43 protein-coding genes and 2 pseudogenes are annotated in these 49277 nt (G+C 58.9%); 8 read left to right on the top strand and 37 right to left on the bottom strand.

All coding sequences use genetic code 11. From position 1 onward, the window contains the following. Positions 1-143: 143 nt before the first annotated feature. The 8 genes from fusA to PJE01S_RS20435 form a co-directional block, all read right to left on the bottom strand. The gene (gene fusA, locus PJE01S_RS20400) at positions 144-2246 is read right to left on the bottom strand and encodes an elongation factor G (protein ID WP_068835495.1); all 2103 of its coding nucleotides are present in this window, start codon (positions 2244-2246) and stop codon (positions 144-146) included. 201 nt (positions 2247-2447) lie between these two features. Continuing rightward, the gene (gene rpsG / locus PJE01S_RS20405; protein ID WP_068835496.1) at positions 2448-2921 is read right to left on the bottom strand and encodes a 30S ribosomal protein S7; all 474 of its coding nucleotides are present in this window, start codon (positions 2919-2921) and stop codon (positions 2448-2450) included. A gap of 202 nt (positions 2922-3123) precedes the next feature. Then, positions 3124-3501 carry a 30S ribosomal protein S12 gene (rpsL, locus tag PJE01S_RS20410; RefSeq protein ID WP_068835497.1) on the bottom strand — a complete coding sequence of 126 codons (378 nt, stop codon included), beginning with the start codon at positions 3499-3501 and terminating at the stop codon, positions 3124-3126. A gap of 372 nt (positions 3502-3873) precedes the next feature. After that, a complete protein-coding gene (locus PJE01S_RS20415) occupies positions 3874-5082 on the bottom strand; it encodes a D-alanyl-D-alanine carboxypeptidase family protein (protein ID WP_068835498.1) in 1209 nt (402 codons plus the stop codon). Between the two features lie 81 nt (positions 5083-5163). Next, positions 5164-5838 carry an alpha/beta hydrolase gene (locus PJE01S_RS20420; RefSeq protein ID WP_068835499.1) on the bottom strand — a complete coding sequence of 225 codons (675 nt, stop codon included), beginning with the start codon at positions 5836-5838 and terminating at the stop codon, positions 5164-5166. A gap of 167 nt (positions 5839-6005) precedes the next feature. Continuing rightward, positions 6006-6398, bottom strand: a complete 393-nt coding sequence (locus tag PJE01S_RS20425) for a (2Fe-2S) ferredoxin domain-containing protein (RefSeq protein WP_068835500.1) — start codon at positions 6396-6398, stop codon at positions 6006-6008. Between the two features lie 10 nt (positions 6399-6408). After that, on the bottom strand, positions 6409-7554 hold the full coding sequence (locus PJE01S_RS20430) for a VanZ family protein (RefSeq protein ID WP_068835501.1): 1146 nt from the start codon (positions 7552-7554) through the stop codon (positions 6409-6411). Between the two features lie 26 nt (positions 7555-7580). Further along, positions 7581-8015: a CopD family protein gene (locus tag PJE01S_RS20435; protein ID WP_068835531.1), complete on the bottom strand. Its 435-nt coding sequence runs from the start codon at positions 8013-8015 to the stop codon at positions 7581-7583. 370 nt (positions 8016-8385) lie between these two features. Here PJE01S_RS20435 and PJE01S_RS25330 point away from each other — a divergent pair, with 370 nt between their 5' ends. The 3 genes from PJE01S_RS25330 (at position 8386) to PJE01S_RS20445 (ending at position 12592) form a co-directional block, all read left to right on the top strand. Continuing rightward, positions 8386-8562 (top strand): hypothetical protein, encoded by a 177-nt coding sequence (locus PJE01S_RS25330; RefSeq protein ID WP_157090414.1) that lies wholly within the window; start codon positions 8386-8388, stop codon positions 8560-8562. A 392-nt stretch (positions 8563-8954) separates the two neighbouring features. Continuing rightward, on the top strand, positions 8955-9632 hold the full coding sequence (locus tag PJE01S_RS20440) for a YjbF family lipoprotein (RefSeq protein ID WP_245660890.1): 678 nt from the start codon (positions 8955-8957) through the stop codon (positions 9630-9632). Then, complete coding sequence (locus PJE01S_RS20445; RefSeq protein WP_245660891.1) at positions 9587-12592, top strand: YjbH domain-containing protein; 3006 nt, start codon at positions 9587-9589, stop codon at positions 12590-12592. The genes PJE01S_RS20440 and PJE01S_RS20445 overlap by 46 nt, the downstream gene beginning before the upstream one ends. 244 nt (positions 12593-12836) lie before the next feature. Here the strand turns inward: PJE01S_RS20445 and galE are convergent, their stop codons facing one another. From galE to PJE01S_RS20540, 21 genes and pseudogenes are all read right to left on the bottom strand, one after another. Next, positions 12837-13859 carry a UDP-glucose 4-epimerase GalE gene (galE, locus tag PJE01S_RS20450; protein WP_068835504.1) on the bottom strand — a complete coding sequence of 341 codons (1023 nt, stop codon included), beginning with the start codon at positions 13857-13859 and terminating at the stop codon, positions 12837-12839. Then, the gene (locus PJE01S_RS20455) at positions 13856-14422 is read right to left on the bottom strand and encodes an NUDIX domain-containing protein (RefSeq protein WP_068835505.1); all 567 of its coding nucleotides are present in this window, start codon (positions 14420-14422) and stop codon (positions 13856-13858) included. The genes galE and PJE01S_RS20455 overlap by 4 nt, the downstream gene beginning before the upstream one ends. Beyond that, positions 14419-15326: pseudogene (gene galU, locus PJE01S_RS20460) on the bottom strand (UTP--glucose-1-phosphate uridylyltransferase GalU). The gene PJE01S_RS20455 and the pseudogene galU overlap by 4 nt, the downstream one beginning before the upstream one ends. A gap of 99 nt (positions 15327-15425) precedes the next feature. Then, positions 15426-16793, bottom strand: a complete 1368-nt coding sequence (locus PJE01S_RS20465; RefSeq protein WP_068835506.1) for an undecaprenyl-phosphate glucose phosphotransferase — start codon at positions 16791-16793, stop codon at positions 15426-15428. Beyond that, positions 16775-17140 (bottom strand): VanZ family protein, encoded by a 366-nt coding sequence (locus PJE01S_RS20470; RefSeq protein ID WP_157090415.1) that lies wholly within the window; start codon positions 17138-17140, stop codon positions 16775-16777. The genes PJE01S_RS20465 and PJE01S_RS20470 overlap by 19 nt, the downstream gene beginning before the upstream one ends. Positions 17141-17633: 493 nt before the next feature. Beyond that, the gene (locus tag PJE01S_RS20475) at positions 17634-18329 is read right to left on the bottom strand and encodes a WecB/TagA/CpsF family glycosyltransferase (protein ID WP_339374684.1); all 696 of its coding nucleotides are present in this window, start codon (positions 18327-18329) and stop codon (positions 17634-17636) included. A gap of 31 nt (positions 18330-18360) precedes the next feature. After that, positions 18361-19542, bottom strand: a complete 1182-nt coding sequence (locus PJE01S_RS20480) for a glycoside hydrolase family protein (RefSeq protein ID WP_157090416.1) — start codon at positions 19540-19542, stop codon at positions 18361-18363. 11 nt (positions 19543-19553) lie between these two features. Beyond that, positions 19554-21731 (bottom strand): bi-domain-containing oxidoreductase, encoded by a 2178-nt coding sequence (locus tag PJE01S_RS20485; RefSeq protein ID WP_068835510.1) that lies wholly within the window; start codon positions 21729-21731, stop codon positions 19554-19556. After that, positions 21728-23641 carry an asparagine synthase (glutamine-hydrolyzing) gene (gene asnB / locus PJE01S_RS20490; protein ID WP_068835511.1) on the bottom strand — a complete coding sequence of 638 codons (1914 nt, stop codon included), beginning with the start codon at positions 23639-23641 and terminating at the stop codon, positions 21728-21730. The genes PJE01S_RS20485 and asnB overlap by 4 nt, the downstream gene beginning before the upstream one ends. 183 nt (positions 23642-23824) lie before the next feature. Beyond that, on the bottom strand, positions 23825-24907 hold the full coding sequence (locus tag PJE01S_RS24745) for a glycosyltransferase family 4 protein (protein WP_084389662.1): 1083 nt from the start codon (positions 24905-24907) through the stop codon (positions 23825-23827). Next, positions 24904-25869 carry an O-antigen ligase family protein gene (locus PJE01S_RS25335; RefSeq protein ID WP_169804406.1) on the bottom strand — a complete coding sequence of 322 codons (966 nt, stop codon included), beginning with the start codon at positions 25867-25869 and terminating at the stop codon, positions 24904-24906. The genes PJE01S_RS24745 and PJE01S_RS25335 overlap by 4 nt, the downstream gene beginning before the upstream one ends. Positions 25870-26241: 372 nt before the next feature. Further along, positions 26242-26469 (bottom strand): annotated as a pseudogene (locus PJE01S_RS24750) (transposase); the annotation flags it as partial. Continuing rightward, positions 26470-27636, bottom strand: a complete 1167-nt coding sequence (locus PJE01S_RS25340) for a hypothetical protein (RefSeq protein WP_157090418.1) — start codon at positions 27634-27636, stop codon at positions 26470-26472. A 28-nt stretch (positions 27637-27664) separates the two neighbouring features. Next, positions 27665-28333, bottom strand: coding sequence for a class I SAM-dependent methyltransferase (locus PJE01S_RS24755; protein ID WP_084389663.1), 669 nt, complete (start codon positions 28331-28333; stop codon positions 27665-27667). A gap of 53 nt (positions 28334-28386) precedes the next feature. Then, positions 28387-29628 (bottom strand): UDP-N-acetyl-D-mannosamine dehydrogenase, encoded by a 1242-nt coding sequence (gene wecC / locus PJE01S_RS20510; protein ID WP_068835514.1) that lies wholly within the window; start codon positions 29626-29628, stop codon positions 28387-28389. Between the two features lie 23 nt (positions 29629-29651). After that, positions 29652-30779 carry a non-hydrolyzing UDP-N-acetylglucosamine 2-epimerase gene (gene wecB / locus PJE01S_RS20515; RefSeq protein WP_068835515.1) on the bottom strand — a complete coding sequence of 376 codons (1128 nt, stop codon included), beginning with the start codon at positions 30777-30779 and terminating at the stop codon, positions 29652-29654. Between the two features lie 273 nt (positions 30780-31052). Next, positions 31053-31808, bottom strand: a complete 756-nt coding sequence (uppS, locus tag PJE01S_RS20520; protein ID WP_068835516.1) for a polyprenyl diphosphate synthase — start codon at positions 31806-31808, stop codon at positions 31053-31055. A gap of 17 nt (positions 31809-31825) precedes the next feature. Continuing rightward, the gene (locus tag PJE01S_RS20525) at positions 31826-34024 is read right to left on the bottom strand and encodes a polysaccharide biosynthesis tyrosine autokinase (protein ID WP_245660893.1); all 2199 of its coding nucleotides are present in this window, start codon (positions 34022-34024) and stop codon (positions 31826-31828) included. A gap of 68 nt (positions 34025-34092) precedes the next feature. After that, complete coding sequence (locus tag PJE01S_RS20530) at positions 34093-34527, bottom strand: low molecular weight protein-tyrosine-phosphatase (RefSeq protein ID WP_068835518.1); 435 nt, start codon at positions 34525-34527, stop codon at positions 34093-34095. 28 nt (positions 34528-34555) lie between these two features. Continuing rightward, positions 34556-35758, bottom strand: a complete 1203-nt coding sequence (locus PJE01S_RS20535) for a polysaccharide biosynthesis/export family protein (RefSeq protein ID WP_245660895.1) — start codon at positions 35756-35758, stop codon at positions 34556-34558. Positions 35759-35895: 137 nt separating this feature from the next. After that, positions 35896-36447 carry a transcription termination/antitermination NusG family protein gene (locus PJE01S_RS20540; protein WP_084389664.1) on the bottom strand — a complete coding sequence of 184 codons (552 nt, stop codon included), beginning with the start codon at positions 36445-36447 and terminating at the stop codon, positions 35896-35898. 450 nt (positions 36448-36897) lie between these two features. Here PJE01S_RS20540 and hemB point away from each other — a divergent pair, with 450 nt between their 5' ends. Next, positions 36898-37914 carry a porphobilinogen synthase gene (gene hemB, locus PJE01S_RS20545; protein ID WP_068835520.1) on the top strand — a complete coding sequence of 339 codons (1017 nt, stop codon included), beginning with the start codon at positions 36898-36900 and terminating at the stop codon, positions 37912-37914. A 112-nt stretch (positions 37915-38026) separates the two neighbouring features. Beyond that, entirely contained in the window at positions 38027-39142 is a 1116-nt protein-coding gene (locus tag PJE01S_RS20550; protein ID WP_068835521.1) for a magnesium transporter CorA family protein, read from the top strand. A gap of 6 nt (positions 39143-39148) precedes the next feature. Here PJE01S_RS20550 and PJE01S_RS20555 read toward each other — a convergent pair whose 3' ends face one another. The 3 genes from PJE01S_RS20555 to PJE01S_RS20565 form a co-directional block, all read right to left on the bottom strand. Next, positions 39149-39796, bottom strand: coding sequence for a glutathione S-transferase family protein (locus PJE01S_RS20555; protein ID WP_068835522.1), 648 nt, complete (start codon positions 39794-39796; stop codon positions 39149-39151). 115 nt (positions 39797-39911) lie between these two features. Beyond that, the gene (locus PJE01S_RS20560; RefSeq protein WP_068835533.1) at positions 39912-40595 is read right to left on the bottom strand and encodes a dienelactone hydrolase family protein; all 684 of its coding nucleotides are present in this window, start codon (positions 40593-40595) and stop codon (positions 39912-39914) included. Positions 40596-40718: 123 nt separating this feature from the next. Then, positions 40719-41327 carry a 2-hydroxychromene-2-carboxylate isomerase gene (locus PJE01S_RS20565; protein WP_068835523.1) on the bottom strand — a complete coding sequence of 203 codons (609 nt, stop codon included), beginning with the start codon at positions 41325-41327 and terminating at the stop codon, positions 40719-40721. A 110-nt stretch (positions 41328-41437) separates the two neighbouring features. Between PJE01S_RS20565 and PJE01S_RS20570 the strand changes: the two genes are divergently transcribed. Together PJE01S_RS20570 and PJE01S_RS20575 are read left to right on the top strand one after the other, a co-directional pair. Next, positions 41438-42184, top strand: coding sequence for an SDR family oxidoreductase (locus PJE01S_RS20570; RefSeq protein ID WP_068835524.1), 747 nt, complete (start codon positions 41438-41440; stop codon positions 42182-42184). Beyond that, positions 42184-42816 carry a MarC family protein gene (locus tag PJE01S_RS20575; protein ID WP_068835525.1) on the top strand — a complete coding sequence of 211 codons (633 nt, stop codon included), beginning with the start codon at positions 42184-42186 and terminating at the stop codon, positions 42814-42816. The genes PJE01S_RS20570 and PJE01S_RS20575 overlap by 1 nt, the downstream gene beginning before the upstream one ends. Before the next feature lie 72 nt (positions 42817-42888). Here the strand turns inward: PJE01S_RS20575 and PJE01S_RS20580 are convergent, their stop codons facing one another. From PJE01S_RS20580 to PJE01S_RS20600, 5 genes are all read right to left on the bottom strand, one after another. Continuing rightward, positions 42889-43473: a Crp/Fnr family transcriptional regulator gene (locus PJE01S_RS20580; protein WP_068835526.1), complete on the bottom strand. Its 585-nt coding sequence runs from the start codon at positions 43471-43473 to the stop codon at positions 42889-42891. 27 nt (positions 43474-43500) lie between these two features. Continuing rightward, positions 43501-44121, bottom strand: a complete 621-nt coding sequence (locus PJE01S_RS20585; protein WP_339374686.1) for an ABC-type transport auxiliary lipoprotein family protein — start codon at positions 44119-44121, stop codon at positions 43501-43503. A 98-nt stretch (positions 44122-44219) separates the two neighbouring features. Then, the gene (locus tag PJE01S_RS20590; RefSeq protein WP_068835528.1) at positions 44220-45152 is read right to left on the bottom strand and encodes an MlaD family protein; all 933 of its coding nucleotides are present in this window, start codon (positions 45150-45152) and stop codon (positions 44220-44222) included. Between the two features lie 22 nt (positions 45153-45174). Further along, positions 45175-45963: an ABC transporter ATP-binding protein gene (locus tag PJE01S_RS20595; protein WP_068835529.1), complete on the bottom strand. Its 789-nt coding sequence runs from the start codon at positions 45961-45963 to the stop codon at positions 45175-45177. After that, complete coding sequence (locus tag PJE01S_RS20600) at positions 45960-47087, bottom strand: MlaE family ABC transporter permease (RefSeq protein WP_068835534.1); 1128 nt, start codon at positions 47085-47087, stop codon at positions 45960-45962. Before PJE01S_RS20600 ends, PJE01S_RS20595 begins: the two co-directional genes overlap by 4 nt. A 370-nt stretch (positions 47088-47457) precedes the next feature. On the opposite strand from PJE01S_RS20600, the gene PJE01S_RS20605 reads away from it, so the two are divergent. After that, positions 47458-49200 (top strand): GMC family oxidoreductase, encoded by a 1743-nt coding sequence (locus tag PJE01S_RS20605; protein ID WP_068835530.1) that lies wholly within the window; start codon positions 47458-47460, stop codon positions 49198-49200. Positions 49201-49277 lie beyond the last annotated feature (77 nt).

A 49277-nucleotide genomic window follows, 5' to 3' on the forward strand; every position in this document is an offset into this window, starting at 1 on the left:
ATCTCCAGATAAAGAACAAACCCGTGTGTGGTTTAACGTCTGCACTGTGTTGCTTGTTCACACCGCACGGGGACAGCGTGGCACACAATCGCAGACTCGAAAAAATAGTGTCGGCCTCTTTCGAGACCGACACCGGCTTTGACTTACTTGGCGCGTGCAGCCATGATGGCTTCAGACACGTTACGTGGGGCTTCAGCGTAGTGCTTGAATTCCATCGAGTACGTGGCGCGGCCTTGCGTGGCGGAACGCAGCGTGGTCGAGTAACCAAACATCTCGGACAGGGGCACTTCGGCCTTGATGGCCTTGCCGCCACCGACCATGTCGTCCATGCCCTGGACCATGCCGCGGCGTGAGGACAAATCGCCCATCACGTTACCGGCGTAGTCTTCAGGCGTTTCCACCTCGACAGACATCATCGGTTCGAGAATGACCGGGCCGGCCTTGCGGCAGCCTTCCTTGAAGCCGAAGATGGCAGCCATCTTGAACGCCAATTCGTTCGAATCCACGTCGTGGTAAGAACCGAAGTGCAGCGTGACCTTCACGTCAACCACCGGGTAACCCGCCAACACGCCTGAAGTCACGGCTTCGTTGATGCCCTTTTCAACAGCAGGAATGAATTCACGTGGAACCACACCGCCCTTGATGGCGTCAACGAACTCGATGCCCTTGCCGGGTTCATTGGGCTCGATCTTGAGCACAACGTGACCGTACTGGCCCTTACCACCGGACTGACGAACGAACTTGCCTTCGGCCTCTTCCACCGTCTTGCGGATGGTTTCGCGGTAGGCCACTTGTGGCTTGCCCACGTTGGCTTCCACACCGAACTCGCGCTTCATGCGGTCGACAATAATTTCAAGGTGCAACTCGCCCATACCGGCGATGATGGTCTGACCCGATTCTTCGTCGGTCTTGACGCGGAAGGAAGGATCTTCTGCGGCCAGACGCTGCAGCGCGATACCCATCTTTTCCTGGTCGGCCTTGGTCTTGGGTTCCACGGCCTGTGCAATCACGGGCTCAGGGAACACCATGCGCTCAAGGGTCAGGATGGCGCTTGGATCGCACAGGGTTTCACCCGTGGTCACGTCCTTCAGGCCCACGCAGGCAGCGATGTCACCGGCGCGAATTTCATCCACTTCGAGACGCTCGTTGGCGTGCATCTGAACGATACGGCCGATACGCTCTTTCCTGCCCTTCACCGGGTTGTACACCGTGTCGCCCTTGGACAGAACACCGGAGTACACGCGCACGAAGGTCAACTGACCCACAAACGGATCGGTCATCAGCTTGAATGCCAACGCGGAGAACTTCTCGCTGTCGTCGGCCTTGCGGCTGGTGGGCTGTTCGTCTTCGTCCGTGCCGGAAACAGGAGGAATATCGACAGGCGAAGGCATCAGTTCAATCACGGCATCCAGCATGCGCTGAACACCCTTGTTCTTGAAGGCGGTACCGCACAGCATGGGCTGGATTTCGCAAGCGATGGCACGCGTGCGCAGGCCCAGTGTGATTTCCGCTTCGGTCAAGTCACCTTCTTCCAGGTACTTGTTCATCAGCTCTTCAGACGCTTCCGCAGCCGCCTCAACCATCTTCTCGCGCCATTCATTGGCGGTATCGACGAGTTCAGCCGGGATATCTTCGTAGTTGAACTTCATGCCCTGGGAGGCTTCATCCCAGATGATGGCCTTCATCTTGCGCAGATCAACCACGCCCTTGAAGTTGTCTTCGGCACCGATAGGGATCACGATGGGCACAGGATTGGCCTTCAGGCGCAGCTTCATCTGCTCCACGACCTTGAAGAAGTTGGCACCGGTACGGTCCATCTTGTTCACGAAGGCCAAACGGGGCACGCGGTACTTGTTCGCCTGGCGCCACACGGTTTCGGACTGTGGCTGCACACCACCCACGGCGCAATACACCATGCAGGCACCGTCCAGCACGCGCATGGAACGCTCAACTTCAATCGTGAAGTCCACGTGGCCCGGGGTGTCAATGATGTTGATGCGGTGCTCGGGGAAGGACAGATCCATACCCTTCCAGAAGCAGGTGGTCGCGGCGGAGGTAATCGTGATGCCACGCTCCTGCTCCTGCTCCATCCAGTCCATGGTGGCTGCACCGTCGTGCACTTCACCAATCTTGTGGTTCACACCGGTGTAAAACAAGATACGTTCGGTGGTAGTGGTTTTACCGGCATCAATGTGCGCGGAAATACCGATGTTTCGGTAGTTTTGAATGGGGGTAGCGCGGGACATAAATTACTTTCAGTTCGAAATCACGAACAAAGACTCGTTGTCAAAACATCTCTCATGTTCTTTCTACGCGTCTGCCGGCTGGGCGTTTTGCACCGAGCCGGCAGAAATTGGGGTTGAACCGCCAGGAGTCAAGGTGCTTGACACCCTGTGAATCCGCCCGGCAACCCGTCAAATAAGCGCAGTAAACACTGCAGTCGAAAATTAGAAGCGGAAGTGGCTGAATGCCTTGTTGGCTTCTGCCATGCGGTGAACTTCGTCACGCTTTTTCATGGCACCGCCACGGCCTTCGGTGGCTTCCATCAACTCATTGGCCAAACGCAGCGCCATGGATTTTTCACCGCGCTTTTTAGCCGATTCTTTCAGCCAACGCATGGCCAGGGCCATACGACGGACGGGACGCACCTCAACAGGCACCTGGTAGTTGGCACCACCAACGCGGCGGGACTTCACCTCAACCATGGGCTTGATGTTGCCAATGGCCATGTGGAAAGCCTCGAGCGGGTCTTTGCCGGGGTTCTTTTTCTCGATAAATTCGAGCGCGCCATAAATGATGCGCTCTGCGACGGCCTTCTTGCCGCCTTGCATGATCACGTTCATGAATTTGGCGAGGTCGACATCGCCAAATTTTGGATCAGGAAGAATTTCACGTTTAGGGACTTCGCGACGACGTGGCATTTTTTCACCTCTTTGCTTCAGTTGGCGCTGTTTCTATTCAGCACCGCGAGAGTCATTTAACTCTCACTTACTCGACCGGCGCAAACAACTTGCACTTGGGTCACTTCGCCTAAAACACCTGCCAGGATGAGTTAAGCACCTGTTTTTGAAGGAGTCATGACAACTTCTTCTGGCGCGAACCGTAAAGTTCGAACCAAGTGGCTTATTTAGCCTTTGGACGCTTGGCGCCGTACTTGGAGCGCGACTGCTTGCGGTCTTTCACGCCTTGCAAGTCGAGCGAGCCACGAACGATGTGGTAACGCACACCGGGCAAGTCCTTGACACGACCGCCGCGAACCAGCACCACGCTGTGTTCCTGCAGGTTGTGGCCTTCACCGCCGATGTAGGAAATGACTTCAAACCCGTTGGTCAGGCGCACCTTGGCGACCTTACGCAGAGCGGAGTTTGGCTTCTTGGGCGTGGTGGTGTACACACGGGTGCACACACCGCGACGCTGTGGAGAATTTTCCATCGCAGGGCTTTTGGACTTGGTCTTTTCGACCTCGCGCCCCTGACGGACTAACTGATTGATGGTTGGCATTGGAAAACGTCCCTAAACGTTTGAAAACTAATGACCGCGGATGCGGTCGCAAATATTTCCCGCACCAAAAGCGGAAAAGCTTTCTATTATAAGCCGGATAGTCGAAATGCTCAAGAAAAACGTGGTAACACGCCCAACTGCGGCCCTGTCGAGGTGAAAAATCAGCATAGCGACCAAGCCCTTCAGCAGGCCTCGCCAAGCCGCAGCGAATTAAAACATGTTAGCACCCACTCTCGCCCGAAGCACGGATTGGGTGAATGCTTCCCGGCCTGCGCTGCAAAACCATCAGCATCACAGCCACCCTGCCGACGGACTGCCGGCAGAAGGTCGCGTGCACGGCCTCAACCGTGCCGCTGCGCAGGCGCCGATTGATTACTTGATCCAGAGCCGGATGGAATCCCAGGCGCGGCCGAGGATGCCGGCCTCTTCCACGGCCTCCAGCGCCACCAGCGGCACTTCAGCGAACGGCGCGGGATTGTCGCCGAGCATGACCTTGAGAGAGCCCAGCGATTGGCCCTTCACGAAAGGCGCCACCAGCGGATCGGGCCGGGCGACCTGGGTTTTGACCTTGGGTGCGCTGCCGGCAGCCACCGCCACCACAATGGCTTCCGGCCGGCCGATCTTGACGGTCGGGGCCTTGCCCTTCCAGACGGATGGCGCGACGACCGGCTGGCCCGCATCGAACAGTTTCACGGCTTCAAACGCGGTGTAACCCCAGTTCAGCAGCTTTTGCGATTCGTTGGCACGGGCGCTGTCGCTGGCGGTGCCCAGCACAATGGCCACCAGACGCCGGCCGCCCGTTCCCAGATTGGGAAAGTCGCGCTTGGCCGTGGCAATCATGCAGTAGCCGGCGGCATCGGTGTGGCCGGTTTTCAGGCCATCGACCGTCGGGTCACGGAACAGCAAGGTGTTGCGGTTGGTGTCGTTGGCCGCCGGGGTGCCCGGATAGCGGTACTTCTTCATCGCCGAAAAACCGACATATTCGGGGAAATCCTTCATCAGCCGCGTCGCCAGAACGCTCAGATCGCGCGCGGTGGTGGTGTGACCCGGCACGGTCAGGCCCTCCGGGTTTTTGTAGGTGGTCGATTTCATGCCCAGCGCCTTGGCCTGCTCGTTCATGAGCTGCACGAAGTGCTCGGCGGTGCCGCCCACGCCTTCGGCGAGCGCCATGGTGGCGTCGTTGCCCGACTGCACCACCATGCCCTTGATCAGGTCTTCCACGGGCACCTGCATCTTGGGGTCGATGAACATGCGGGAACCCGGCATTTTCCAGGCACGCTCGCTGACCGGAAGGGTCTGCTTGAGGTCGATTTTTTTGGATCTGAGCGCGTCAAACACCAGGTATTCGGTCATCAGCTTGGTCAGCGAAGCCGGCTCGACCGGGGAATCGATGTCTTTGGCCGCCAAAATCTGGTTGGCGGTGACGTCCAGCAGCAGATAGGAGCGCGCGGCTATCTCGGGTGCTTGCGGCGTCTGGGCCTGCGCCTGGGAATGTGCGGCGGGCAAAGCCACGGAGAAAGCCAGGAACAGGGTGGCGGCGAAGCCGCGCAGGCCGACAGGGGCCTTGAGGGAGCATTGCATGTCAGGGATTTGGTAAGGGCTGGTAGACGTTGAAAAGGGCAAAAGGGTGAAGGGGGACTGATCGCAACGAACCGAAAAGATTCAACTTGCAGGCGAAGAAAGGTGGCGGACGACCAGATTTTTCAGCAGGGGCAATTGTCCATGAAAGAAATGGCCGACGCCCGGCACTACCGTAACAGGAAGTGCCTGCGGCCGCGCCCAGTCCAGCACCGCGGGCAGCAGCACGGTGTCGTCCTGCTCGCCATGCACCACCAGGGTTTTGAGGTGGGCGGCCGCATCAATCGGCGCGGCCGGGGCCCGGCTGACGCTGGTGCCGACCAGCACGAGTTTTTCGATGCGGCGACCGGGGTTCAGGCGCTCAAAGGCATGCGTGGTCACGTAAGCACCAAACGAAAAGCCGGCCAGCGCCAGGGCCTGTTGACCCTCTCGCGCCGGCGCCGAAGCGTCCTGAGTGGCGCCGGCCGGCGCCACGTGCTGCACCACCGCCAGCAAATCTTCCAGCTCGCCCCGGCCTTCGTCGTGGCTGCCAACGCTGCCGCCCACGCCGCGAAAGTTGAAGCGCACGGCCGTCCAGCCGCACTGGACAAAGGCCCGCGCCAGCGTCTGCACCACCTTGTTGTCCATGGTGCCGCCAAACAGCGGATGCGGATGGGCAATGACGGCGACGCCGCGAGAGGCGCCGGCCGGCAGATCCAGCGCGATCTCGAGCGCGCCCGCCGGGCCTTGAATGCTTGATTTCCGGGTTTGGGAGTTCACAAAGACACTTTCCGCAAAAATGAAGCGCTATTAAAAATATAGCTGCTTGCGCCCGCCAGTTCCGGGCCAGAGACCAAAACCATGTAATTTCTCCGGCGCACGAGGCGCCGCTGGCTGAGCGCGACGGCGGGACCTGAAATGCCCACCCGCATCGCCATCGAACCGACCTAACGTCCCAGATGGGCCGGCGTCAGCAAACGCTCCACCACCTGCCCGTTCTTGAGGTGGGACTCGACGATCTCGTCGATATCGTGCGCGTCGATATAGGTGTACCAGACCGCTTCGGGGTAGACCACGGCCACAGGCCCGCCGGCGCAGCGGTCCAGGCAGCCGGCCTTGTTGACCCGCACCTGGCCCGGCCCGGCCAGTCCGGCGGCCTTGACCTGCGATTTGCAACGCTCAAAGGCTTCCTGCGCGTGGTGGTCGGCACAGCAGGCTTCACCGTTGCTGCGCTGGTTCAGGCAAAAGAAGATATGACGTTCGTAGTAAGACGACTTGGCGGGATGCGCCGCTGGGGCAGGGCTGGCTGGGGCAGCGTCCTGGGGATGGGATGGGGTCATGGCATTGATTTTACTTTTCAGCCACGGGACCGCGTTCGCGCCCGGAAAGGCGCACCAGCATATACAGCAATGCCGCGTAGGGCCAAAGCCAGCCCAGCCACTGCGCCAGGCCATAGAAATGGATAAAGCGGCCCTGCTCCCAGGTTTGCAGCGTCTGGGCGAAGTAGGCACTGGCGGGCGCCTGGTTCAGCAGTCCCAGATGAATCGCCAGCGCCAGCAGCGTCAGCGCCGCCGCGCCGCGCCGCGGCACCGCCAGCAACGCCAGGGCGAGCACCGCCGTCAGCCCCAGCCCCACCTGCACCGGCACGTCCAGCCAGGCCCAGGCATGCTGGGGCCCGTAGCTGAGGGCGGCGGACAGGGCCGAGGTCGCAATGCCGACCGCGATCACCACCGCCGAGAAAGCCGCGCGCTGCCCCAGCGTGCGAATCACGCAGTAGCCCAACAGGCAGGGAATCAGCGCGCCCAGGGTGACGCACATGAGTTCGGCCATGGGCACCAGCGGCTGAAGCTCCACCTCACGCACCGGCAACCACTCCAGAAATGGCGTGTCGGCCAGGGCGTCGGCCAGCGCCGACTCCAGCCGCTCGAAGACCTGGCCCAGACCCATGGGCACCGCAGCGGGAAACAGCAGCGCCGGCGGCCACAGCAACAGCAGCACCAGCGCGCCGCGGGCATCCGGGGCAAACCAGTAGGCCCTCAAACGGCTCCAGCGATCGACCACGCCGGCCTTCTCCAGCCCCCAGGCACAACAGGCGCCCAGCCAGGCTCCCAGCGCGTTGAATACAACGTCGACGTTGGAAGCAACGCGCGAAAGCTGGTAGCCCTGCAAGGTTTCCATGAGCAACGAGAGCAGTGCGGCACTGAGCGCGGCTACGGTGACGGCCCAACGTACCCGGCGGGTGCGCAGCGCCGACAGCACGAGCAAAAAACCCAGCGGCGCATAACCCACCAGATTGATGCCGATATCGAACCACGTCCAATACTTTGGCCATGGCGCCGTCAAATACTTCAGCGGGAAAATGCCCTGATTCCGCCAATCCGTAAACGGATACAGGCTGGCATAAATGATCAGGCAAATATAGGCCAGCGCCAGCGGCCAGGCTATCGTGCGATGCGCACCGGACGCCCTAGCGGAAGGAGAAGCAGGCAGGACCATGACGCTTGCGTCGCGACGCGGGCGGCTTAACCCTGCCAGGGTTTGACCACCACCAGAATCACGATGGCCAGCAGCAGCAGCACCGGGATCTCATTGAACCAGCGCAACCAGACATGGCTGCGGGTGTTGCGGTTGGCCACAAACTTGGCCAGCAGCCGGCCGCACGCGTGGTGGTAGCCGATGACCAGCACCACGGCCGCCAGCTTGGCATGCATCCAGCCATTGCCCGGCCCGCGCCCGATGCCGTAGCCCAGGTACAGCCACAGGCCGAAGCCCAGGGCGGGCACCGCCAGCATCGTGGAAAAGCGCAGCAGCTTGCGCGCCATCAGGATCAGCCGCTCGCGTTCGGCCACGCTGGCCGGCGGCACCATGGCCAGGTTCACGAAGATGCGCGGCAGGTAAAAAAGCCCGGCAAACCAGCTGGCAATGAAAACAATGTGGAGTGATTTGACCCAGAGCATGCGGGGAGTGTAGAGGAGGAGTGCGGCGCCACGTTCGCTCAAAAAAAACCCGGTTGGCGCGAATGGCCAGCCGGGCTGGTAAGCCTTTTTGCTGTCACACGCAAAGGCCCCGCTCAGGGAGGAAAAGCGGGATGCAGTCATCCAACGACAACTGCATTGGTTAATTCTAGCAAGCTGATCCGACGAACCACGGATCAAACCCAACTTGTCATTGAACTGCCATCCAATCTACTTATCACATTGTTACAATAAGTGGCCATCGTTAGATTGGCGCCATGCAACCGTGCTTTCCAGAGGAATCCTGATATGAAATCAAATAATTTGAAACTTCTCGGAACAGCGGTCTTGACCGTCGTTCTTTCATCCTCCCTTGCCTATGCACAACCAGCGCCCGCTGCTGCCGGCGCCGGTGCGGGTGGCGGCGGTGCTGCTGCAGGTGGAACTGGCGCCGCCGCCGGAGGCGCTGCGGCCGGGGGGGCAGCCGCTGGAGGCGCTGCCGCAGCAGGTGCGGCAGTTGGCGTCGCTGGGATTTCAACCGCCGCCGTGATTGGTGGCATAGCGCTTGCCGGCGCTGTCGCAGCTGGTGTCAGTGGCGGTGGCGGTAATTCATCCACCACAGGTACAACCGGTACAACCGGTACAACACGCTGACCAAAGCATAAGGGGCAAACCCAAGGTCGGGCCTGAACGCCTGACTCGTTGGGTTCACACCCCGCACTTGGTAGTCAGCAACCAGAAGTATTTGCCACTTGGGCGACCATTTTGGTCGCCTTCCCCTTCCTAATTCATTTGAATGTGGACTCGCCAGCGGGCCCATCGGGGAAAACTGGGGCTTGTTTTAATAAGCCCCATTCGCCCCTTTCTTGCCTAACGGCCCAAGGCCGCCCTCCTTCACCCCTTACACGAACGACCTGACGTCCATGTTGCCGGAATTTCTGGATGCCTAAATTGTTCGTATCGTCGATGCGCCGGCTGCTGTTGCTGGCAGTTTGTTGTTGGGCGCTGTCTGCCTGCTCATCGCGCATTGACGCCATGACGCAGACGGCAAAGGCGTTCTTTCAAGGCGACGCGGATGCCTCCGCCACCGCGGCACTCAACCCCTCGATACGTTATCTCAGGGTCAAGGTTAATGATGACCGCGTGATCTTGTTGGCACTCGGCTATATCGATGCGGACCCCTTGGGCCCTGTCGAAGTCTGGTACAGCAGCAAAGGTGAAGTCTTGCGTTTGCAAAATGGGCATCTCGTCGGTCTGACCGGCTCCGACATTGAATGGCGACAGGTTCGCCTCTCCACCATGCCGTCCTGGCCCGCCGACACCGCTTCGGCAAGCGCTTACTCACGCGTTCGCGATGTGATGCCTGGCTACCGTTTTGGCATCGTTGATCACTTGCTGATGCGTTCGATCGATGCGCCCCGCCGATCCAATCTGGTCGCATTGGCGCCTCAAAATTTGCGCTGGTTTGAAGAGCACGAAGGCAATGAGGCCCTTCCAGCCGCGCGCTTTGCCCTCTCGAAAACGCACCAGACGGAAACCGTTGTCTACGGCGAACAATGCATTTCTCCGGCCTTGTGTCTGAGCTGGCAGCACTGGCCGCCAGCGGCCTCCACGCCATGACAGCACGGCCGCCCCGAATTCCGCACCGTTCAGCAACAGCGCTTCGACTCCAGCCAGGCCTGATCAATAGCGCCATCCTGCTGATGCTGGGCATGGCCCATCCGGCCGCTGCCGTTGCCTCTGACAAAGTGTCCGTGCCGGCAACCAATGTTCAGGCAGGCGCCCATCTGCCCGTCAGCGCAGAACGTTTAAGCGACTGGCTGCAACGTCAGCCCCCGGCAGACAATGCCTATCTGCCAGGGCTGAGCTGGCGGGTGCCCGGGGAAGTACCCACGCAAGCCGCCATGAAAAGCGCGCTGCGGGCGCACCTTGCCGGGTCCGAGTGGACTTTTCGCGCTGACGTGGCGGCACGCCAGCGCCTGTCCGAGTGGATAAGCCGCCTTCCCGTCACAGGGCGGGTTCCGGTCGCCGTCGCCGATGCGCGCTGGCTGGAGACACATCCGGCGCAAAACCCGGTGCTGGCACCCGACCATCGGGTGGTCGTGCCTTCGCGGCCTGCCTCGGTCACCGTCGTTACCAGTGACGGCTACCTGTGCGCCGTACCCCATGCGCCGGGTTACGAGGCCCGCGCTTATGTGGCAGCCTGCAAGCCCCCATCCAGTGCTGGTCGCGTCGACCGGGTCTGGATGGCCCAGCCCGATGGTCATGTTCAGAGCTTCGGCATTGCCAGCTGGAATGCCCAGGCCCAAGGCGAGCCAGCCCCTGGCGCCTGGATATGGGCGCCAGCCCAAGGGGCTGCTTGGTCGGATGAATTCTCCCAAAGCCTGATCGGGTTTCTGGCCACCCAAGGCCCGTCTGGCGAAGACACCACTGCGAGCGCTCACGCGCGACAGGTGGCGGCGCCCACCGGGCCGGCAACACCGCTGCGCGATCCCGTGATCACCGGCAATGACTGGGGCGGTATTGGCCTGCTGCAAACCCCCACGGCACGCATGGCCAAGACCGGCGAACTGTCCATCAGTTTCAGCCGGGCTTACCCCTACTCGCGTACCAATGTCACCCTCCAGCCGCTGGACTGGATGGAGCTGAGCTATCGCTATACATCGATCAGTGGCACACGCTATGGCCCGCAAAGCCTGAGTGGCGACCAGAGCGGCAAGGACAAAAGCGTTGACCTGAAAGTTCGCCTGCGGAAAGAATCGGCCTTGTTGCCAGCGATTTCTGTTGGGGCGCGTGACATTGGTGGCACGGGGCTTTTTTCTGGCGAGTACCTGGTGGCCAACAAAAGAGCCGGCAATTTCGACTGGAGCCTGGGCCTGGGCTGGGGATCGCTGGGCTCCAGAGGCTCACTGGGAAATCCCCTGGGGCTGATCTCCAGCAAGTTCAACACCCGCAGCGCCAATTCCGCCGATGTGGCGAATGCGGGGGGGTTGGGCTTTAATAAATTTTTCCGTGGCCGCACATCGCTTTTTGGCGGTGTCCAGGTGCAGACGGCTTGGGATCCGCTGATTTTGAAAATGGAGTATGACGGCAACGACTACCGATACGACAGTCCATTTACCGTCGCCCAACCCAAATCCCCTTTCAACTTTGGCGCGGTTTACCGTTACTCCCCCTCCGTTGATCTGACTTTTGGCGTTCAGCGCGGGAATGTCGCCACGCTGGGCGTGGCTTTTCATCTACCTCTCGACCGCCTGTCAACACCCAAGATCAGCGATCCGGTATTGCCGCGCTTTGTGGCAGAGCGTCCGGCCACTGCGAATTGGTCGACGACCGCCCAAGACCTGAGCGCACAGACGGGCTGGCGAGTGTCGGAAATTCAAAAGCTGGGGTCGGTATTACAGGTCGAGTTTGAGGATGCCGATGCCGTCTACTGGCGCGAAATGATAGAGCGCGCCACGGCCATTTTGCATCGCGATGCACCGGCCGATGTGAATGAGTTTCGCTTCATTTATATGGGCCGCGGCATGGCCCTGGCCAATCACACGGTGAACCGGGAACGCTGGGCCAAACCCAAGTCACAACCTCTGCCACTCAGTGAGGTGCCCACTCAAAACTACCGGCAAGCTCAGCCGGCGTCCACACCAACTCTTGCTGGTACGGCAACTCCTGCCGGTACGCCTGCACCTGCGGTCAAGCCCACGGCAAACTCCGCCAGCGTATTTCGGTCCAGCGATCTCCCCCTATCGGGTGACATTGGCTTCGGGCTCAAGCAAAGCCTGGGCGGCCCCGACGGTTTTATTTTGTACCAGGTCAGCGTTGAAGGCCGTTCGGAATGGCGCTTGTCGCAACACAGCTGGCTGTCGGGTTCGTTAAATTTCCGTGCCTTGGACAACTACAACAAATTCCGTTTCACGGCCGACAGCCAGCTGCCGCGCGTGCGTACCTTTGTGCGCGAATACCTCACCACCTCACGCGTCACCATGCCCAATCTGCAGCTCACCCATGCCGGGCAGCTCAGTTCAAACCAGTACTTCAGTATTTATGGGGGTTACCTGGAGAGCATGTATGCCGGCGTGGGCGGCGAATGGCTTTACCGGCCTTTTGCCGGGCCGGTGGCGCTGGGCGTTGATATCAACAGCGTCAGGCAGCGCAATTTCGACCAGAAACTGGGCCTGCGGGACTACCGGGCCCTCACCGGGCATGCCACGGCCTATATTGAAACCGGCTGGAATGACGTGATCGCCAAGGTCAGCGTGGGCCAGTACCTGGCCAAGGACAAGGGTGTCACGCTCGACTTGAGCCGGCGCTTTTCAAACGGCGTGGTGTTTGGCGCCTTTGCCACCAAAACCAATGTGTCGGCGGCCCAGTTTGGCGAAGGCAGCTTCGACAAGGGCATTTACTTCAGCATTCCGCTGAGCGCCATGTTCACCCGGTCTACGCCTGACGTGGGTGTGTTTACCTGGGACCCCCTGGTCCGCGACGGCGGCGCCAAACTCAACCGCGCCTACCCCTTGTACGACATGACCAAGGTCCGCGATCCGCGCGCGCTGGCCATGGAACCACCGGCAGGGCCCTGATCAGGCCCAAGGGAATCGGCGCGATGGGATCGGCGGCTCTCGGCCCGCCAGATGATCCCAACCCGTGGGCGTCATCGCGAAGCCACAGGCTGTGGCGATCCACGGCTCCGGCTTGGTAAAGGGGAATGGATTGCAGCGCTGCGCTCGCAATGACGAAGTTGGGACGCCTCGCAATGACGGGGCATGATCACGCTACAAAATAAATAGCAATCTGCGCACAATCCCTATAGGCTAAGGGCACTTTTCATTCATTGCTTGGGGCATAGCCATTCGGGTTCCCGCTCTGCCAGCGCCACGCATCGGCGCACATCTCCGCCAGCGAATGCGTGGCGCGCCAACCCAGCAGGCTTTGCGCCAGCGACGCGTCGGCGTAGCACTGCGCCACATCCCCGGCGCGGCGCGGGGCCAACTGGTAGGGCACGGGCCGGCCGCTGGCCTGCTCGAAGGCACGCACCACGTCCAACACACTGTGGCCCTGGCCAGTGCCCAAGTTCACGGTGAAGCTTTCACCCCTCCCCAGCAGCGCCTGCAGCGCCGCCACATGGCCGGCCGCCAGGTCCTGCACATGGATGTAGTCGCGCACGCCCGTGCCGTCTGGCGTGGCGTAGTCGTTGCCGTACACATTGAGGTGCGGCCGCTTGCCCACGGCCACCTGCGCCACATAAGGCATCAGGTTGTTGGGCGGGCCGGCCGGGTCTTCGCCGATCTGACCGCTGGGGTGCGCGCCCACCGGGTTGAAGTAGCGCAGCACACCCAGGCGCCACAACGGGTCGGCAACACCCATCGCCGCCAGCATGTCCTCAATCACCAGCTTGGTATGGCCATAGGGGTTGGTGTGCTGGCGCGGAAAATCTTCCGTGATCGGCACCGAGGCCGGGTCGCCGTAAACCGTGGCGCTGCTGGAAAACACCAGGGTCTGGCAACCCGCCGCCTGCATCGCCTCCAGCAGACTCACCGCGCCGCCAATATTGTTGCGGTAGTATTTCAGGGGCTGCGCCACGCTCTCGCCCACCGCCTTGTCGCCGGCAAAGTGCATCACCCCGGCGACCCGATGGCGGCGCAGCACGTCTTGGACCCATGGCGTGTCGAGCACATCGCCCCGCTCACAGGCCAAGGCTTGGCCGGTGATCCGCTGCAGGCGCTGCAGCACCGCCGGATGGCTGTTGGAGAAGTTGTCCAGGATCACGGGCGTAAACCCCGCCTGGATGAGCGCCACACAGGTGTGGCTGCCGATATAGCCGGCGCCGCCAGTTAAAAGTATGTTCATGGTGATGAATGGTCAACAAATGCATTGGCGTCGGCGTCACGCCCCAACACCCAGGCCGCATACGGCCGAACATAAGCATGCACGAGCGGGCTTTGCCCGGCATCTGCCAGCGGCAGCCATTGCCAGGCACTGTGTTGCTCACCTATGGGCAGCCTGAGAAGCGCCACATCGGCCCACGACAGCGGCCACCAGTACGGCAGGTTCACGTAGTGGGTCGGCACGCTGGGGCTGAAGGCGCTGTCGGGGTAGAAATGATCCCATGCGCCCATCAATCGGGCTTGAGCCCATGCCCGTTCGCACAGCTCTGGCGCCAGGCCCAACTCACCGCACGCCACGCGCCGCAGGGCCTGGGCCAGTACTTCATTCTTGCGGATGCGCCCACCCGGGGTAAACCACCAGCCCTGCGCCGGGGCATTGATGCGCCGGCCCAGCAACAGTTCGCCGTCAGGGTTGGTAAGCACCCAATCGACCGACACCAGCGGCAACGCCGCCACGCCCGCCGCAAATTCGCGCGCAGGCAAAACATTCACGGCCGCACCGCCGGCAATCGGGCCCGAGGTCATGACGCCGTAGCCGCCCTGCTCGCGCCGCGTTGCTGCAAAAAGGCAGAAAACTCACTATCCAGCTCGGGGTGGCGCAAGGCAAAGTCCACCGTCGCCTTCAGGTAGCCCAGCTTGCTGCCGCAGTCGTAACGCACGCCTTCATACAGGTAGGCCATCACAGGGTTTTCCTGCAACAGCGCCTGGATGCCGTCAGTGAGCTGAATCCGCCGCCTGAGCCGGGGCGCAGGTTGCGGAGCTTGTCAAAAATACAACCGTCCAGCACATAACGGCCCACCACACCCAAGTCAGAGGGCGCTTCTTCGGGAGACGGCTTTTCCACGATGCCGCTGATGGCGAAGGCGTGCCCCTGGCTGCACTGGCGGGCCGCGTCACCGGCCACCACGCCATAGGAGCGGGTTTGCGCAGGCTGAATACGTTCCACCGCCACCACGCTGACTTGTTGTTGCTCATAAATCTGGAGCATCTGACGCAGCACTGGCGTAGGCGCATCCAGAAAATCGTCGGCCAACAGCACGGCAAAGGGCTCATCGCCCACCACACTTTGGGCGCACAGCACCGCGTGGCCCAAGCCCAGCGCCTCCGGCTGGCGCACGTAGATGCAGCTAACGTGCGCAGGCTTGATTTGCTGCACAAGTTGCAGCAGCTCGTTCTTTTGGCGCTTGGCCAGCAGGCTCTCCAGCTCCCAGGAGCGATCGAAGTGGTCTTCAATCGCACGCTTGCTCTGGCTGGTGACAAAGATCATCTCAGTGATGCCTGCGGCGGCCGCCTCTTCCACCGCATACTGAATAAGCGGCTTGTCCACGATAGGCAGCATTTCCTTGGGGCTAGCCTTGGTGGCGGGCAAGAAACGGGTACCCAGGCCAGCGACCGGAAACACCGCCTTGGTGACTTTTCGAGTACTCATATGCTGTTGCTCCTGGCAAGGAAAGGGAGTGGAAAAATGGAAAACCGGAGCAACAAAACGTCAGGTTATGCCACCCCAACCCGATCTACATGACGCGCCTTAATAAGCATTTTTGTGCACAAAACCCTTGAACACCGTGGCCAGGATGATCTTCAGGTCCAGCCATAGTGACAGGTTTTCTATATAGTGCAGGTCGTATTCCACGCGCTTTTGCATCTTGTCCAGCGTGTCGGTCTCGCCGCGAAAACCATTGATCTGGGCCCAGCCGGTGATGCCGGGCTTGACCTTGTGGCGCAGCATATAGCCGGGCACCAGTTCCTTGTAGTGCTCGTTGTGCACCACCGCGTGCGGCCGGGGGCCGACGATGGACATGCGGCCCTGCAGCACGTTGAAAAACTGCGGCAGCTCGTCCAGGCTGGTGCGGCGCAGGAAGGCGCCCAGCGGGGTAATGCGCGCATCGTTTTTGCGGGCCTGGGTCACCTGGAAATCCTTCTCCTGATGCACCACCATGCTGCGGAACTTGTAGACCCAGATTTCCTCGCCGTTCCAGCCATGGCGGCGCTGCCGGTACAGCACCGGCCCCCTGGACGTGAGCTTGATGGCCAGCGCAATGCCCAGCATCAGCGGGCTGATCAGCAGCAAGATGAACAAGGCCAGTACATAGTCCTGCACCGCCTTAATCAGCCGCGTGCTGCCCGTGATCGGCGAGGCCGACAAGTCGAGCATGGGGATGCCCACCACCTCGCTGATGCCATGGTTGATGAGCGTGAGCGCAAACATGTCTGGGACCAGGCGGATGTTGGCCGTGCTGTGGCGCAACGCCTCCAGCGCAGTGCGAATGCCCTGCTCGTCGCTGAGCGGCAGGCATAGCCACACCTCATCCACGTGCCGCTTACCCTGCGGCGCCGCGATGAAGGGCACAAGCCCTTCGGGCGGCAGCGTGGCCACCACACGCAGGCCGCTCCAGGCCGACTGCGCCAGCGCCTCCTGCACCCGTTGGCTGACTTGGCCCGCGCCGACGATCACCGCCGTCTTGAAGTTGTAGCCCTGCCGGCGCAGCCAGTGCAGCCCGCCATACACCGCCAGCCGCTGCAGGCTCAGCACCCCCAGCGTGCCCAGGACCCAGCCCACAAACCAGACGCGCGACAGGTCTGACGAAGACTTGGCGAGAAACAGCCAGACCACAATGATCAGCGCCGCGCCCAGCCAGCCCAGCACCACCGAGCGCAACATCAGCCCCAGCTCATTCACCCGCCAAGAGCGGTAAATGCGGCGTGAGAACACCATCAGCATGAGCGAGGCCGCCAGCACCACCAGCTTGTAAAGCGCCGGAATGTCGGCATGCACGGCCGTGCCGTGATACCACAGGTAAGCCGCCAGGCCGCAGCCCCAGATGATCAGCGCATCCAGCGCCATGGCCACATAGCGGATAACGGGCGACGACAGTCTTATCGGCGAGCGAAGCATAGAGACACCATGTTGATTAATCCCACACCAGCCAGGGTACCGGCCAAGTCAATACCCACATCCAGCCAGCGCGGGTGCCGGTCAATGGCCAGAAATTGCAGCCCCTCGGTCAGCAACGCCAGCGCCAGCGCGGCCAGCACAATGCGCGCCGCCGGCCAGGCCAGAGGGCGAGCTGCCAGCGCCATGGCCATGCCGGCAAACAAACCAAAATGCGCAAGTGAAGACACCCATGACGGTGCATGCAGGGCCTGCACAGCGCCGCTGCGCCAGGCACCTGGCATCTGGGTGCCCACCAGCAGCGCCAGCAATTGCAGGCCAATCAACGCCCGCGAAACTCGGTGTGTCATGTGAAGACCTTTCTGTTTATCAATTATTTTTAAGGGTCTAGGCCACTAAGGCAGACTCAAACCGCCGCAGAACCGGGCTACGGTTTATGTGTTAAATGGATTGCAGCGCTTCGCTCTCAATGACAACCGGGGCCCGCAATGACAAGAAACTCTGTCATCCCGGGCTAGACCCGAGGTCCATCTGTCCGCAGTTAACCGCGCTATGAAACCGCCAACCGGTTGCTGATCGCTGCCTGGCTTGGGACGCTGTGGATTGCGGGTTAGGCTCGCAATGACAAAGAAAAAATGAAGGCGCTTCAAAAGCGAGCTGAGCAGTTACAAATTACAAGTTTTTTAGGCCTATAGCTCCCGTTCATCATTCGCAAGCAGCTATCAAATTCATAGTAATTTATTCTCTAGCCCATCCACAAACCAGTCCAGCACGATGTCGATTGGCGTTATGGCGCAGAGTCTGCACCGCCTGTTGCACGCGCGCTGCGCTTCGTTGGCAGGACTAGTTCAGCAGTAGCCGCAGCTTCTCTTTGGCTAGCAGCCAGGCAAACTTCGAGTTGGTCGTGAGATAGCGCTTCCACATCCGGCCGGGTTCCTGCATGACACGGTACAGCCATTCCAGACCGTACTTCTGCATCCACACAGGTGCGCGTTTTACCTTGCCCGCGACCACATCAAAAGTGCCACCCACCCCCATCACAAAATTGACACCCAACTGATCGCGCCAACGGTTGATGAAGTTTTCTTTCTTGGGCGAGGTAATGGCCACAAACAGCAGCTGGGCACCAGAGGCGCGAATCTTCTCAACCATGGCCGATTCGTCATCCCAAAAGTAGCCGTGGTGATAGCCGGCAATTTTCAGCTTGGGGTACAGCGCTTGCGCCTTGCTGGCGGCAGAAGCCACCACATCATTTTGGGCGCCCAAGAGAAAAACCGAAAAATCGTTACGGGCACTCATGACCAACAGCTCGTGAAACAGATCAACGCCCGCTACCCGCTCAGGCACCGAATGGCCCAGAAGGCGGGCGCCCAGTACCACGCCCATGCCATCAATGTTGATGATGTCGCAGGATTGGACAGACTCTTTCAGCTGGGCATCGCTGCGCATGTTGACCAGCTTGGCGACATTCACCACTACATGCTGGGTGAAGCGGCCTGCGGCTACGGCACTACGGACAATCTCGACGGTTTCGTCCATGCTGCCCACATCCATCGGGCAACCCAATACTTCAATTCTCGTCATGATCAAACTCAGCGCGATAGCGGTTGTAAAAAGCCAGTGAGCCGTAAGCCCAAGCCTGGGTCCAGCGGGTGTAGTTAATGCGGTTAGTTAGCCAGCGGGTCTTTTGGTAAATGAACTGGCCCTTGCCCGGCAGGTAAAGCAAATCAATAGCGCGCCGCACCACCTTGTCGCACAGCTGCAAATCAGCCGTTGTGCCACCCACCTTAAGCAAGGTGAATACGGCCTGGGCAAAGCTGTGCATATCAATCGGGTGGAGCGCCTTGTTGTAGTACTTTGCCGTGCCATCCTCGGTAAAAAAAGTGTTCACGTAGTAGGCATACCCCAGTCGAATACAAGCATCGAACTCGTTGGTGCCGGTGGCATCACGTAGCATGCACAAGGCTTCGAGGTTGTAGCCCGTATGAAAACCGTCGATGAACTGATGATGATGAAGCGGACCATACACCCAAGACCCATCGGCAGCCTGCTCCTGCACCGATTGGCGGGCCACACGCAGCGCCTGTGCAACCATTGATTCATCCCCCAACTGCTTACCAGCAAACGCACACCATGCGGCACCCCACAAGCTGGCGTTATGCACAAAGGCCTTTTCCCCAGGGATATAGGCATAAAAACTGCGCCCATCCGCCTCGGTGGACAGATGCACGGCAATAAAGCGGGCGGCATCCAATGCGACATCGATCAAGGCCTGATCGGCAGTTATCTCCCCTAGTTCATAGAGCGCACGGGCTACGTAGCAGGTGGTGATGATGTTCGGCTTGCCCGCTGGCACGTAAAAAGCCCGTGCCTGCCAGTCAAAGTGATAGCCCCAGCAACTGTGTACCCACTCTTGGCGGTTACTGCGCTGGATCAGAAGCCAATCAGCCAGCTCACGTGCCTCCTGCAGATAGCGCACGTCCCTAGTGCGTCGGTAATCCTGCAGCAGACCAGAAATGAACAAGCCAACGCCCTTCGGATTGCGCATCTTCGGCACGTGCAACAGCGGGCGCAGGTTGATGGGCGAACGCTTGCCCAACTGCAACCAGGCCAGACGCACCCATTGATTGCGGTAAAGCGGCGTGGCCTGCAGAAACTTACTATTAAGCAGGTCAAAAGGGTCGTAGCCAGCAAACTCCACGGCCCGAATGGAGCCCAGAAGCCGTGCATTGAGTTCTATAAGCCGGTCCATACAGCGTGGCTTCATCCGGCCGCGAGTACAGCGGCGTCAACCGTCATCGGCATCCCCAAGGCAAGCGACTCCACAGCCATCACGGTGGCCAGGCTGGTCGCTATCAGGCAATCGTAGCTTACGCACGGTTTGCCAGTCTTAAGCCCCTCCAGCCAGGCGCTGATCATGCTTTTTTGGCCCTTGTCCTGCACACCCAGCTTGTTGCGCTTGGCATCGCTCCCGCCGCCGAAAAGTGCGACTTCTTTAAAGTCATGAATCTGCGCAGAGCGTCCACCACCAAAGACCTCGATGAACTCCTTGGCCATGGCCTTGGAGCCATCAGCAGTGTAGGTAATGTTTGCCACACTGCCGTTATGGAAGGTCAGCGTCAGGCACAGGTTGTCATTCAGCACCGCTGACTTTTCAGCCTTGCTGGAACCCACTGAGTAGACGGTTTTCACGTTGCTGCCAACCAGTGCGGCAGCTAGGTCGATAAAGTGGCAGCCCTCACCAACCATTCGCCCTCCTCCCAGCTGCGGGTCTTGAATCCAGTGATTGGCCGGAATCGCGCCGGCGTTAATGCGGATATTCACCACAAGCGGGCTTTTTACCGCCGCGAAATGCTCAGTGACTAGCCGAGTTGCTGGTGCAAAGCGGCGGTTGAAACCGACCATTACCTGGGCTTTGCCACAACGGCTATAAGCGTCGTGAACTTCACTCAGTTCGGCCACCGACATAGCCAGCGGCTTTTCTACATAAACATGCTTGCCGGCATTCAGGGCATCACACACGCCCACTGCATGGGTGTCGTGGCGGGTTGTTATGACGATTGCGTCGGTATCGCCCCGCAGCAACTCGGCATAACTACCCGCACAAAAGGCAAACCCAAACTGTTTAGCCACGCCTTGGGCGGAGCGGCCGCTGGCCGTGACCAGCCCGGTAAAGGTTACCTGCTTGCTAGCCTGCATAGGCGGCAACAAACTGGCCGTGGCATAGTTGCCAGCACCATAAAAAGACAGCTTGACCTTGTCATCTGCAACAACTGCCGGCTTGACGCTGATGCGCGAAGAGTCGTCTGCATTGAACGGCGCAGGGTTGTACTGCAGCAAAATGCCCAGATAGGGTTCGGTCTTCTTGCCTTCTATCAGCTGGTAGGCACTGGCGGCCTCCTCCACCGCAAAACGGTGCGTAATCAAACTCTTGACATCCAGCTTACCCTGGGACACTAGGGTTAGAAACGTTTCCATGTTGCGCTGCTCGGTGAAGCGCACATATCCATAGGGATAATCATTTCCCCCCTCTTCATAAAAAGGATCGTAGCGGCCGGGCCCGTAGGAGCGGGAAATGACAACGCGGATTTCCTTTTTGAAGTAATCTTCGCGCGGAATATCCATTCGTACCGCACCGACAACTACCACCCGGCCTTTTTCACGGGTAACGGCGCCGCACATTTCAATGACTGCATTACTGGACGTACCTGCGCAGATCAGCACGCCATCCACTCCATGCCCAGCGGTCAGCGCATTACAAATACCTGCCACGTCACCACTTGACGGAACACCGACAGCACCATAACCCTCGGCACGGGTAACCAGCGCCGCATCAAGGTCGGTGCCGATCACGCTGCAACCATTGGCCTTTAGCAGCTGCACAGCAATCTGCCCAAGCAGGCCAAGACCTACAACCAGGAAGGTTTCACCCAACAGCGGTTCAGCCAGGCGCACGCCCTGTAGGGCAATCGCACCCACGGTAGTGAACGCAGCTTCTTCGTCAGTAACGTTACCGGGGATCTTGACCACAAGATTTTTTGGTATGGCGACGAACTCTGCATGGTTAGCGTAGTCCGCCCCACCACAAGCAACCCGGTCACCGGGCTGGATCCCTTCAACCAGACCGCCGGCCGCAACCACTGTGCCGGCACAGCTATAACCCAACGGGGAGGGAGAATCGAGCCGTGAGTTGACTGTCTGCAAAGTCTTCTTCAGGCCTTCAGTCTTGATCTTGCCGATGACCTGCATAACCAGATCCGGCCGTGCCTTGGCTTTTTGCAGCAGGCTCTTCTTGCCCATGTCGATCTTGGTCTTTTCAGTACCGGCGCTGATCACCGAGGCGCTGTTGCGCACCAAAATAAACTTATGGTTGAGTGCGGGCACGGGCACGTCATTGATTTCAATAACGCCGGTGCGGAGGGTCTGGGTAACTTGTTTCATGCAATACGCCCTTTAAAGTTGTGATTTCTGAGCCATTGCTCGACCGTTAACAGTTGCCAGATGCGTTGGGCGTTGTCTTCGTGGCCAGAGCGGTCTCTTTCGACCAGTTGCTTAAGATAATCACGCTGCAGCAGTCCGCGCCCCGCCAGTCCATGGTCACTAAGAACATAGTCGTCCACCATGTCACGCAACTCACCCTTGATCCATGCGCGAATAGGAAGCGTAAAAGACGACTTGGGCCGATAAATCACATCCTTTGGCAACCATCGCTCAGCCACCTTTTTCAAAATGTACTTCTGTGTATTGCCCTTGATCTTCATTGACCCAGGAATGCGCATTGCCAGTGCAGCAACCTCTTTATCAATGAAAGGAACTCGCACCTCGGTAGACGCGGCCATGCTGGCGCGATCGGTGTACGCCAAGTTGAGCGAAGGCATGAAATGCTGCGTATCCGTAAAACACATACGGTTTATTAAATCATCAGCAAACGCGCCGCTGAAAATGGTCTCATGTTCAGCGCGAAAACGCTCATAAATCGCTGCGCCACCATCGCAAACCAAACGCGAAAACTCATCCTTGCTGTAGTAGGTGTAGCTGCCCATGAAGGCATCGTTGTGAGACCGTTCAGCAAAGCTCGTGAATCGTCTAGCCCAGCGGCTGAACACCAGGCCCTTGCCACGAAAACTGACAGGTAAAGCATTTACGACCGGGGCAATGATGCCCTTGCGAATTGCTGAGGGGATAGACCGGTAATGAGCGGCTAGTTTGTTAGCCAAATGCTTTCGGTAGCCGCCAAACAACTCATCAGCGCCCATACCGGACAACAATACCTTGATACCTTGACCCCTGGCGTGCTCACATATCAGCAAGGTAGCAATCGCTGCTGAATCCCCGATGGGCTCATCAAGCGAATGCACTATGCTGGGCAACAACTTCGCGACGTCCGGCTGCACTTCAATCATGTCGAGCTTGACGCCAAGATGGTCAGCGACGCGACGAGCATAGAAAGCGTCGTCCGCCATGCCCTCGGCCTTGCTATCCGCACCCCGGAACTTGATGGAATAGCAATTAACCTTGCCCAATTGCTTTGCGGCCATTGCCACAATCAGGCTTGAATCAAGGCCACCACTAAGAAAAGCGCTCACTGGTACATCGGCAACCAAATGCGACTGTACTGAATTCTCAAGCGTCGAATTCAACAACTCGACAGCTTCGTCCTCATTTGCCAGCAGGGGTTGCTGACACAAGCTATCGAGAGACCAAAAGCGATGCAACTTAGGTGGTTTGTCATCAACAAACTCAAGGTAATGACCTGGTTGAAGTTTATCAACCTCATTCCAAATGCATAGATTTTCGGGAACCCAACAATACAACAGGCTACTTAGAAGAGCATTATGATTTAACGTAAATTTCGAGCGATAAACCGACTCCAGCGCCTTTAACTCAGAAGCAAATGCGAGTCCACCATCAGATGTCTTGTAGTAGAAAACTGGTTTAATCCCAAACTGATCACGACAAACAAAATATTTCCCTGTCGAGTGCTCAAAAATGGCAAAAGCAAACATTCCTCTTAAGCGACTTAAACAGTTCACGCCCCAACGACGCCATGCCTCAAGGATTACCTCTGTATCGGATTCAGAAACAAAAACAACGCCATCAAGATCCTGCCGCAAACTGAGGAAATTATAAATTTCACCATTAAATGCAATTGTGTAACCGTCTTTAGAAAATGGTTGACTACTCCGAACATCAATATCAATAATCGAAAGGCGATGGTGTCCAAAGGACGATCTGTCATCCAAATTCGCCACCGCGGCCGAATCTGGGCCGCGGTGACCGATAGTCGAGCTCATCACACCTACATAGCGATGAGCGTCATCACCATGAACCACCCCTACGAAACCACACATTTATCGCTTCCTTCTAGCAAACGCTTAGAAATCACATAGAACAACTGATCATGAAAAACTGATCCACGACATTCGACGAGTTTTTGACCCGATACTATATTCATTCAAATTAAAGTTAAAACAACAAATAGCAAAAAGTCATTTGTCATTCAACTCAGAAATAATTACGCATGGGATAGACCTTCACAAGTCACTCAACATCAATCGGGGAAAAACCGAAACAATAGCTTTCTTATATACATCCAACGTATATTTATGCAAATATCTATTTCTAGCTAATTTTCCCATCTCTACAATCAAATCGGGATCGCCAAGCAGCAAGGACATAGCGTCAGCAAGTGACTTAGCCGACTTCCTATCCACGAGAATTCCTGTCTGCATATGCTCAACAATCTCGGGAATTGCCCCCTCTGGTGTGGATATAACCGGCAAGCCGGCAGACATAGCTTCAAGGATAGACAGCGGAAAACATTCATTAAACGTAGGCAGCACAAAAACCCTTGAACTATTTAGCACTTCACATTTGTCCCCTCCATAGAGGGCGCCAAGGATATCTACATTATTTTCAGAGTTGCAAGCAATCAGTTTTTCATCAATTCTTCTCAATATATCCTCGGTACCGCTACCAACGATAGCGCAACGAACGCCAGGAAAGGTCTTTGCAATCATTCCAATCGCATCTACGAATACCAATACACCCTTACTTTCAAATAAATTCGATAAGAAAATGAAATCGTATCGCTTTTCTGCTGATGGGGCTTGGATGTCCGGAACGCCATTGTTGATGATATGTGGAATTGCAGGATAAATTTTAGATATGTCTTCCGTCAGAACGGAGCTCAAATGAACAACCTCGCAATTTCGAAATATAAATGAATACAAAGCTTGCTTGCACTTAGATTTCGAAACAATGTCGTTGATTCCTTTGCCGTGAAGATGAATTATTCTTCTACTGACAAAAGCCTTTGCCAGTAATAAAATGATACTGTCCTTATAAAAGGCACCACCATGTGGCGATAGCGTAATATACACAGCACAAAATCTATGCCTAATAAGCGAAATCATTATCGAATTAAATAATCGACAAAACCCAAATAACTTCTTAACCGATGGCATCCCCAGTGAAGCCAACTCATCGGCCAACGATATATTGAATGAAACGACAGAAAAATGACCCTCTTCAGTTAATGCTTCCAATGCATATTTCGAAGCAAGCGAAGCACCATGAACTGGAGGTGGAAGTTGCGCGAGAAATAGAACCTTCATTTCATTTGCCTGACTTTAGCTATTGCACCAAATTTATAAGTAAGGGCAATCATCATTCCAATAGTCGTCCAAAAAATTCCAGAAAATAATGGCGTTTCAATGACAACATTAAATAATGAACTAAGAATAATAGACATTGTGCCAATGAAAATGCAATCAAAATCATCAGTTCTTTTTAAAATCTTAATTGCCGATCGGAATAGCTCGACAAAAAACCAGAAAAAAATAATGAAGCCGGCGGCTCCCAAACGAGCAAAAATGTATACCAACGCATTATGAACACTCAATGTATATGGTAGATACTCATCATCCGGGGACGACAATATTACGAACTGAACTTGAGGATCATTAACATCAAAAAGTGGGGTTCCGAAGCCGATGCCAAACAAGAAATTTTCACTGGCCGTTTTGGATATTGAATACACCCAAAACATGGCCCTCCAAATCGTATTGACGTCAACTACGTCGCCAAAAAGCTCATAACCAATAGAATAGAACTGCTGATATGTAGATTTCGCGAGAACGGCTATTGCCACCATCCCTACAAGAAAAACAGCAATACTCTTAATTGACAAAGCAGATTCTAAAATTCTCAAGAAATGATTTCGATAAGATACAAAATAAATAAATAGACACGCAATAAGAGCTGCCGTGACTTTGTTGTCGGGATATACAAAAACTGTTTTAAAAATTGCGCCAAGAACCAAAACAGAAAAGACAACTGACTTGTAATGTTTTAGACCTCGCAGGCCAACAACGGCAGCAAATGGTGGTGATAATTTATTTCCGAGAAAGATACTTGCAATCCCTAAAATTCTTTCGAAAATAAATGACCTCCTAAGCCGATGCTCCTCCAATTTTTCAAAAATATAGAATCCAAAAAATATACAAAAAAATGAATACACGAAAGGAAGCGTTCGGAACACCTCGTAGGGGTTTTTCGAAATATCTCTGACAGTCATCCCAATCACCTGGATAAAAATATACAACGTTAATATCGCAAGTGAGAACTGAAGTCGACTTTTGTTTATTGAGCCGTATATTTTTTTTACGTAGATTGGCGAAAGCAGGAATCCTACTATAGTGAAGAATTCATTCGCATATAGTGTTCTTTCTAAACCAATTACCACATGAAGTAGAAAATAAAAATAGAGTAAGGGAAACATCGGGTGAAACTTAGCAGGCTGCCGAAATGCTCACTGCGCTAGCGCAGCAGCTGACTTGAAGCGGTTTATTTTTGCGGTTCTTTTTCATATTTTGAGATGCCAGTGCTTTTTTGAGTTTTTGCTGTCGGTTTAAAGCGCTCCTGCCGCCGTTTTCGCCCCTCACTACGCCTACAGACGGATTTGTCCCAAGGTGCGCATACGCGTCAAGTTGTACGCGGCAATTGTCAGCACAAACATCTGATCGACCCGCTCAAGCCCGCGCACCATGACCTGCCGCATCCGGCCCACCGTTTTGGCCCAGCCAAAGCCCTGCTCAATCAGCTTTCTCTTTTGCTGCGAGACGGCGTAGCCCTCACTTTGGGCGATTGCATCGGGCACCGCCGAGCACCTGCCTGCTCAGGGCGACAACGCCAACTGCTTAGTCACTATGCCGCTTTTTCGGTATAGTAAGAATGATATTGCTAACTCAATAGCGCCGAGAGACAACAGAAGCTTAACAAGGTTTTCTTGTTTAATTTCTACAAATATATAACTAAGAATCGAAACCAATACGAGTCCAAAGAAATTTATTAGAAAATAAACTCTATCTTGCCTCGCCAGCAAAAGTCTTATATTAAAACCAATGCCGAGAGATGTTGCAATACATGTGAAGAACAAAGCAATCCAAAGCCAGTCCGTCATCTTGATTGGAAGATTATTTCTTACTGGAAATAAGTAAAATAAAAAGCATGCAACTATTGTTGAAATCGAAATCACTAACGTTGCTTTTCCTGCGAATTCCTGGCTTAGAAATTTCCGTGTATATACTTGAGAAATTACACGGAGACCACCCCAATATAAATTGAGAAGTTTAAAGTAAGTAAAAAGTTGCATCGTTTGTTCAATATTTCCGAATGTAGAAAATATTGCTACAGGTGCGCTTCGCTGCATTGCGTTAGATACAGGACCCATGCCCGAGGCAACGAGGGTGAAATATTTTTTACCGGACAATCGCCAGGCTTTAGGCGCTGCAGCTATATCCAAATATGAACAACAGATAAAATAGCTTATTAAATATATAGATGCAATGCCTGCTAAAAAAACAACAGCCGAACCTATCTTTAAATCTAGAGCATTTGATATATATACAAACAATATTGGCACGCTGGATTTTAGTGCACTCATTCCTGCAGCTAGCGTTGGCATTGCCTGTCCATATAACGCCGATTCCAATGAAATTCCGGAAAAGCTTGCTGCAAACATTGCTAGGGCGTAGTTTTTGTTTTCAGCAATGAAATACAGTAACACTCCAATTAAGATCAGGACGAAAGAGATTATTAATAACAAACCCCGACTTTGTTCAAAATTATCACTTTTAACTTTATTTTCAGCTGATAGCCGATACAACTCTAACGTCAACCCTATAAAGGCAATTGAACTTGCTACTTGAAAATACGATTCAATCTGTATAAATGCAACTGATTCGCTAGCTGGAAGGTGCTGTGCCAAATATGCAGAACCTAACGAAAAAAAAATTTGCGATGTACCGGAGATAGTTGCAGTAGCAATTAGTTTTTTCAACATAAAATCAAAGTGCTTCAAAGAAAATTTATCACCTTGATTTACTAGCAACGACTACCAACCCCTCTCCGAACTGAGGAAATAGACGCAAGACTTTGTGAAAAATATTTTTAAGAACTCTTTTCCAACCAGTTAAACGATCTATTTCAGAATAAAAAAATAATTGATCAATCTGTAAGTCATAACGACTAAATAGCCTTTTCAGTGTAGAAAATGAGTAGTAAGCGACGTGATCCTCATGAACAGTCTCAATACCAGAAAATAGCCTAAAGATAGTTGTGAAGCAGAATGCATTAGGCACTGTTAGTATTAGTTTACCTTTGTCTCCTATATTATTCGTGTATTTAGTCAGAAATTCACCTGGATTGGAAACATGTTCTAGGACTTCGCCAGCTAGTACAACATCAAAGCGCTCAGTAGTTGGGCTATTTTGATCAGGTGCTACGGCATATAAATTTTCAAAGCCGTAACCCCGCAGTAGCTTTATACCCGCTTCATCCACATCTATTCCGCATAGACGAGTCGCCTTTTTCGCAAGCTGACCGTGCAGCAATGCACCCTTTTCCACTCGTGAGGCTGTCAGACCGGAATCTACACAGCCAACGTGCAGTACAGACTTTCCATCCACTAATTTGATGAGAAGTTCAGCTCTTGAATCTACAAGATTTGACGCCGGAATTCTGTGAAAAAAATCTACCATTTTTATTTCCTTTAAATACTAATTAAAATGCGACAAATATTTTAGGAGTTTGGCTAACATAACACTCCACGTGTATCAATCACAACTTTAGCCAGAACTGCGGATCGTTCAATCAACGCAAATTGCTTATGATCAACCAACACAATCACGATATCCGCCTGCTCGATCGCATTATTCAAATCACATAGTTCACCCGTATCCGTCAGGCCCTTTGGTAGCTGGCTGATATTGGGCTCCACCAGCAAGAGCCTTGCGTCTCTCAGTTTTGCGAGTTCTTGGACAATTTCCACAGCCGGACTTTCGCGCAGGTCGTCAATATTGGCCTTGAAGGCAAGCCCCAGGCAGGCAATGACCGGGTTTTTGTATCGGTCTGCCACAGCCTTCACTCGCTCAACCACCCAATGGGGCTTGTGGTCGTTTACCTCGCGGGCTTGACGAATCAATTTGGCGTGTTCTGGGGCTGCATCCACAATAAACCAGGGGTCTATGGCAATGCAGTGACCACCCACGCCAGGGCCGGGTTGTAATATCTTTACGCGTGGGTGGCGGTTAGCCAGTTTAATGAGCTCCCAAACGTTGATGTCCAGCTTGTCGCAAATCATCGACAGCTCGTTGGCAAAAGCGATGTTGACGTCGCGAAAGCTGTTCTCGGTCAATTTGCACATTTCTGCTGTGCGGGCGTTGGTGATAAAGCACTCGCCGGCCACAAAGAGTTTGTACAAGTCAGTGGCGGCAGCAGAGCACTTAGGGGTCATGCCACCAATGACACGGTCGTTTTGCACCAGCTCACGCAATACATGGCCAGGCAACACGCGCTCGGGGCAGTGGGCTACTCGCACATCAGATTTTTCGCCATGGGTTTGAGGAAAAGTCAGGTCCGGGCGGGCAACCGCCAGCCACCCAGACATCTTTTCGGTGGCGCCCACCGGGGAAGTCGACTCAAGAATGACCAAGTCACCCTTCTTCAGCACCGGGGCAATGGTCTGGCAGGCGGATTCTATGTAACTGAGGTCAGGCTCATGGTTGTCGCCCTTAAAGGGGGTGGGGACTGCAATCAAAAATGCATCCGCTGGCTCGGCAATGGTGGTGGCCCGCAGGTAACCACCTACAACTGCCGCGTGTACGACCATGTCCAGATCTGGCTCAACGATATGGATTTCGCCACGGTTGATGGTGTCAACCGCTTTTTGGTTGACATCAACGCCAATGACTTGCTTTTTACGGGAGGCAAACATGGCTGCGGTAGGCAGTCCAATGTAGCCGAGACCGACAACGGAAATGGTTTCGAATGACATGTTGGTAAATCCCAAGACTATTTTTAGTTGACTGCGAGCAGAGAATCGAGAATGCGCTGACAGGCTTTACCGTCTCCGTAGGGGTTGTGGGCATGGCTCATGCTGCGGTAGGCGTCATCATCAGTAAGCAGCTGGTTTAACTCGCGAACCATATTGGCCGTGTCGGTGCCTACCAGTTTGACGGTGCCTGCTGCGACCGCTTCTGGGCGTTCAGTGGTGTCGCGCATAACCAGCACAGGTTTACCCAAGGATGGAGCTTCTTCCTGAATGCCACCAGAGTCGGTGAGGATGATGTATGCACGACTCATTAGGTACACAAACGGCAAATAGTCCAGCGGCTCGATGAGGTGAATGTTGCTTGTTTGACTTAACAAGCGGTTGACTGGCTCGCGCACATTGGGGTTGAAGTGGACGGGGTAAACGATATCCACATCCGGGTGCTGTTGCGCAACCTGCGTCAATGCTTGGCAAATGCGCTCAAAACCACCGCCAAAACTCTCGCGCCGGTGGCCGGTGACAAGTATCAGTTTGCGCTGGGGGTCAAGGAAAGCGCTGGGTGCGGCAGCTTTGGCGCGCAGCGCTGAGTCGTCATTTAGGCGGGCCACTACGTCTAGTAGGGCATCAATGACCGTATTGCCGGTGACGATGATTTTGTCGCGGGCAATTCCCTCGGCAAGCAGGTTGGCTTGAGAGGTTTCTGTGGGTGCAAAGTGTTTGGCGGCCAGCATGGCGGTGAGCTTGCGATTGCCTTCCTCGGGCCATGGCGAATATATGTTGCCCGTGCGCAACCCGGCTTCTACGTGCGCCACGGGGATTTGCTGGTAATAGGCGGCAAGGCTGGCAGCGAAGGTGGTGGCGGTGTCGCCGTGGACCAGCACCACATCGGGTTTAAACCGCGCAAACACGCCCTTCATGCCCTGCAGAATGGCGGTGCTGACGTCGGTCAGGTCTTGCCCCGGCTTCATGATGTTGAGGTCAAACGTGGGATGGATCGCGAACAGGTCAAGCACCTGGTCGAGCATCTCGCGGTGCTGGCCGGTAACGCAGATGGCTGACTCAAACCGAGCGTCAGCCGCCAAGGCCAAGGCAAGCGGGGCCATTTTGATGGCTTCGGGGCGGGTGCCGAAGACTGTGAGGACTTTTAAGGCCATGGACTATTGGGCTTTTATGAGATGTTTATCAGGCATCACTGTGCAGTTTGATGCGGTCCAATTCCAATGGACGGGTGCAGCTCGGCCAGGATGGCTGGTTGGCGAGGACATGGACTGCCGCGTTTCGCTCGCAATGACGCCCGTTGCGAAGTCAAGGTCTGGTATAAAACCGGGTTGCTAACGCCTGTCGAGCCGACGTAGTCAGTGCCTGTTTTCATGGGCGTGACTATTTTTGTCGACAAAGTGGCGGCACTAAAGCACAAGCGAAACTGCCTAGCCCACGGCAAGCTGGCTAATCAAGGGTTTTGGCGTAGCTTCGGCCCCGCCAAAGCGGCGGTCGCGCTGGACGTACCAGGCCAGGGCCTGATCGAGCGACTCGGGGCTAAAGTCGGGCCACAGGGTGGGGGTGAAATACAGCTCGGTATAGGCGCTCTGCCACAGCATGAAGTTGCTGATGCGCGATTCGCCGCCGGTACGAATGAGCAGGTCGGGGTCGGGCGCGCCGGCCAGGCTCAGGTGCGGGCGCAGGGCGTCTTCGGTCAGCGCGCTGGCGGGTGCACCGGGGTTGCTGGCGTGCCAGGCCTGCATGGCTTGCAGCATGTCCCAGCGCCCCCCATAGTTGGCGGCAATCGTCAGGGTGATTTGAGTGTTGTGGGCCGTCATGGCCTCGACGTTGTCCATCAGCTTTTGTAACCGGGGCTCAAATGCGCTGCGGTCGCCCATGACCTTCAGGCGCACGCCTTTCTTGTGCATGTCGCTGGCTTCTTTTTGCAGGTAGATCAGGAACAGGCCCATCAGGCTTGAAACTTCGTCGGCCGGTCGTTTCCAGTTTTCGGTGCTAAAGGCAAACAGTGTGAGCCAGCGCACGCCGCGTGCCGAACAGGCTTCCACCAGACTGCGCACGCGCTTGGCGCCGCTGGCGTGACCGATGGCCTTGGGCAGGCCGCGCTGGCTGGCCCAGCGGCGGTTCCCATCCATAATGACGGCGATGTGCTGCGGTACGGCGGCGGCGGTGGAAGTCTGGAGCATGGTAACGGGGCCTCGTCTCAGTACTGGTAATTGGTGTAGCGGTATTTGCCGTACTTGTAGCCCATGCCATAGCCGTAACGGCGCTTGGTGGTATTGAGGTCGTTGAAGATCACGCCGCGGGTCTGCACGCCACTGTGCGACAAGCGCTTGGCGGATTCCTGCAACTCGCCCAGACTGGTGACCTCCGCCCGCGCCACCATGAACACGGCGCCGGCCAGCGGCGCCAGGATGGCGGTATCTGACGCGGCCAGCACGGGTGGGGTGTCGATGATGACCAGGTCATACTGGCCGGCCAACTGCTTCAACAGGGCTTGCGTCGCAGGGGTCATCAACAGCTCGGCCGGGTTGGGCGGCAGGGTGCCGGTGGCCAGAAAGTCCACGTTGGGGGCAACGTTGTGACGCAGCGCGTCGGCCAGCGGGACGCTGCCACTCACCACTTCGCTCAGGCCACGCTCGCGGCCCTGGCCAAAGTACTGGTTGAGGTGGCCTTTGCGCAGGTCGGCATCGATTAGCAGTATTTTCTTGTTGGCCGCGCCCAGCACGGCGGCAAAGTTGACGCTGGTGAACGACTTGCCAATGCCGGGCGTGGGGCCGGTAATCAGCACGATGTTGTTGCTGGCTTCCAGCATGGCGAACTGCAGGGCGGTACGCAGGCTGCGCAGGCTTTCCACCACTGGGTCTTGCGGGTCGATCACGGCCAGCACGTGGGTGCCGGGGGTTTTGACCTTGATGGCTTTGGCCTGCCGCACCTGCGCATCGGAATGCGGCACGGTGGCAAACACATGCAGGCCGGCGTGTTGCTCGATGTCGGTCGGGTCCTTGATGCCGGGGCGCAGGCTGTTGCGCAGGAACGCGAGAGCCAGGCCGGCCAACAGGCCCAGCACGGCGGCTAACGCCACCACTTGGGCGCTCTGGGGCTTGACGGGACGCTCGGGCACGGCGGCCACGTCAACAATGCGCACATTGCCGACCTTGCCTTCCTTGACCAGGCGCAGTTGTTGAAAGCTGTTGAGCAGGTTGGTGTAAAGCTCGTTGTTGACCTTGACGTCGCGCGTCAGGCGCAGCAGATCTTGCTCCACATTGGGGAAGGTCTTGACCTTGCCGCTCATGGCGCCGAGTTCGCGATTGATGCTGTTGATCTGGGCGTCGATGGTCTGGATGCTCGGGTGCTGGGCGGTAAAGCGGGCTTCGAGCTCCTTGCGCTTTTGCTGGAGTTCAATCAGGCTGGTTTGAAGCTTGATCCCCTGGTCGAGTATCACCTTGGCCTCGGTTCCGAGGTCAAAGGTGCCGTTTTGGTTGCGGAACTGGTTGAACTTGTTTTCTGACGCTTCCAGCTCCTTGCGCAGCTGCGGTAGCTGAGTGTCGAGGAAGTTGATGGATTTTTCGGCCTCGGCGGCCTTGCGTTCGACGTTCTGGCGCACATACAGGGTGCCGACTTCATTGAGTACCTTCGCGATGCGTGCCGGGTCTGCCCCTTGCAGGCTGGTGCTGATCACGCCGGACTGTTTGCCCTGTTCGGCAATGTTCATGTCCTTTTGCAGCATCTCGGTAACGCCCAGGCGGGAGAAGCGTGTGAGATAAAACTCAGCACCCGGTTTGCCCAGCGCGCTGGCCACCAGCAACTCGCCGGACTGCCCCTCGTGCTGGAAGCGCAGCGGCTGGCCAAGGCTACCTTTGCCCAAGCTGTCGCCTTCGGGCGAGCGCAGTTCGAAGCCCTGGGCGGTCAACGCGACGGTATAACGCTTGCCTTCCAGGGCTGGCGGCACTTTCAGATAAGCCACTTGCAGCGCTTCGGTGCCGCTCACATAGCCGCCCATGCCCAGAAAACCGGGGCTGGAGGGCTCTGTGGCGCGACTAGCCAGCCAGCGGCCAACGAGGGGCAGGTATTTGGGTTTGACCTCCATATCGAGCTGGAGGTTAGCAACCGCCTGGCCGACCACCAGGCGCGAACGTAAAATCTCGATCTCTGCGGTGGCGGGCGACTTGATGTCAAACATGCTGCCCATGTCACCCAGCATGCCGCCCATGCCGCCGGCTTTGCTGTCTTCGACCTGGATCAGCGTGTTGGCTTCGTAAATGGGAGTGCTTAACAGCGCATAGGCCACGCCAAGGGCAAGGGCCACCGCGGTCACGCCGGCAATCAGCCAGCGGCTGTCGAGCACGACGTCGAGCAGTTCGAGCAGGTTGATCTCGTCGCCCTCGTCGGGTGGGGACATCTGTAAGGTCGAAAGATTGGGTTGTGGGGCGTTCATTCGCGGGTTACTTTTCTTGAATGGGGGCGGTGTCAGCCCAGTTGCCGGATGCGCGGGGCCCAGTCGGCCACGCCTTGGGCGATAGCGGCGTAAGCGGTTTCAAAGGCGTCCCGGGGCTGGCGGTAAGGATCGGCAATATCGAACTTGCCGAGCTCGCCGAGGCGGAAGACCTTGCCGCGCACCAGGGGGTACTGTTGCTCGACTTCGGCTTTGTGGCTTTGCTCCATGACCAGAATCAGCTCGGCGGTCTGGCACATCCAGCCGACCAGTTGCTGGGCGCGGTGGGCCGACAAGTCCACCCCATGCGCCGCGGCGACTTCAATGGACAGGGGGTCGGCCGGGTTGCCCACCAGCGCGCCCAGCCCGGCGGACCAGATGGTTTTTTCGGGGAATTGCTGCTTCAGCAAGGCTTCGGCGATGGGGCTGCGGCAGATATTGCCGATGCACAGCGTCAGGATGTGCTTCATGAAAAAGCTTTGTGGGGCTGCGACGGCATCACTTGCCGATGCCACTGGTGGCGTTGGCAGTCTGCGCGCTAGGCAACAGCAGACTGAGCACGCGGTTGAAGCGGACCAATGACGTAGGATCAACAAACACCACGTCCCGGGCCTTGAGGTCAAAACCTTCAGCCAGGGCATAGGCGGCAGGCGTGCGGGCATCGAGGTGATAAACCTCTGCATTGCCCGCCGCACCATTGCGCAGCACAAAGATCTGGCGAGGATCGCCTGAAAGTTGACTGACGCCTCCGGACTCACCGAGTGCTTCGCTGAGCGTAAGCTGGCCATTGCGCAGCGGCATGGCGGTCGGTTTAAACACCTCTCCAAGCACAAAAACCTTGGATTCGTCACGGCTGAGCACCCGCACCATATCGCCACCTGCCAGCAAAATGCTGCTCGGATTGACACCCAGCTTGGCCAATTGCGGGAAATTGACCTGGGTGGTACTGCCTGCTCGGGTAATGCTCACTGTTGACCGGTCTGCCGTTTCGGAAAAGCCCCCCGCCCGGCCAATCGCCTCAGGCAGGGTCAGCGGAATGTCGTTCACCGATTGAACGCCTGGCTGTCGAACCTCACCCTCCACATACACCCGCCCACTGCGATAGGCTTGAACACGCAACGTCATTTGCGGATTTTTAATGTACTTACCGAGTTTGGTAACCAGTGCTTCGCAGGCTTGGGACTCCGTCAAGCCGGCGAGCTTGATATTTCCGGCGTAGGGAAATTGAACGAAGCCGTCTGTGCTGACGTTGTATCCATTGCCAACACTGGAGAGGCTGGCAGCGTCGGTCGTGGAATTGGAGGCCGCCGCTGCCAGGGTTAGTTCCGGATGATCCCAAACAACAATATTGAGCACATCACCTGGCCCGATGGTGTAAGGCTTGGGCACACCAAAAAGTCGCTTGACCTCTAGTCCGACCTCGGTTGCCAGTTGTGCGCGCTGCATGCGGATGAGGTCTGGCGTGATGGGGAACAGCACGCCGGTTGCCGGCTTGCCGCCGGCCGCATAGCCGCCCTGCCCATCAGGCACGGGTTCATAGGCGCGCAGCCATTGCGGCAATGGAACGCCACTGCCTGAAGCCGCCTCGCCGCCACCGGCGCTGCTCATGGTGATGCCCGGCGCATAGGCGCAGGCGGTCAAAATACTGCAGGCCAGCACGAGGCCAAGCCGTGAAAACCAGGGGGATGCCATTACCGTCATTGAAAAAGCTCTGGATAAAAACACAAGAGTAACAACCTATTTTTGACAGGAAAATATTGAAACGGGCAGGCTACCGCAGTGTTTGGCGCCTTTTCGGCTCTAAACACCTTCAAAACCTTCACCCCACCCGTCGCTGGCTAGGCCAACTCAAGCTGGTGGTGTTCTACCTGCAACGTTTTCTGCCCACCCAGCAGTTGCAGCAGCAAGGTCACCCGCTTGGCAGAGACCGACTTGACCAAGCCTTCGAGACCGCACAAACCGCAGTGGCGCAAGCGCACCTGTTGCCCGGGCAGAAAGGGACTGATCTCGCCGAGATCCGCCCGGTTACGCTCGGCCTCGCAGGCCTGGATGGCCAGAAGCTGCTCTGGTTTTAACAGAGCAGGATGAAGCCCAAATGACAGGACGAAGGACACACCGCGCGTTGAGCGGGCGCCCGAAATGGACTGCCCGACGTGACCCGGCCTGAAAAACACATAGCGGGGAAACATGGGCTCAAACGCCGAAAGCGCCCCGGCAGACGACTTTTTGAAGGTTTTGTACCGGGGAAGATAGGCCTCAAAGCCCTGCTGCTCAAGATTGGCAACGGCTACCTGCTCGCGCTTGGGCTGGGTGTAGACAACATACCAGTTGCCCTTATCGCCGATTTTCGACGATTCGGCGATCGCGTATTTTTCGTCCTCGGCTACCATGCGCACTCGCATGCGCATAGCGTAATTCCCCGCTTTTTAAACACCCAAGCACTCTTTTTACATTGTTTAACAGATTCAATTTTACTAGGGTTGCCATAGCCAAGCCCCCCTTGAGCGCCAACTGTTACGTGTAAAAAGTCACAAGACCACCATTCATTAAAGCCGTAAACCCTTTAAATTACAGCCATCGGATGACATCAGCCTTTGATGTTTTGCCAAAAGTCGTCAATAACTCATAAAATCATCACCCCAACGAACAGGCAGTCCAGTGGTCGTTAAACAACTATCGATTGAGTGATCAGGCCGCTGTGGATTCCCGCCTTCGCGGAATGACGGCAAGCCCTGTTGGCATGCGAGCCAACCTTCAGGACGAACGGCTTAACTGAACGGTATTGACGCCTGCGCCATTTACTTCGCGTCATCCACGCAAAGCTTTGGCACAATTTGCCCATGACATTGCACGCCTCCAACTTCGCCCCCTTCCCCATGGGCCGTCCCCGGCGCCTGCGCCGCGACAGCTTCACGCGCAACCTGGTCCGTGAGCATGCACTCACTGCCCACGACCTGATCTACCCGGTGTTCGTGCACGAAGGCCAGAACCGCCGCGAGGCCGTGGCGTCCATGCCCGGCGTGGAGCGCCTGAGCCTGGACTTGCTGCTGCCGGTGGCCGAGGAATGCGTGAAGCTGGGCATCCCGGTGATGGCCCTGTTCCCCGTGATTGACGCGTCGCTCAAAACCCCGGACGGCAAGGAAGCGCTGAACCCCGAGGGACTGATCCCACGCGTGGTGCAAGGCCTCAAAAAAGAATTCCCGGATCTCGGCGTGATGACCGATGTGGCGCTGGACCCCTACACCAGCCACGGCCAGGACGGCATGCTGGATGAAACGGGCTACATCCTGAATGATGAAACCGTTGAAATCCTGACCGGTCAGGCCATCACACAGGCCGAAGCCGGCGTGGACATCGTGGCGCCCAGCGACATGATGGATGGCCGTATCGGCGCCATCCGCCAGGCGCTGGAAAGCCAGAGCCTCATCCATACCCGCATCATGGCCTACAGCGCCAAGTACGCGAGTGCGTTTTATGGCCCTTTCCGCGACGCGGTGGGCTCCGCCGCCAACCTCGGCAAGAGCAACAAAAAGGTCTACCAGATGGACCCGGGCAACAGCGACGAGGCTCTGCGCGAAGTGGCGATGGACATTGCCGAAGGCGCCGACATGGTGATGGTCAAGCCCGGCATGCCCTACCTGGACGTGGTGCGCCGCGTGAAGGATGAATTCCAGGTGCCGACCTTTGCCTACCAGGTCAGCGGCGAATACGCCATGCTCAAGGCCGCCGCCCAGAACGGATGGCTGGACCATGACGCCGTGATGCTGGAAAGCCTGCTGGCCTTCAAGCGGGCCGGCGCCGACGGCGTGCTGACCTACTTCGCCATCGACGCGGCCAGAAAACTGCGCCAGGGCTGAAGAGCCAAGGGCTTCACAGGCCCCGATTTACTATCAAAAAAGTAGCTGGATGCGCCCGTAAAATAAGCGCTAGAAGCCGATTTTGCACTTCAACGCAGGGGTTTGAGCTTTTATGCGTGTTTTCACCATCACCGCCGGCAGCCAGGGCGTCAGCGAAACCGATGTCCTGCCCACCCAGCTGCCGGCGCAGGGCTTTGTCTGGATGGCCTGCGCACGGCGCGAGTTCGAGGTGCTGCAGGCCCAAATCCAGGCCACCCTGCAGCTGCTGTGCGGCACCCAGCTGGTGGACCTGCACGTGGCCGACCTGCTGAACAACCAGTTGCCCTCGCATTACGACTACACCTCACAGTACGACACGCTGGTGTTCCGCCGCCTGGCCGCCGGCAACACCGAAACCGACCTCGCCCAGCCCGGCGAGCCGCTGCACCAGCGCCCCAAGCGCGGCGGCCCCCCGGTGCTCAGGCGCATTGACACCAGCCCCGTGGGTTTCGCCGTGTTTGACCAGGTGCTGCTGACCGTGCACCCCACCGACTGCAACGTGCGCGATGCCTATGCCGCCAGGCTGCTCAACGCCACCAGCACCGAATCGCGCGCCAGCGGCGTCAAGCTGCCGGCCAGCCCGGCCGACCTGATGCTGCGCATCGTCAACCTCATGGTGGACGGCTACCTGGAACTGCGGCGCGAGCTCACGCGCCAGCTCGACCACTGGCAGCACGAACTGCTCAGACCCGGCACGCGCTTTGCCAACTGGAGTTCGGTGCTCGATGCCCGGCTGGCCATGCACCAGCTCGACGAAATTTGCGAAGACCAGCGCTCGGCACTGCAGGACTGGATCGACTCGCTGGAGACCTGGCCCGACGCCGAGTCCCCCGGCACCCAGCGCGAACGCGAACTGCTCAAGGTGCGCTCGCGCGACGTGCTGGAACACATCGAGCGCGTGGTGCACCATGTGCGGCGCATGGAGCAAAGCGCCGAAACCGCCGTGCAGATGCATTTTTCGGCGCAAAGCAACCGCACCAACGACATCATGCGCACGCTGACGGCACTCACCGCCGTGTTCCTGCCGCTGAACCTGATCACCGGATTTTTCGGCATGAACTTCGAGTTCCTGCCCATCATCCATACCGCCGCCGGATTCTGGTGGACCTTCGGCTTCATGGTGCTGCTGGTGGTGGTGGTCGTGGCCGTGTTCTGGCGCAAACGCTATCTGGCGCGAACCAGCCGCTAAGTCCTTTCAAACCCAGGGTTGGGCCAGCCCTTCGGCGGCAAAAGTCCTGATCACCGCCGGGCGCGCCAGCACGCGCTGCAAATAGGGCCCGAGCTGCGGCCGGGTCCGGGCGGGCTGGCCAAAGTTGCGGGTCCAGCGGCACAGCATCATGGCGTAGGCGTCCAGCGCCGTGTAGGCGTCCCCGAGCAGCCACGGGCCGCCATGGCGTGCCAGTTCCCTGTCCAGCTGGTCCAGCAGCACGCGCACCCGCCCTTCGGCATGGGTCTTGAGCTCGGCAGCGCCGGCCGGGTTGCTGGCGTTCATCCAGCGCTCGGGGTAGAAGTAAATGATCAGCGTGGCCTGCAGGGTGTTGGTCAGCCACATCAGCCATTTGTAGAAATGCGCGCGCTCAGGGGTGCCCAGCGCCGGTGCCAGAGCGGCTTCGGGGTAGCTGTCGCACAGGTGCAGGCAGATCGCCGCCGACTCGTAGAGCACCAGATCGCCGTCGGTGAGCGCCGGGATCAGCCCGTTCGGGTTGAGCTGGAGGTACTGCTGGGTCTTGTGCACGTCCTGGCTGCGATCCACCAGCACCAGCTGGAACGGCACGCCTATCTCTTGGAGCAGGACATGGGGCGCCATGGCGGCTGTGCTGGGGTAGTAATGGAGCTGGATCATGGTCGGATGGCGGCTTGTGCCGCCTCTCTATTTGCTATAGAAATAATAGCATTATACGCCTGTGCTACAAGGACTGGCGACTCAAAACCATTGCATTCCGGGCTGCCAGCCGGTGTCAGCCCAGATGCTGGCCGAAGAACGCCAGCGTGCGCTCGCGCGCCAGTTTGGCCGCCGCCGCGTTATACGAGCCGCGCTGGTCGCAGTTAAAGCCGTGGTTGGCGTTGTAGACATGCACCTGCACGCCGGGCTGGCCCTTTTTGAAAGCCTCCACGGTGTCGAGCGGAATCCAGTGGTCCTGGTCGCCAAAATGGGCCAGCACCGGCACCCGCGGCTGGCGCGCAGCTTCCGCCTCGGCCGTCATGCCGCCGCCGTAATACGGCGCCGCGGCGGCGAGGCCCTTCAGGCTGCAGGCGGCGCGCCAGGTCAGCAGGCCGCCCCAGCAATAGCCCACGATGCCGACCTTGCCGCCGCTGGCGGCGTAGTCGATGGCGGCCTGCAGGTCCTGCATCACACCGGGTGCGGGCAGCGCCTCGACGGCCGTCTTGAGGCCGAAGCCCGCGTTCATGTCGGCCTCGGTGTAGCCCAGTTCCACGCCGGGTTTGACGCGTTCAAACGTGGCCGGCGCCACGGCCAGGTAGCCCGCGGCGGCGTAGCCGTCGGCAACCGAGCGGATGTGCGAGTTGACGCCGAAGATTTCCTGCACCACGACAATCGCGCCGCGCGCTTTGCCGGCGGGTTGCGCCACGTAAGCGGGCACGCTGAAGCCGTCGGCGGCCTTGAGATTGATGAATTGACCCATGATGTTCAAGCTCCTGTGAAATGATGGTGTGGGTTGTGTGGCTTGCTTAAAAAAAGCGGGTAGGGCTGGCGCGAAGTGCCGCGCAAGGCCTTGACTGTAAGCCTTGACTGTAAGGCCCGGCCCTCAGGCGCGCGCCGCCAGTTTGCGCTCGACAAAGTCGAGCCTGTCCTGCCCCCAGAACAGTTCGCCGTCCACCACATAGCTGGGTGCGCCAAACACGCCCGCCTCAATCGCCTGCTGGGTGTTGGCCTCGTAGCGTTCCTGCGCCGCCTGGCTGTAGGACTGCTCCAGCCGCGCAGCGGGCAAGCCGCACTCGGCCAGCAGTTCTGCCAGCACCTTCTCACTGGCAATATGGCGCTCCTCGGCCCACACGGCCTTGAAGATCGCCGCGCCCATGCGCATGGCGGCGTCGCTGCCATCGTGCAGGTCCACCGCAATGATCAGCCGCGACGCGTCGTCGCCCGACACCGGAAAGTATCTGGGCTTGGGGTTCAGCGGCGCCCGGAGGTAGTCTGAATAGCGCCGCAGTTCCAGCAGGCGATAGGCCTGGCGCTGCGGCGCGCGCTGGCCCAGCGGCAGCCCGCCCGAGATCGGAAACACCTTGCCGCCCAGGTCTATGGGCAGCACGCGCACCGTGGCGCTGGCCTGGCGGGCAATCTCGGCAAAACGTGCGTGGCCGAGGTAGGTCCAGGGACTTTGCGGCGTGAAGTAATAATCCACAATCTTGCTCACAGCAGCCTCCGGTGGCAAACGTTCATGGTGCGGGTCTTTCTTTACAGTACATTGATTTGCCTCAATTCCGCTTTTTACCCGGGATTGGCATTTTTTGCAGGAGGTCCGGTTTGTCCAAGCTTGTTTTGATCACGGGTGGCTCGCGCGGCATTGGCGCGGCAACGGCCCTGCTGGCCGCCCGGCAGGGCTACGCGGTGGCCGTCAACTACGCGGCCAACTCGCTGGCCGCCGATGAGGTGGTGCGGCAGATTCGCCAGGCGGGCGGCCAGGCCATGGCGGTGCAGGCCGATGTGGCCCGTGAAGCGCAGGTGCTGGCGATGTTTGAAAAGATCGATGCCAGGTTCGGCCGCCTGAGCGCACTGGTCAACAACGCCGGCGTGGTGGACCAGACCACGCGCGTCGATGCGATCACCCAGGCGCGCCTGCAGCGCATCTTCGAGGTCAATGTGTTCGGCTCCTTTTTGTGCGCCCGCGAAGCCGTCAGGCGCATGAGCACGCGCTACGGCGGCGCGGGCGGCGCCATCGTCAATGTCTCCAGCGCCGCGGCGCGGCTGGGTTCACCCGGCCAATATGTGGACTACGCGGCCGCCAAGGGCGCCATCGATACCTTCACGCTGGGGCTGTCCAAGGAAGTGGCGGCCGAGGGCATACGCGTCAACGCGGTGCGGCCCGGCATCATAGACACCGACATCCACGCCTCGGGCGGCCTGCCTGATCGCGCGCGCGAGCTGGCACCGCAAGTGCCCCTGCAACGCGCCGGCACGGCCGAAGAGGTGGCCGAGGCGATTGTCTGGCTGCTGGGCGAGCAATCGAGCTACACCACCGGTGCGCTGCTTGATGTGGCGGGAGGCCGCTGATGGATTTCAAACCCCTGGTCACGCTGCTGGCCATCGTGAATCCGCTGGCCATCGTGCCGTTTTTCATTCACTACACGCAGGGCTTTTCGCGGCCCCAGCGCAAGCGCACCATTATTACCGCGGCGTTCAGCGCCTTTGTCGTGATCGCCATCAGCGCCTTGGCCGGCCTGCGCATCCTGGAATTCTTCAACATCTCGCTGGCCAGCTTCCAGGTCGGCGGGGGCATGCTGCTGCTGATCAGTTCCATGAACATGCTCAACGCCCAGCCCGCGGAAGCCAAACCGCTGACCAAGGAGCTGGAAGACGGCGCGGAAAAGGCGGCCATGGGCGCCAGCATCGCGGTGGTGCCGCTGACCATCCCGCTGCTCACCGGCCCGGCCACCATGTCGACGGTGGTGATTTACGCGGAAAAAGCCAAAACCATTGTCCAGCTCGGCACCCTGGTGGGCTACGGCGTGGTGGTTGGCCTGGCGACGGCGCTGTGCTTCTCGCTGGCCGAGCCGATTGCCCGCGTGCTCGGCAAGACCGGCATCAATGTCATGACCCGGCTCATGGGCCTGATCCTGGCGGCGCTGGCCGTGGAGGTGATGGCCGACGGCCTGGGCAAGCTGTTTCCCATCCTGCACGCCTGATCGCCAGGCGTGCCGCCCCCCTGGGATAAGGCCAATAACGGCCTCCAGCCCTTGTATACAGGGCGTTAACAGCTATCTTTTTCGAAGCAACCTGACCAGGTGGTTGCTGACATTGCGCAGGCGCTGCGCCATCAGCTGGGTGATTTTGACCATCAGCTTGGCGCCCACGCCGGGATGGTCGCGAATCAGCAGGGCAATCTCATGCCGGCCCAGCGCCGCGGCCTCGACCGCCTCGATGGCGATGCAGCTGCTGTAGCGCGGCTCGCTGTCCAGCATGGACATTTCCCCCATCGCCGCGCCGCGCCTGAGCACCGCGACGCGCGAAACCGCGACCTCCCTGGGAGCCTCATTGGCCAGCCCATCGTCCTGCGCCTGTGCGTTCGCCTCGGCGACGCTCTGCATGCGCTTGGTCACGTCCACCGTGCCCTTGAGCAGCAGCAGCATCCAGTCGCCGGCATCGCCCTCGCGGATCAACACCTGGCCGGGCTCGGCACGCACCAGCCGCATGGAGGCGCCCAGAATGTCGGCCTCGGCCGGCGTGAAGTCCTGCAGCAGCGGCGCGTTTTGCAGCAGGTCGGGACCGTAGTCGCTGATCCGCTCGCAGCAACCGAACACATGCAGACCGGCCGCCTCCAGTTGTTCTTCTAGCGTCTTCATGGCGATGCCTTCATCGGAAAGCGCGGTTCAGCGTACCGCCGCCTGCTGCAGCCACTGGTCCAGCTCCTCAATGGCGGCGTCGGTGGCGGCTGTCAGCGCGCGCACGCCGCCGGGCGCATCGGCTGTGGGCGCGGGCCGCTGCGCCACCACCTGGCGTTGCGCGATCAGCTTTTCACCGGCGGGCGTGACCTCCACCAGCGTGGCGCGCAGGCGAATCAATCCAACGCTGCTGTCGGGGGCGGTGAACAGCTGGCTGAACTCCTCCAGGTCCAGCCGCAACAGCAGCGGCAGCACCGCGCCCTGGCGGCGGTTGAGGGCCACGCCCTCGCCGGCGTTGAACACGGCGCGGCGCTGGCCCAGCTGCTCGCGCAGGCGCTGGCGCACGAGCTGCGCGGGCGGCATGCTCCAGCGCGCCTGCGCGTAGGGGCGCAGCTGCTGCGCGTCGGCGTAGCCCAGGCGGTACAGCAGCGCCATATTGTCCAGCGCACCGCCGGAGGTCACGATGTCCTCGATCGCCAGCGGCGGCAGCGGCGCCTGGCCTGTCGCGAGCGAGGTGGGCGGGGTGGACAGGACGCCAGGCCCGAAGTCGTACATGCTGGCGCGCGTCGGCTTGTCGGGCAGACCCGAGCAGCCGCCGAGCAGCAGCATCGCCAATACCAGATAAAAAACAGCTCCCGCCCTTGATGGACGAGCGCCAGAAGCTATTGAATTCATAGCAAACGGATGACTGAATAAAGGGCGTGGCGTCATTTGCTGGCTCCGGTGGCGGAAAATCCGGCTTCGCCCGGGCCGGGTGGCGGCCGGCCATTGCCAAAAATCAGCGCCTGGGGGTTGTCGTCCATCGTGCTGACGGTACGCCGCAGCTGGCGCATGGCACGTGCCGTTTCATCGGCCACGACGCCCAGCTTGGGCAGCGTGGCTGCGCTGAAGGTTTCCACGCCGGCCGTCAGTGCCGTGCCGCCTTCGGAGAGCTTGTCGAGCGGCCCGCCTTTTTCATTCAGCCGGCGTGCGCTGATGTTGACTTCGTCGGTGGCGGCTTTCACGGAGCGCAGCGTCGCGCTGGCGTCACGCGACAGGGCCGGCAGGCTGGCCACGGCGGGCTCCAGCCCCTTGGCCACGCGGTTGACGCTGCCCGCCGCTTCACCGACCTGCGTGACGGCGGCGGTGATCGTCTGCAGGTTCTCGTCGGTCAGCAGCTTGTTCAGGCTGGCACTGGCCTGCTCCACATGGTTCAGAATCATCTCGCTCTGCCGCAGCAGTTTGTCGATGCCGCCCGGCCTGAGCGGTATGCGCGGCGGATCGTTGTCATTGGGCACCAGCCGTTCCGCCGAGCCGTCGTTGTCATCGAGCTGGATGAAGCCCAGCCCCGTCACGCCCTGCGAGGCCACCGTGGCAAACGTCGACTTGGTGACCGGTGCGCCGCGGTCTATGGAGACGCGAATCAGCACGTTGCCCTTGACCTTGCGGTCAAAGCCTATGAGCTCGACCTTGCCGACCGGCACGCCGCGAAAGCGCACGGCGGCCTGCGGCTGCAGGCCGGAAATGGTTTCGCCCGTGCTCATTTCATACAGGTCGCGCTGGGTGCTGTCGCGCGTCAGCCAGACCGCCAGCAGCGCCAGCAGGGCCGTCACCACCAGCACAAATACACCGGCGGCCAGGGCATGGGCTTTGTTTTCCATGTTGAAAACCTTTCAGCGTCGTCTATATGGTGAAGGGGTACTCGCGCAGCAGTTCCATCGCGCGTTGCCCCCTTTCACCCAAAAAAAACTCGTGGATGAAGGGGTGCGGAAAGGCCACCACTTCCCTGGGCACATCGTTGACGATGACCCGCTGCTCGGCCAGCACGGCAATGCGCGTGCTGAGCTCAAACAGCGTGTCGAGGTCGTGCGTCACCATCACCACCGTCAGTTCCATGTCGCGGTGCAGCGCACGCAGCAGGGAACAAAAGCTGTCGGAGCTCTCCGGGTCCAGCCCGGCCGTGGGTTCGTCCAGCAGCAGCAGCGGCGGATCCATGATGAGCGCGCGCGCCAGCGCCACCCGCTTGATCATGCCGCCCGACAAATCGCTGGGCATCTTGTCGGCCGCGTCAGGCCCCAGACCCACCATCTGCAGCTTGACCATGGCGGCCTCGCGGATCAGCGCATGCGGCAGGGTTTTGAGCTCGCGCAGCGGAAAGGCAATGTTCTCCAGCACGGTGAAAGCCGAGAACAGCGCGCCCTGCTGGAACAGCATGCCCACCCGGCTGGCAGCGCCGTGCTTGCCCAGTTCGGCGGCCGGTTTGCCCAGCACGGTGATCTCGCCCTGGCTGGGGTGTTCCAGCCCCAGGATCTGGCGCAGCAGCACCGTCTTGCCGGTGCCCGAGCCGCCCACCAGCGACAGCACCTCGCCGCGCGCCACCGTGAGGTCAAGGTCCTTGTGCACGACCGATTTCCGGTCGCCGTTCTGGAAAACGGTCCAGAGCTTGCGGATTTCAACCACCGGGTCACTCATATTCCGACACTCTTGAACAGCACGGCAAACAGCGCGTCCACCAAAATGACGACGGTGATCGAGGTGACCACCGAGGCCGTGGTGCCCTGCCCCAGGCTTTCGGTATTGGGCTTGACGCGCAGGCCGTAGTGGCAGCCGACCAGCGCAATCAGCAGGCCAAAGACGACGGACTTGCCGGTGGCCAGGGTCAGGTTGGACACGTCCACCGCGGCGGGCAGCGTGTTGATGAAGAACGAGGGCGAAACCCCCATGGAGATGTTGGCGGCCAGCATGCCGCCCAGCAGGGCGGCCAGGGTGGTCCAGACGCTGATCAGCGGCATCACCAGCGCCAGCGCCAGCGCGCGCGGCATGACCAGCCGGAAGCCGCGCGCAATGCCCATGACGCGCATGGCGTCCAGCTCTTCGGTGACGCGCATCACGCCAATCTGTGCCGTGATGGCCGAGCCGCTGCGCCCGGCAATCAGGATGGCCGCCAGCACCGGGCCCAATTCGCGGATCAGCGAAATGCCCAGAATGTTCACGATGAAGGCATCGGCGCCGAATTGGCGCAACTGCTGCGAAATCAGGTAGGCCAGCACCACGCCGATCAGAAAGCCCACCAGCGCGGTAATGGGCAGCGCCGTGGCACCGATGTGGTACAGGTGGCCGGAGAGATCGCGCCAGGGCCCTTGCTGCGGATGCCTGATGAGGCGGATGATGTCGAGCAGCAACTGGCCGATCAGGCGCAGCATGCCTCTGGCCTGGTCGGCCTGGCTGAACACGCGGTGACCCAGCACGATGAGCGGCTCGGTCCAGTCGGGTTTGCGTGCTTTCGGCGGGCTGCACGTGAATTTGGCGACGGTTTCCAGCACCGCCCGCTGGCTGGGCGCCATCTGCACCTCGGCCGGCCAGGCGCGGCCCCAGTGGTTCCACAGCACCTGGGCGCCCAGGTAATCGAATTTTTCAAGCGGTTCCAGATTCCAGCGGCTGGCCGACGCCTTGCCGCGCAGGCCCTGGAGCTGCGCCGTCAGCGCCTCCCAGGCCGCCTGGCCGGTGAGGTCCGCCGCCGTCCAGGCCCCCCGCACGAGCAGCACCCGGCCATCGGCGGTGTCCTGCTGTTCGATGCGGGGCGTGGATTCTTCCATGAGCATGTATGAGGCCGGGCGCGGCCGGCAAGGCCGCCAACGCGCCAAACGCAAAATTGTCATGGTAACTGCTCGATGGAAAAATGCAGGCCCGGCGAGCGGGCTGTCGTTTCGGTCCTACAGGCCGGCCGGGCGTGGCCGGCGCGCTCACGGCGGGCCGTGGCGCGGCAGGCGGTGCGAGCACCGCCGCCAGCGGGTAATCCCCGCCGCCCGGACGCGCCTTGTTTTGCCACAATCAGACGCTGGTGCGCCGGTCAGCCCCGCGTTAGGTGGCGCAGGCAAGATGCGCCAAGCGCCCCCCTGATCCGGCGGTAGCGGCCATGCCGCCCCGCAGGCCAGGCGCCGTCGACAACCGGGAGACAAGGCCTACATGCAAGACGAGACACCCATTTTTGACTACATCATCATTGGCGCCGGCACGGCCGGCTGCCTGCTGGCCAACCGCCTGAGTGCCGACGCCTCCAAGCGCGTGCTGATGATAGAGGCCGGCCGCAAGGATGACTACCACTGGATCCACATTCCGGTGGGCTACCTGTATTGCATTGGCAACCCACGCACCGACTGGCTCTACAACACCGAGCCGGACGCCGGCCTCAATGGCCGGACGCTGCGCTACCCGCGCGGCAAGACGCTGGGCGGCTGCTCCAGCATCAACGGCATGATTTACATGCGCGGCCAGGCACGCGACTACGACCAGTGGGCGCAGCTGACCGGCGACAGCGCCTGGGGCTGGGACAACGCCCTGCCCCATTTCAAGCTGCACGAAGACCACTACAAGGGCGCTGACGCCATGCACGGCGCGCGCGGCGTGGCGCCCGAGCTGATGCAGGACAAAAGCAACCCCTACCAGAAGATACTGCGCCACCGCAACGCGGGCGGCGAATGGCGCGTCGAAAAACAGCGCCTGCGCTGGGACATCCTGGATGCCTTCGCCGAGGCGGCCAGCCAGGCCGGCATCCCGCACACGCCGGACTTCAACCGCGGCGACAACGAGGGCGTGGGCTACTTTGAAGTCAACCAGAAAAAGGGCTGGCGCTGGAACACCGCCAAGGCCTTCTTGCGGCCTGCCTGCCTGGGCCGGCCGAATTTCGAGCTGTGGACGCATGCCCAGGTGTCCAGGCTGGTGATCGAGGCCCAGCCCGACGGCGGCAAGCGCTGCACCGGCGTGGAAGTCTGGACCGGCCAGGAGCGCATGACGGCGATGGCCACGCGCGACTCGGAACACATGAGCGAGGTGCTTCTTTGCGCCGGCAGCATAGGCTCCCCGCAAATTCTGCAGCTCTCGGGCATAGGCCCGGGCGCGCTGCTGCAGCATCACGGCATTCCCGTGCTGCAGGACCTGCCCGGCGTCGGCGCCAACCTGCAGGACCACCTGCAAATCCGCTCGGTCTACAAGGTGCAGGCCCCCGAAGGCAGCAAGCGCTGGGGCCTGTCGCTCAACACCATGGCCAACTCCTGGTGGGGCAAGGCCCGTATCGGGCTGGAATACGCGCTGCGCCAGACCGGCCCCATGAGCATGGCGCCGTCGCAGCTGGGCGCCTTCACGCGCAGCTCGCCCGACCGCCCCTATCCCAATATCGAGTACCACGTGCAGCCGCTGTCGCTTGAGGCTTTCGGCGAGCCGCTGCACAGCTTCAATGCCTTTACCGCCAGCGTCTGCAACCTCAACCCGACCAGCCGCGGCAGCGTCCACATCAAGAGCGGCCGCTTTGAAGACGCCCCGGCGATTGCACCCAACTACCTGAGCACGGCCGAAGACCGGCAGGTGGCGGCCGACTCCCTTCGCGTGACGCGCAAGATCGTCAGCCAGGGCGCGATGGCCAAATACCAGCCGGAAGAATTCAAACCCGGCGCCCAGTTCCAGACCGACGAAGACCTCGCCCGGCTGGCCGGCGACATCGCCACCACCATCTTCCACCCGGTGGGCACCACCAAGATGGGCCGTGCAGATGACCCGATGGCCGTGGTGGACTCGCACCTGCGCGTGCGCGGCATACGCGGGCTGCGCGTGGTCGATGCCGGCGTGATGCCGCTGATCACCAGCGGCAACACCAATGCCCCCACGCTGATGATTGCCGAGAAGGCGGCGCAGTGGATACGCGACGGGGTTTGACACGCGCAGGCCATGCCCCCGCCATTCCGGAGCCGGCCAACAATTCTTCACAAGGGGGCGGGAAATCCCCAATGCAC

It is taken from the genome of Polaromonas jejuensis NBRC 106434, from assembly GCF_001598235.1.
In the GTDB taxonomy this organism is placed as follows: Bacteria; Pseudomonadota; Gammaproteobacteria; order Burkholderiales; family Burkholderiaceae_C; genus Polaromonas; species Polaromonas jejuensis.

Excerpts from the sequence above, each read along its gene's own strand:
- fusA (WP_068835495.1), bottom strand. The coding sequence starts at position 2,246 with ATGTCCCGCGCTACCCCCATTCAAAACTACCGAAACATCGGTATTTCC.
- rpsG (WP_068835496.1), bottom strand. The coding sequence starts at position 2,921 with ATGCCACGTCGTCGCGAAGTCCCTAAACGTGAAATTCTTCCTGATCCA.
- rpsL (WP_068835497.1), bottom strand. The coding sequence starts at position 3,501 with ATGCCAACCATCAATCAGTTAGTCCGTCAGGGGCGCGAGGTCGAAAAG.
- PJE01S_RS20415 (WP_068835498.1), bottom strand. The coding sequence starts at position 5,082 with ATGCAATGCTCCCTCAAGGCCCCTGTCGGCCTGCGCGGCTTCGCCGCC.
- PJE01S_RS20425 (WP_068835500.1), bottom strand. The coding sequence starts at position 6,398 with ATGACCCCATCCCATCCCCAGGACGCTGCCCCAGCCAGCCCTGCCCCA.
- PJE01S_RS20430 (WP_068835501.1), bottom strand. The coding sequence starts at position 7,554 with ATGGTCCTGCCTGCTTCTCCTTCCGCTAGGGCGTCCGGTGCGCATCGC.
- PJE01S_RS20435 (WP_068835531.1), bottom strand. The coding sequence starts at position 8,015 with ATGCTCTGGGTCAAATCACTCCACATTGTTTTCATTGCCAGCTGGTTT.
- PJE01S_RS20440 (WP_245660890.1), top strand. The coding sequence starts at position 8,955 with ATGCCTAAATTGTTCGTATCGTCGATGCGCCGGCTGCTGTTGCTGGCA.
- galE (WP_068835504.1), bottom strand. The coding sequence starts at position 13,859 with ATGAACATACTTTTAACTGGCGGCGCCGGCTATATCGGCAGCCACACC.
- PJE01S_RS20455 (WP_068835505.1), bottom strand. The coding sequence starts at position 14,422 with ATGACCTCGGGCCCGATTGCCGGCGGTGCGGCCGTGAATGTTTTGCCT.
- PJE01S_RS20465 (WP_068835506.1), bottom strand. The coding sequence starts at position 16,793 with ATGCTTCGCTCGCCGATAAGACTGTCGTCGCCCGTTATCCGCTATGTG.
- PJE01S_RS20470 (WP_157090415.1), bottom strand. The coding sequence starts at position 17,140 with ATGACACACCGAGTTTCGCGGGCGTTGATTGGCCTGCAATTGCTGGCG.
- PJE01S_RS20475 (WP_339374684.1), bottom strand. The coding sequence starts at position 18,329 with ATGGACGAAACCGTCGAGATTGTCCGTAGTGCCGTAGCCGCAGGCCGC.
- PJE01S_RS20480 (WP_157090416.1), bottom strand. The coding sequence starts at position 19,542 with ATGGACCGGCTTATAGAACTCAATGCACGGCTTCTGGGCTCCATTCGG.
- PJE01S_RS20485 (WP_068835510.1), bottom strand. The coding sequence starts at position 21,731 with ATGAAACAAGTTACCCAGACCCTCCGCACCGGCGTTATTGAAATCAAT.
- asnB (WP_068835511.1), bottom strand. The coding sequence starts at position 23,641 with ATGTGTGGTTTCGTAGGGGTGGTTCATGGTGATGACGCTCATCGCTAT.
- PJE01S_RS24745 (WP_084389662.1), bottom strand. The coding sequence starts at position 24,907 with ATGAAGGTTCTATTTCTCGCGCAACTTCCACCTCCAGTTCATGGTGCT.
- PJE01S_RS25335 (WP_169804406.1), bottom strand. The coding sequence starts at position 25,869 with ATGACTGTCAGAGATATTTCGAAAAACCCCTACGAGGTGTTCCGAACG.
- PJE01S_RS25340 (WP_157090418.1), bottom strand. The coding sequence starts at position 27,636 with ATGTTGAAAAAACTAATTGCTACTGCAACTATCTCCGGTACATCGCAA.
- PJE01S_RS24755 (WP_084389663.1), bottom strand. The coding sequence starts at position 28,333 with ATGGTAGATTTTTTTCACAGAATTCCGGCGTCAAATCTTGTAGATTCA.
- wecC (WP_068835514.1), bottom strand. The coding sequence starts at position 29,628 with ATGTCATTCGAAACCATTTCCGTTGTCGGTCTCGGCTACATTGGACTG.
- wecB (WP_068835515.1), bottom strand. The coding sequence starts at position 30,779 with ATGGCCTTAAAAGTCCTCACAGTCTTCGGCACCCGCCCCGAAGCCATC.
- uppS (WP_068835516.1), bottom strand. The coding sequence starts at position 31,808 with ATGCTCCAGACTTCCACCGCCGCCGCCGTACCGCAGCACATCGCCGTC.
- PJE01S_RS20525 (WP_245660893.1), bottom strand. The coding sequence starts at position 34,024 with ATGTCCCCACCCGACGAGGGCGACGAGATCAACCTGCTCGAACTGCTC.
- PJE01S_RS20530 (WP_068835518.1), bottom strand. The coding sequence starts at position 34,527 with ATGAAGCACATCCTGACGCTGTGCATCGGCAATATCTGCCGCAGCCCC.
- PJE01S_RS20535 (WP_245660895.1), bottom strand. The coding sequence starts at position 35,758 with ATGACGGTAATGGCATCCCCCTGGTTTTCACGGCTTGGCCTCGTGCTG.
- PJE01S_RS20540 (WP_084389664.1), bottom strand. The coding sequence starts at position 36,447 with ATGGTAGCCGAGGACGAAAAATACGCGATCGCCGAATCGTCGAAAATC.
- hemB (WP_068835520.1), top strand. The coding sequence starts at position 36,898 with ATGACATTGCACGCCTCCAACTTCGCCCCCTTCCCCATGGGCCGTCCC.
- PJE01S_RS20550 (WP_068835521.1), top strand. The coding sequence starts at position 38,027 with ATGCGTGTTTTCACCATCACCGCCGGCAGCCAGGGCGTCAGCGAAACC.
- PJE01S_RS20555 (WP_068835522.1), bottom strand. The coding sequence starts at position 39,796 with ATGATCCAGCTCCATTACTACCCCAGCACAGCCGCCATGGCGCCCCAT.
- PJE01S_RS20560 (WP_068835533.1), bottom strand. The coding sequence starts at position 40,595 with ATGGGTCAATTCATCAATCTCAAGGCCGCCGACGGCTTCAGCGTGCCC.
- PJE01S_RS20575 (WP_068835525.1), top strand. The coding sequence starts at position 42,184 with ATGGATTTCAAACCCCTGGTCACGCTGCTGGCCATCGTGAATCCGCTG.
- PJE01S_RS20580 (WP_068835526.1), bottom strand. The coding sequence starts at position 43,473 with ATGAAGACGCTAGAAGAACAACTGGAGGCGGCCGGTCTGCATGTGTTC.
- PJE01S_RS20585 (WP_339374686.1), bottom strand. The coding sequence starts at position 44,121 with ATGCTGCTGCTCGGCGGCTGCTCGGGTCTGCCCGACAAGCCGACGCGC.
- PJE01S_RS20590 (WP_068835528.1), bottom strand. The coding sequence starts at position 45,152 with ATGGAAAACAAAGCCCATGCCCTGGCCGCCGGTGTATTTGTGCTGGTG.
- PJE01S_RS20595 (WP_068835529.1), bottom strand. The coding sequence starts at position 45,963 with ATGAGTGACCCGGTGGTTGAAATCCGCAAGCTCTGGACCGTTTTCCAG.
- PJE01S_RS20600 (WP_068835534.1), bottom strand. The coding sequence starts at position 47,087 with ATGGAAGAATCCACGCCCCGCATCGAACAGCAGGACACCGCCGATGGC.
- PJE01S_RS20605 (WP_068835530.1), top strand. The coding sequence starts at position 47,458 with ATGCAAGACGAGACACCCATTTTTGACTACATCATCATTGGCGCCGGC.